The organism is Fontimonas sp. FW305-C-3 (assembly GCF_058783185.1).
Map to the genome: position 1 here is coordinate 225,682 of NZ_JBYSYK010000001.1, position 57,671 is coordinate 283,352.

Annotated in this window: 49 protein-coding genes (2 of these 49 only partly in view); 22 read left to right on the top strand and 27 right to left on the bottom strand. The window is 65.9% G+C overall.

Features of this window, described 5'->3' with window-relative positions; genetic code table 11:
• Positions 1-2,606, bottom strand: partial view of a pyruvate dehydrogenase (acetyl-transferring), homodimeric type gene (gene aceE / locus AC3WUF_RS01080; protein WP_492421542.1) — the 5' portion only. Its footprint begins 64 nt before the window's first position; only the first 2,606 of its 2,670 coding nucleotides appear in the window; its start codon is at positions 2,604-2,606; its stop codon lies off the left edge, out of view.
• 129 nt (positions 2,607-2,735) lie between these two features.
• Here aceE and AC3WUF_RS01085 point away from each other — a divergent pair, with 129 nt between their 5' ends.
• Both AC3WUF_RS01085 and AC3WUF_RS01090 read left to right on the top strand, forming a co-directional pair.
• Positions 2,736-3,656, top strand: coding sequence for a LysR family transcriptional regulator (locus AC3WUF_RS01085; RefSeq protein ID WP_492421544.1), 921 nt, complete (start codon positions 2,736-2,738; stop codon positions 3,654-3,656).
• The gene (locus AC3WUF_RS01090; RefSeq protein ID WP_492421546.1) at positions 3,653-5,782 is read left to right on the top strand and encodes an acetyl-CoA hydrolase/transferase C-terminal domain-containing protein; all 2,130 of its coding nucleotides are present in this window, start codon (positions 3,653-3,655) and stop codon (positions 5,780-5,782) included. Before AC3WUF_RS01085 ends, AC3WUF_RS01090 begins: the two co-directional genes overlap by 4 nt.
• Here AC3WUF_RS01090 and AC3WUF_RS01095 read toward each other — a convergent pair.
• On the bottom strand, positions 5,779-7,251 hold the full coding sequence (locus tag AC3WUF_RS01095) for a flavin-containing monooxygenase (protein ID WP_492421548.1): 1,473 nt from the start codon (positions 7,249-7,251) through the stop codon (positions 5,779-5,781). The two genes, AC3WUF_RS01090 and AC3WUF_RS01095, sit on opposite strands and share 4 nt — an antisense overlap.
• A 239-nt stretch (positions 7,252-7,490) precedes the next feature.
• On the opposite strand from AC3WUF_RS01095, the gene AC3WUF_RS01100 reads away from it, so the two are divergent.
• The 6 genes from AC3WUF_RS01100 (at position 7,491) to AC3WUF_RS01125 (ending at position 13,377) form a co-directional block, all read left to right on the top strand.
• Positions 7,491-8,756 (top strand): MHYT domain-containing protein, encoded by a 1,266-nt coding sequence (locus AC3WUF_RS01100; RefSeq protein WP_492421550.1) that lies wholly within the window; start codon positions 7,491-7,493, stop codon positions 8,754-8,756.
• Between the two features lie 113 nt (positions 8,757-8,869).
• Complete coding sequence (locus AC3WUF_RS01105) at positions 8,870-9,250, top strand: hypothetical protein (RefSeq protein WP_492421552.1); 381 nt, start codon at positions 8,870-8,872, stop codon at positions 9,248-9,250.
• A gap of 200 nt (positions 9,251-9,450) precedes the next feature.
• The gene (locus AC3WUF_RS01110) at positions 9,451-10,914 is read left to right on the top strand and encodes a TolC family protein (protein WP_492421554.1); all 1,464 of its coding nucleotides are present in this window, start codon (positions 9,451-9,453) and stop codon (positions 10,912-10,914) included.
• Between the two features lie 50 nt (positions 10,915-10,964).
• On the top strand, positions 10,965-11,315 hold the full coding sequence (locus AC3WUF_RS01115; protein WP_492421556.1) for a hypothetical protein: 351 nt from the start codon (positions 10,965-10,967) through the stop codon (positions 11,313-11,315).
• Between the two features lie 110 nt (positions 11,316-11,425).
• Positions 11,426-12,733, top strand: coding sequence for a multicopper oxidase family protein (locus AC3WUF_RS01120; protein WP_492423519.1), 1,308 nt, complete (start codon positions 11,426-11,428; stop codon positions 12,731-12,733).
• A 14-nt stretch (positions 12,734-12,747) separates the two neighbouring features.
• Positions 12,748-13,377 (top strand): c-type cytochrome, encoded by a 630-nt coding sequence (locus AC3WUF_RS01125; protein WP_492421558.1) that lies wholly within the window; start codon positions 12,748-12,750, stop codon positions 13,375-13,377.
• Between the two features lie 21 nt (positions 13,378-13,398).
• Here AC3WUF_RS01125 and AC3WUF_RS01130 read toward each other — a convergent pair whose 3' ends face one another.
• From AC3WUF_RS01130 to ppk2, 5 genes are all read right to left on the bottom strand, one after another.
• Complete coding sequence (locus tag AC3WUF_RS01130; RefSeq protein ID WP_492421560.1) at positions 13,399-14,169, bottom strand: DUF899 domain-containing protein; 771 nt, start codon at positions 14,167-14,169, stop codon at positions 13,399-13,401.
• Between the two features lie 6 nt (positions 14,170-14,175).
• A complete protein-coding gene (locus AC3WUF_RS01135; protein ID WP_492421562.1) occupies positions 14,176-14,829 on the bottom strand; it encodes a Vgb family protein in 654 nt (217 codons plus the stop codon).
• 56 nt (positions 14,830-14,885) lie between these two features.
• Complete coding sequence (locus AC3WUF_RS01140) at positions 14,886-16,106, bottom strand: helix-turn-helix domain-containing protein (RefSeq protein WP_492421564.1); 1,221 nt, start codon at positions 16,104-16,106, stop codon at positions 14,886-14,888.
• Positions 16,107-16,185: 79 nt separating this feature from the next.
• On the bottom strand, positions 16,186-21,549 hold the full coding sequence (locus AC3WUF_RS01145) for a PKD domain-containing protein (protein ID WP_492421566.1): 5,364 nt from the start codon (positions 21,547-21,549) through the stop codon (positions 16,186-16,188).
• Positions 21,550-21,674: 125 nt separating this feature from the next.
• Entirely contained in the window at positions 21,675-22,592 is a 918-nt protein-coding gene (ppk2, locus tag AC3WUF_RS01150; RefSeq protein ID WP_492421568.1) for a polyphosphate kinase 2, read from the bottom strand.
• 135 nt (positions 22,593-22,727) lie between these two features.
• Here ppk2 and AC3WUF_RS01155 point away from each other — a divergent pair, with 135 nt between their 5' ends.
• Entirely contained in the window at positions 22,728-23,540 is an 813-nt protein-coding gene (locus tag AC3WUF_RS01155; protein ID WP_492421570.1) for a hypothetical protein, read from the top strand.
• Positions 23,530-24,243, top strand: coding sequence for an alpha/beta fold hydrolase (locus AC3WUF_RS01160; RefSeq protein ID WP_492421572.1), 714 nt, complete (start codon positions 23,530-23,532; stop codon positions 24,241-24,243). Before AC3WUF_RS01155 ends, AC3WUF_RS01160 begins: the two co-directional genes overlap by 11 nt.
• Before the next feature lie 57 nt (positions 24,244-24,300).
• Here AC3WUF_RS01160 and AC3WUF_RS01165 read toward each other — a convergent pair whose 3' ends face one another.
• The 6 genes from AC3WUF_RS01165 to AC3WUF_RS01190 all read right to left on the bottom strand — a co-directional run bounded on the left by AC3WUF_RS01165 (position 24,301) and on the right by AC3WUF_RS01190 (position 31,913).
• A complete protein-coding gene (locus AC3WUF_RS01165; RefSeq protein ID WP_492421574.1) occupies positions 24,301-24,933 on the bottom strand; it encodes an Mpo1-like protein in 633 nt (210 codons plus the stop codon).
• Positions 24,934-24,949: 16 nt separating this feature from the next.
• A complete protein-coding gene (gene asd / locus AC3WUF_RS01170; RefSeq protein ID WP_492421576.1) occupies positions 24,950-25,822 on the bottom strand; it encodes an archaetidylserine decarboxylase in 873 nt (290 codons plus the stop codon).
• A complete protein-coding gene (locus AC3WUF_RS01175; protein ID WP_492421578.1) occupies positions 25,819-28,524 on the bottom strand; it encodes a glycosyltransferase in 2,706 nt (901 codons plus the stop codon). Before AC3WUF_RS01175 ends, asd begins: the two co-directional genes overlap by 4 nt.
• A complete protein-coding gene (locus AC3WUF_RS01180) occupies positions 28,521-30,263 on the bottom strand; it encodes an aminotransferase class III-fold pyridoxal phosphate-dependent enzyme (protein ID WP_492421580.1) in 1,743 nt (580 codons plus the stop codon). The genes AC3WUF_RS01175 and AC3WUF_RS01180 overlap by 4 nt, the downstream gene beginning before the upstream one ends.
• A gap of 84 nt (positions 30,264-30,347) precedes the next feature.
• On the bottom strand, positions 30,348-30,800 hold the full coding sequence (locus AC3WUF_RS01185; protein WP_492421582.1) for a hypothetical protein: 453 nt from the start codon (positions 30,798-30,800) through the stop codon (positions 30,348-30,350).
• A gap of 219 nt (positions 30,801-31,019) precedes the next feature.
• Positions 31,020-31,913, bottom strand: coding sequence for a LysR family transcriptional regulator (locus AC3WUF_RS01190; protein ID WP_492421584.1), 894 nt, complete (start codon positions 31,911-31,913; stop codon positions 31,020-31,022).
• Positions 31,914-32,023: 110 nt separating this feature from the next.
• On the opposite strand from AC3WUF_RS01190, the gene ilvD reads away from it, so the two are divergent.
• Genes ilvD through AC3WUF_RS01215 form a run of 5 tightly spaced genes read left to right on the top strand, consistent with a single transcriptional unit; the run spans position 32,024 to position 37,620 of the window.
• Entirely contained in the window at positions 32,024-33,865 is a 1,842-nt protein-coding gene (gene ilvD, locus AC3WUF_RS01195) for a dihydroxy-acid dehydratase (protein ID WP_492421586.1), read from the top strand.
• A gap of 51 nt (positions 33,866-33,916) precedes the next feature.
• Entirely contained in the window at positions 33,917-34,816 is a 900-nt protein-coding gene (locus tag AC3WUF_RS01200) for a hypothetical protein (protein ID WP_492421588.1), read from the top strand.
• Between the two features lie 36 nt (positions 34,817-34,852).
• Positions 34,853-36,124 carry an NADH:flavin oxidoreductase/NADH oxidase family protein gene (locus AC3WUF_RS01205; protein WP_492421590.1) on the top strand — a complete coding sequence of 424 codons (1,272 nt, stop codon included), beginning with the start codon at positions 34,853-34,855 and terminating at the stop codon, positions 36,122-36,124.
• Entirely contained in the window at positions 36,121-36,573 is a 453-nt protein-coding gene (locus AC3WUF_RS01210) for a hypothetical protein (protein ID WP_492421592.1), read from the top strand. Before AC3WUF_RS01205 ends, AC3WUF_RS01210 begins: the two co-directional genes overlap by 4 nt.
• Positions 36,574-36,603: 30 nt before the next feature.
• Complete coding sequence (locus AC3WUF_RS01215; RefSeq protein ID WP_492421594.1) at positions 36,604-37,620, top strand: zinc-binding dehydrogenase; 1,017 nt, start codon at positions 36,604-36,606, stop codon at positions 37,618-37,620.
• A gap of 12 nt (positions 37,621-37,632) precedes the next feature.
• Here AC3WUF_RS01215 and AC3WUF_RS01220 read toward each other — a convergent pair whose 3' ends face one another.
• Positions 37,633-38,817 (bottom strand): WG repeat-containing protein, encoded by a 1,185-nt coding sequence (locus AC3WUF_RS01220; RefSeq protein ID WP_492421596.1) that lies wholly within the window; start codon positions 38,815-38,817, stop codon positions 37,633-37,635.
• Between the two features lie 224 nt (positions 38,818-39,041).
• Here AC3WUF_RS01220 and AC3WUF_RS01225 point away from each other — a divergent pair, with 224 nt between their 5' ends.
• Entirely contained in the window at positions 39,042-39,713 is a 672-nt protein-coding gene (locus AC3WUF_RS01225) for a TVP38/TMEM64 family protein (protein WP_492421598.1), read from the top strand.
• A gap of 16 nt (positions 39,714-39,729) precedes the next feature.
• Positions 39,730-39,960, top strand: a complete 231-nt coding sequence (locus AC3WUF_RS01230) for a PGPGW domain-containing protein (RefSeq protein WP_492421600.1) — start codon at positions 39,730-39,732, stop codon at positions 39,958-39,960.
• A 15-nt stretch (positions 39,961-39,975) separates the two neighbouring features.
• On the opposite strand, the gene AC3WUF_RS01235 is transcribed toward AC3WUF_RS01230, so the two are convergent.
• From AC3WUF_RS01235 to AC3WUF_RS01275, 9 genes are all read right to left on the bottom strand, one after another.
• A complete protein-coding gene (locus tag AC3WUF_RS01235; protein ID WP_492421602.1) occupies positions 39,976-40,152 on the bottom strand; it encodes a hypothetical protein in 177 nt (58 codons plus the stop codon).
• Positions 40,153-40,168: 16 nt separating this feature from the next.
• Positions 40,169-41,149, bottom strand: a complete 981-nt coding sequence (locus AC3WUF_RS01240; RefSeq protein ID WP_492421604.1) for an esterase/lipase family protein — start codon at positions 41,147-41,149, stop codon at positions 40,169-40,171.
• 129 nt (positions 41,150-41,278) lie between these two features.
• Positions 41,279-42,187, bottom strand: a complete 909-nt coding sequence (locus tag AC3WUF_RS01245) for an FAD:protein FMN transferase (RefSeq protein ID WP_492421606.1) — start codon at positions 42,185-42,187, stop codon at positions 41,279-41,281.
• Complete coding sequence (locus AC3WUF_RS01250) at positions 42,184-43,356, bottom strand: DUF3570 domain-containing protein (protein ID WP_492421608.1); 1,173 nt, start codon at positions 43,354-43,356, stop codon at positions 42,184-42,186. Before AC3WUF_RS01250 ends, AC3WUF_RS01245 begins: the two co-directional genes overlap by 4 nt.
• Before the next feature lie 50 nt (positions 43,357-43,406).
• The gene (locus AC3WUF_RS01255) at positions 43,407-43,625 is read right to left on the bottom strand and encodes a DUF4266 domain-containing protein (RefSeq protein ID WP_492421610.1); all 219 of its coding nucleotides are present in this window, start codon (positions 43,623-43,625) and stop codon (positions 43,407-43,409) included.
• A complete protein-coding gene (locus AC3WUF_RS01260; RefSeq protein WP_492421612.1) occupies positions 43,622-44,137 on the bottom strand; it encodes a TlpA family protein disulfide reductase in 516 nt (171 codons plus the stop codon). The genes AC3WUF_RS01255 and AC3WUF_RS01260 overlap by 4 nt, the downstream gene beginning before the upstream one ends.
• A gap of 116 nt (positions 44,138-44,253) precedes the next feature.
• Positions 44,254-44,388, bottom strand: coding sequence for a hypothetical protein (locus AC3WUF_RS01265; RefSeq protein ID WP_492421614.1), 135 nt, complete (start codon positions 44,386-44,388; stop codon positions 44,254-44,256).
• A 4-nt stretch (positions 44,389-44,392) separates the two neighbouring features.
• Positions 44,393-46,420 (bottom strand): linalool dehydratase/isomerase domain-containing protein, encoded by a 2,028-nt coding sequence (locus AC3WUF_RS01270; protein ID WP_492421616.1) that lies wholly within the window; start codon positions 46,418-46,420, stop codon positions 44,393-44,395.
• The gene (locus AC3WUF_RS01275) at positions 46,417-47,298 is read right to left on the bottom strand and encodes an oxygenase MpaB family protein (RefSeq protein WP_492421618.1); all 882 of its coding nucleotides are present in this window, start codon (positions 47,296-47,298) and stop codon (positions 46,417-46,419) included. The genes AC3WUF_RS01270 and AC3WUF_RS01275 overlap by 4 nt, the downstream gene beginning before the upstream one ends.
• A 76-nt stretch (positions 47,299-47,374) precedes the next feature.
• Here AC3WUF_RS01275 and AC3WUF_RS01280 point away from each other — a divergent pair, with 76 nt between their 5' ends.
• Entirely contained in the window at positions 47,375-47,998 is a 624-nt protein-coding gene (locus tag AC3WUF_RS01280) for a TetR/AcrR family transcriptional regulator (RefSeq protein ID WP_492421620.1), read from the top strand.
• A gap of 82 nt (positions 47,999-48,080) precedes the next feature.
• Here the strand turns inward: AC3WUF_RS01280 and AC3WUF_RS01285 are convergent, their stop codons facing one another.
• On the bottom strand, positions 48,081-48,887 hold the full coding sequence (locus tag AC3WUF_RS01285; RefSeq protein WP_492421622.1) for an SDR family oxidoreductase: 807 nt from the start codon (positions 48,885-48,887) through the stop codon (positions 48,081-48,083).
• A gap of 94 nt (positions 48,888-48,981) precedes the next feature.
• Here AC3WUF_RS01285 and uvrD point away from each other — a divergent pair, with 94 nt between their 5' ends.
• The 4 genes from uvrD to AC3WUF_RS01305 all read left to right on the top strand — a co-directional run bounded on the left by uvrD (position 48,982) and on the right by AC3WUF_RS01305 (position 53,292).
• Positions 48,982-51,246: a DNA helicase II gene (gene uvrD / locus AC3WUF_RS01290; RefSeq protein WP_492421624.1), complete on the top strand. Its 2,265-nt coding sequence runs from the start codon at positions 48,982-48,984 to the stop codon at positions 51,244-51,246.
• 52 nt (positions 51,247-51,298) lie between these two features.
• Positions 51,299-52,132: a M90 family metallopeptidase gene (locus tag AC3WUF_RS01295; protein ID WP_492421626.1), complete on the top strand. Its 834-nt coding sequence runs from the start codon at positions 51,299-51,301 to the stop codon at positions 52,130-52,132.
• Entirely contained in the window at positions 52,122-52,562 is a 441-nt protein-coding gene (locus AC3WUF_RS01300) for a ribosomal protein L7/L12 (RefSeq protein WP_492421628.1), read from the top strand. Before AC3WUF_RS01295 ends, AC3WUF_RS01300 begins: the two co-directional genes overlap by 11 nt.
• A 67-nt stretch (positions 52,563-52,629) precedes the next feature.
• Complete coding sequence (locus AC3WUF_RS01305) at positions 52,630-53,292, top strand: hypothetical protein (protein WP_492421630.1); 663 nt, start codon at positions 52,630-52,632, stop codon at positions 53,290-53,292.
• 31 nt (positions 53,293-53,323) lie between these two features.
• Here the strand turns inward: AC3WUF_RS01305 and AC3WUF_RS01310 are convergent, their stop codons facing one another.
• The 3 genes from AC3WUF_RS01310 to AC3WUF_RS01320 all read right to left on the bottom strand — a co-directional run.
• Positions 53,324-53,977 (bottom strand): SPOR domain-containing protein, encoded by a 654-nt coding sequence (locus tag AC3WUF_RS01310; RefSeq protein WP_492421632.1) that lies wholly within the window; start codon positions 53,975-53,977, stop codon positions 53,324-53,326.
• 5 nt (positions 53,978-53,982) lie between these two features.
• Positions 53,983-55,761 (bottom strand): arginine--tRNA ligase, encoded by a 1,779-nt coding sequence (gene argS, locus AC3WUF_RS01315; RefSeq protein WP_492421634.1) that lies wholly within the window; start codon positions 55,759-55,761, stop codon positions 53,983-53,985.
• 225 nt (positions 55,762-55,986) lie between these two features.
• Positions 55,987-57,671, bottom strand: the 3' portion of a protein-coding gene (locus AC3WUF_RS01320) for a primosomal protein N' (protein ID WP_492421636.1). The gene runs 481 nt beyond the window's last position; 1,685 of the gene's 2,166 nt are visible here — the last part of the coding sequence; its start codon lies beyond the right edge, outside the window — the gene reads right to left on this strand; it ends in the stop codon at positions 55,987-55,989.

Sequence of the window (57,671 nt, forward strand, 5' to 3'; positions counted from 1 at the left end):
TTCTCGGCGCTGACCAGTTTCTGCTCGGCGAGCGCCTTGAGCGCCTTGACGACGATCCAGCGGCGGTCGATCTCGAAGAAGTCGCGCAGCGCCGGGCGGTTGTCGGAGCGGCCGAAGCCTTCGGTGCCGAGCACGTGGAATTGCATCGGCACGTAGGGACGAATCTGGTCGGGGTAGGCGCGGACCCAGTCGCTCGATGCGATCGCCGGGCCGGTCATGCCGCCGAGGCATTCCTCGACATAGGACTTGCGCGGCTTGCTCTGCGGATGCAACAGGTTCCAGCGCTCGACGTCACGGCCGTCGCGCGCCAGTTCGGTGAAGCTCGGCACGCTCCAGACATCGCTGGTAACGCCCCACTCTTCCTTGAGCAGGTCGGCGGCGGCGATGACCTCGCGCAGGATCGAGCCACTGCCGAGCAGCTGCACATGTGCCTTCGCCGGCTTGTCCTCCGAGCGCAGCAGGTACATGCCCTTGATGATGCCGCTCTCGACGCCGGGCGGCATCGCTGGCTGCTGATAGTTCTCGTTGTACAGCGACAGGTAGTAGTAGACGTCATTCTGATCGACGTACATCTCCTTCATGCCGTGCTGCATGATCACCGCGAGTTCATAGCTGTACGCAGGATCGTAGCTGCGGCAGTTCGGGATCGTCGCGCTGTAGATGTGCGAGTGGCCGTCCTCGTGCTGCAGACCTTCGCCGTTGAGCGTCGTGCGGCCGGCGGTCGCGCCGAGCAGGAAGCCGCGCGCGCGCATGTCGCCGGCGGCCCAGCACAGGTCGGCGATGCGCTGGAAGCCGAACATCGAATAGAAGATGTAGAACGGCAGCAGCGCCTCGCCATGGTTCGCGTAGCTCGTCGCTGCGGCGATCCACGACGACATCGCGCCGGCTTCGGTGATGCCTTCCTCGAGCACCTGGCCCTTGATGTCTTCCTTGTAGAACGCGAGCTGCTCGGCGTCCTCGGGGTTGTACTTCTGGCCGACGATCGAATAGATGCCGAGCGAGCGGAACATGCCTTCCATGCCGAAGGTGCGCGCCTCGTCCGGCACGATCGGCACGACGCGCTTGCCGATGTTCTTGTCGCGGCACAGCGTCTGCAGCATCTGCACGAACGCCATCGTCGTGCTGATCTCGCGCTCGCCGCTGCCGGCGAGGATCTTGTCGAACAGCGTGAGTTCCGGAATCTGCAGCGGCGTCTTGCTCGGCTTGCGCGCCGGCAGCGAGCCGCCGAGCGCTTCGCGACGCGCCTTCAGATACTGGATCTCCGGCGAGTCCTCCGCCGGCCGGTAGAACGGCAGGTTGGCGATCTGGTCGTCGGAGATCGGCAAGCCGAAACGGTCGCGGAAGGCCTTCAGCTCCTCCTCGCCCATCTTCTTCTGCGAGTGCGTGATGTTCTGGCCTTCGCCGGCCTCGCCCATGCCATAACCCTTGACGGTCTTGGCGAGGATCACCGTCGGCGAGCCCGTGTGTTCGCTGGCGGCGGCATAGGCGGCGTAGATCTTGTGCGGGTCGTGGCCGCCGCGGTTGAGCTTGGCGATGTCCTCGTCCGACATCGTGCTGACCAGGCGTTCGAGCTCCGGATACTTGCCGAAGAAATGTTCGCGTGTGTATTTGCCGCCCTTGGCCTTGTAGTTCTGGTACTCGCCGTCGACGGTTTCGTTCATCGCCTGCAGCAGCTTGCCGGAACTGTCCTGCGCGATCAGCGAATCCCAGGCGCCGCCCCAGATCACCTTCAGCACATTCCAGCCGGCACCGCGGAACGCGCCTTCGAGTTCCTGGATGATCTTGCCGTTGCCGCGCACCGGACCGTCGAGGCGCTGCAGGTTGCAGTTGACGACGAACACCAGGTTGTCGAGCTTCTCGCGCGCCGCGATGTCGATCGCACCGAGCGATTCCGGCTCGTCCATTTCGCCGTCGCCGCAGAAGCACCAGACCTTGCGGCCGGTCGCTTCCTTGATGCCGCGGTTCTCCAGGTACTTCATCAGGCGCGCCTGATAGATCGCCATGATCGGACCTAGACCCATCGACACGGTCGCCATCTGCCAGAAGTCCGGCATCAGCCAGGGATGCGGATAGCTCGACAGGCCGGGCTTGAGCGCCTCCATGCGGAAGCGCTGCAGCTGCGCCTCGGTCAGGCGGCCTTCGAGAAACGCGCGGGCGTAGATGCCGGGGGTGCAATGGCCCTGGATGTAGACCAGATCGGCGCCATCCGGATGCTCGGGGCCTTTCCAGAAATGATTGAAGCCGACGTCATACAGCGTCGCCGCCGAGGCGAAGCTCGCGATATGGCCGCCGATGCCGGAATGATCGCGGTTGGCGTTGACGACCATCGCCATCGCGTTCCAGCGGATGATCGAGCGGATCCGCCATTCCAGCGCATGGTCGCCGGGCGAGCGCTGCTCCAGATGCGGCGGAATCGTGTTGATGTAGGCGGTGTTCGCCGAGAACGGGATGAAGGCGCCGCTGCGGCGGGCTTTTTCCGTCAGGGTCTCCAGCAGATGATGCGCGCGCTCGGGGCCGACGTTGTCGAGCACCGCCTGCAGCGCGTCGAGCCATTCGCGGGTCTCTTCCGGGTCGTGGTCGTGGCCCGGGGTCGTCGTTTCGTTCACAGCGTGCTCCTGACATGGCCGCGCACGACCCTGGACAGGCCGCGCTGATCTGCTGCCAATGTAGACCGCTGTATCGCGATACGTCCAATATATGAAAGCATTGCCTGCGATCTGCTTTGAATATGGATCATGGAACTCCGCCATCTGCGTTACTGCGTTGCCGTTGCCGATGCCCGCCACTTCACCCGCGCCGCGAAACAGCTCGGCATCGGCCAGCCGCCGCTGTCGCAGCAAATTCAGGGCCTGGAACGTGAACTGGGCATGCCGATCTTCAAGCGGCTGCCGCGCGGCGTCGCGCTGACCGACGCCGGCGCCGCCTTCGTCGAGGACGCGCGGCGCATCCTGCGCGATGTCGATTTGGCGACCGAGCGGGCACGCCGCGTCTCGCGCGGCGAGGTCGGCCGGGTGCGCGTCGGCATGATCAACTCGGCGCCGTTCCATCCGCTGATCCCGCGCCTGATCCGCGAGTTCCGCCGCCAGTCGCCGAACGTCGCGCTGAGTCTGGAGGAAGGCACGACGCCAGACCTCGCCGCCGCCGTGCGCGCGCAGGCGATCGACGTTGCCTTCGTGCGTCCGCTGCTTGGCGACGAACAGGGCCTGTGCGTCGAAGCGCTGCTCGACGAGGATCTGGTCATCGCCCTGCCGTCCGGTCACCCGCTGACCAGGCGCACTCGCGTACCGCTGATGGCGCTGTCGATCGAACCCTTCGTGCTGTTCCCGCGCACCGTCGGTGCCGGCCTGCACGACGAGATCATCAGCGCCTGCCGGAATGCAGGATTCTCGCCGCGCATCGTGCAGGAAACCTCGCAGGTGACTTCGATCGTCAACCTGGTCGCGGCCGGCATGGGCGTCTCGATCGTGCCGGCCTCGATGCAGCAGGTACATAGCGACGGCGTGAGTTATCGTGCGATCCAGAAGCCGACGCCCAAGGCGCGGTTGTCGCTGATCTTCCGCGACGCCGACCGCAGCGTCCCGCATATTCGCAGCCTGCTGGAGCTGACCCGCAGCCTCGCAGCGCAGATCGCACGCAGCACCAGGAGCGCAGCATGAGCCAGAAAGCGGTGGAGGAACTGGATGCCGCCGTCGATCGCATCATCGCAACGGTCGGCAAGCGCATCGTGCTGGGCCTGCCGCTCGGGCTCGGCAAGCCGGTCGAGCTGGTCAACGCGCTGTACCGGCGGGTCGCCGCCGATCCCAGTCTGCATCTGCGCATCCTGACGGCGCTGACACTGGAAAAGCCGCGCGGTTCCAGCGCGCTCGAACAGAACTACCTCAAGCCTTTCGTCGACCGCGTGTTCGCCGGCGTGCCGGATCTCGACTACGCGGCGGCGCTTGCGAAGAAGCAGCTGCCGCCGAACATCGAGATCAGCGAGTTCTACTTCCGTCCGGGTTCGATGATCGGCAATCCCGCCGCGCAGCGGAACTACGTCAGCAGCAACTACACGCACGCGGCGCGCGATGTGTTCGAGCAGGGCTGCAACGTTTCCGCGCAGCTCGTGTGCCGTCGCGACGGTCGTTACAGCCTGTCCTGCAATCCGGACACGTCGCCGGAACTCGTGGCACTGATGCGCGCGAGCGGACGGCCGCACCTCGTCATCGGCGTCGTCAACCAGAACCTGCCGTACATGGCGAACGATGCCGAGGTCGATGCCGGCTTCTTCGACCTCATCGTCGACACGCCGGGCACCGCGAGCACACTGTTCCCGATGCCCAAGCAAGCGGTCGGTGCTGCGGACTACGCGATCGGCCTGCACGCCAGCACCTTGATCCGCGACGGCGGTACGCTGCAGGTCGGCATCGGCGCACTCGGCGATGCGCTGGTCCACTCACTGCAGCTGCGCCACAAGGACAACGCCGGCTATCGTGCGGCGGCGGACGCGCTGGGCGCGCAGCATCACGCAAAGCTGATCGATGGCTACGGCGGGCTGGGTGTTTTCAACGAGGGCCTCTACAGCGCGACGGAAATGTTCGTCGACGGCTTCATCGCGCTGATCGAAGACGGCATTCTCAAGCGGCGCGTCTACGATCATTGGGCCCTGCAGCGCCTCGTTGACGAACATCGTTGCCTGCCGCAGGCGCTGAAGCCCGAAGTGCTCGACGGCCTCGCCGAACTCGGCGTCGGCATGCTGCGCGAAAGCGACTTCCGCCGGTTGCAGCGCCACGGCCTGTTCAACGACGCGACCCGCTATGCCGACGGCCACATCATGGTGCCGGACGGCGAGCGCGTCGTCGCGAACCTCGGCGACCCGGCCGTGCGCAAGGTACTGGCACGCTGCCTCGGTGCCGCGCTGCGCCACGGCATCTTCCTGCATGCCGGCTTCTTCGTCGGCCCGGCGGCGTTCTATCGTGCACTGCACGACATGCCGGACGCGCAGCGCGACGCCATCTGCATGACGGGCGTCGACAAGACCAACCAGCTCGATGCCCAGCCGCGCCTGTATCGTGCGCAGCGCCGCGAAGCGCGCTACATCAACACCGGCATGATCGCGACCTTGTCCGGCGCCGTGTGCTCGGACGGACTCGACAACCTGCAGGTCGTTTCCGGTGTCGGCGGTCAATACAATTTCGTCGCGATGGCGCACGAACTGCCGCGTGCCCGCTCGATCCTGCTGGTCCGTGCCGCGCGCGAAAAGGGCGATGGCAGCGGCAGCAGCAACATCGCCTTCAGTTACGGCCATACGACGATCCCGCGCCACCTGCGCGACATCGTCATCACCGAATACGGCATTGCCGATCTGCGCTCGAAGACCGATGGCGAAGTCGCACAGGCGCTGATCGAGATCGCCGACTCGAGGTTCCAGGGTGAGCTGATCGAGCAGGCGCGCCGTGCCGGCAAGATCGCCGCCGACTACCGGCTTCCCGAGCATCGCCGCAACAACCGGCTGGAACGGATCGAGGCGACGTTTGCACAGCTGCGCACGAACAGCCGCTTCCCGGCCTTTCCGCTGGGTTGCGACTTCAGTGCGGAAGACCTTCGTCTCGGTGCAGCGCTCAAGCAGGTGCAGAAGCGCGCGACGCAGACGCCGAAGTGGAAGCTGATGCTGGAGCTGCTGAGCTTCAGGGCGGGGCAGATTCCGGCGTCCGCGCGCCCGGCGCTGCAGCGGCTCAAGCTGGAAGCGCCGCAGACCCTGCAGGACAAGGTCGCGCGGATGCTGGTCGTCGAGGCGCTCGCCTAGACTTTGGAGAACTGCATGCCCTCGTCGGCCACCGACCTGTACTTCAGCAACAGCAGGTCCTTCACGTAGCTCTGATGCAGGCGCCAAGGCGTGCGGGCGCCCTGCTTGGGCAGCTGATCGATCGCGCGCTGGACGTAGCCGGAGGAGAAATCGATCAGCGGCAGTTCCGCCATGTCCGGGTCGAGATTGCGCGGCATGCACTGGCGGTAGCCGTGCTGGTCCATGTGCTTGAGCAGGCGGCACACGTACAGGCTGGTCAGGTCGCACTTCAGCGTCCATGACGCATTGGTGTAGCCGATCGCGAACGCGAGGTTCGGTACATCACTGCACATCATGCCCTTGTAGCTCAGTGTCTTCGACGCGTCGACCGGCTCGCCGTCGATGCTGAGTGCTGCGCCGCCGAGCAGCTGCAGCTGCAGGCCGGTCGCGGTGACGATCAGGTCCGCGTCGAGGTGCGTGCCCGACTCCAGCTGGATGCCGTTCTCGGTGAAGCGTTCGATCCGGTCGGTGACGATCGTGGCCTTGCCCGAGCGCAGCGACTTGAACAGGTCGCCATCCGGGATCAGGCACATGCGCTGGTCCCAGGGTTTGTAGCTCGGCGTGAAGTGCGGGTCGATCTTCGCGTCGCGCCCGAGACCGATGCGCACGCCCTTGCGCACCATCTTCTTCACCAAGTCCGGCCGCGTGCGGCACAGGTGAAAGAAGAACATGCCCATCAGCACGTTCTTCCAGCGCGTGATGGCGTAGGCCAGCTGTGCCGGTGCGATGCGGCGCAGCGCGTTGGCGATCTTGTCGCGCGCCGGCAGCGACAAAATATAGGTCGGCGAGCGTTGCAGCATCGTCACGTGCGCGGCGGTCTGCGCCAAGGTCGGCACCAGGGTCACGGCAGTGGCGCCGCTGCCGATGATGACGACCTTCTTGTCTGCGTACTCGACATCCCCGGTCCATTGCTGCGGATGGACGATGCGACCGCGAAAGTTCTCTCTGCCCTCGAACTTCGGCGTGTAGCCCGCCTCGTAGCTGTAGTAGCCGCTGCACATGTAGAGGAAGTTGCAGCTGACGCGAACGATTCCTCCGTCGCGCTCGCATTCGACCGTCCAGCGTGCATCGGCGCTCGACCAGTTCGCGCGCACGACGCGATGGCGGTACCGAATCCTCGCATCGACGCCGTAATCCTTCGCGGTCTGCCGCACGTAATCGAGGATCGCCGGGCCGTCGGCAATCGCCTTCGCCGCCGTCCAGGGCCGGAACGAATAGCCCAAGGTGTACATGTCGGAATCCGAACGGATGCCCGGATAGCGGAACAGATCCCAGGTGCCGCCGCTGCGATCGCGCGCTTCGAGGATCGCGTAGGTCTTGCCGGGACATTCCTTCTGCAGCACGCAGGCCGCGCCGATGCCGGACAGGCCGGCGCCGACAATCAGGACGTCAAGGTGATCGACCGGCGGCGCGGCGGCATCGAGGGGCATGGTTGGAGATCGGGCGGAAAAGGGACCGGCGCACTGTAAGGGCAGCGCCGACGACGCGCCTATGACCGAAGACGGCAGCGAGGAACCATGGACGACAACCGGCGCGGTTGGCGCGACCGAAGGCGCGTTGCCGCAGCGCTGCCGACGAACGTCGGGAATCGCCTGAAGGACGGCCTGCGGATTCGCACACGGATTCGGCAGTCTGGCGCCATGCCAGCAACCTCATGCCGGGACCTGCAATGAACACGAGTTATCTGAGCGGCACCTACGACAGCGCCCTGGTCTGGGTGTCCTATCTGATCGCCTGTCTTGCCGCCTATGCGGCAATCGACATGGTCCAGCGCATCCGCGACAACCGCGAGCACGAGAAGCGCTGGCTGGTGCTCGGTGCGGTGATGATGGGCTGCGGCATCTGGACCATGCACTTCATCGGCATGCAGTCCTTCAGCCTGCCCTTCGAGCTGAGCTACGCAGTCGGCAAGACCGTGCTGTCCCTGGTCGCCGCCATCGCGGTCGCGTTGCTCGCGCTGTGGGCTTCGAGCCGCCAGGCGATGGGCGCGAGCGCGGTCGTCGCCGGCGCGTTCCTGATGGGCATCGGCATCTGTGCGATGCACTACATCGGCATGTTCGCGATGGAGATCCAGCCGGGTATCCATTGGAACTGGTCGCTGGTGGGCGCTTCGGCCGTCATCGCCGTAGTCGCCTCGGGCGCGGCGCTGTGGCTGTTGTTCAATCTGCCGCGCGTGTCGCGTCGCTACTGGCTCGCCGCCCGCCTCGGCGCGGCACTGATCATGGGCGTTGCCGTCGTTGGCATGCATTACACCGGCATGGCCGCGGCGAACTTTCCGGTCGGCAGCACCTGTGGTGTCATCGGCGGCCTCGGCGGCAGCTGGATGACCTATCCGCTCGCGACGATCGCGAGCGCGACGACGCTGATCATGCTGGCGCTGTCGGCTTTCGATGTCCGCTATCAGGCCCGCCAGAAGGAACAGCAGCGCCAGGCCGAGCTCGAACAGCGTGCGCGCATCCTCGCGCTGTACGACGAACGCACGATGATGCGCAACCGCGCGTCTTTCCAGCAGGAAGTCGTCGCCTGGATCCAGAACTGCGACCAGACCAGGCAGAGCTTCGACCTGTTCCACTGCGCGCTGAAGCTCGACGGCGCAGCCCACGACGAACATGTCGAGATCGCGATGCGCGATATCGCCGAGCGCCTACGTCCGCGCCTGCGCGACAGCGACATCCTTGCGCGCTTCAGCAAGAACGAATTCATCGTGCTGCGCAAGCGCGAGCACAGCGCCGACCTGCCGCAGCGTTTGCACGAACAGCTGCACGTCGTCTGCAGTCAGCCGATCGTGCGCAGCGACGTCCAGATCAGGCCGCAGCCGCAGCTTGGCAGCGCGCAGTTCCCCAACGACGGTCGCCACTCGCGCAATCTGCTGCAGGTCGCGCAGCGGCAGGCAGCGATGGACGCCCAGCCGCTTCCGATGCAACGTGTGGCCTGAGCAACCGCGTTCATTACCTCCGCGGACCTGACATGAAATCAGGGGCTTGCTCGACATAAGGGCCCGGCTCCCGAGTCATTGAACTTTGCCCCTCCCTGCCGTCTAATAGATTCATGCGTCGCTATCTCGCCCACATCGTCGTGCTGCTCACGCTGTGTATCGGCTTCCAGCCGGTCGCGCAGGCGTTCGCTGCCCGCTGCGCGAGTGCTGGCGAGCCGGCGGTCGAGATGATGGCGATGGCCGATTGCGGTGCGCATGCCGACCATCAGATGGAAACGGCGAAGCTGTCCGACGCGCATGTCATGGGCAATGCCGATTGCTGTCAGTCCGGCAGCTGCACCATGCCGGCTTGCGCGACCGCCGCCGCCGCCGTTGCCTCAGTCGCGTTTCCGAGACCCCTCACCAGACCCGACACGTACCTCTCGCCGCTGCGAGCGCCATCGACCCTGTCCGGGCATGGCCAGGATCTGATCCGTCCCCCACTGAAGTCTTGAGAAAGCCGTAGCGGCGCAGGGGTTCCTGCGCGCTACCGTCCGTTCCGATGGTTTGGAACGGCAGCCCTTTTTCATGTGCTTCTTCTGGGAGATGTCCGGTGGTTTCCCGATATTTGATGTTGCCTGCGTCCCTGCTGCTGACGGGATTGGCAGGTTGTGCCAGCGTTCCCGACGATTGGGGACGTGGCGATGTTGCCCGCTTGACGGCCGAGCGCGGCCGTAGCGTTGCCGACAATGCCGATGCCAAGGCCTTCACGACGCAGACCTTGAGCGCTCCGCTCTCGGCCGACGCGGCCGTGCAGCTGGCCTTGCTAAACAACCCTGACTTCCGACGCCAGACTGCGATGCTGGGCTTTGCGGCAGCGGATCTGTATGACGCTGCGCGTCTGGCGAATCCGACGTTCTCGCTGACGCGCCTGAGCGGCGACTCCAGCGGAGGCGTCAACATGCCGCAGTTGACGCTCGGCATCGCGGTCAACTTCCTCAACCTGTTGTTGCTGCCTGCCAACAGCCGCTATGCGGAAGCGCAGTTCGAGGCCGCCAAGCTGGAGGTCGGCGCGGCCACGCTCGATCTCGCCGCTGAAGTCGAGGCAGCCTGGTTCGAGGCGGCCGGAACCGAGCAGCTGGCCCTGATGAGAGCCGCCGCGGCAAAGGCGCAACGTGCTTCGGCAGACCTTGCGAAGCGTTTCTATGATGCGGGCAACATCAATGCCCGCGAGCTCGCGATGGAACAGGCGGCCGCCAGCCAGGCAGCGCTTGAGGCGCTGTCGGCGCGCGCCGATGCGGTCGATGCACGCGCGGCCTTGAACCGTCTGATGGGGCTCGCCTCGGCGCAGTCGCAATGGACGCTCGATGCGCGACTCGCCGAACCGCTAGCCAGTGAGGACGACGTCGCCACGCTGCAGCGCCTGGCGATCGACAGCCGCCTCGACGTTGCCAGCCTGCGCCAGCGTTCGCAGGCGATCGCCAGTCGCTTCGGCCTCGAACGCAAGACGCGATTCATCAACAGTCTGGAGCTGGGCTACGAGCGCGACCGTGACTTCGACGGTGCGGTCAACGCCGGCCCGACACTGGCGCTGGAACTGCCGCTGTTCAACTGGGGCGGTGGCCGTGTGGCAGCAGCACAGGCCGCGCTGGACGACGTCGAAGCCGAACTTGATGCGCGAGTGCTGGATGTCTCCAACGACGTTGCACGCGGCGCTGCGAAGCTGGAGGTTTTGCGTCAGCTCGCATACGAGTATCGCGACGCACTGGTACCGCACCGCGAAACGATCGTGGCACGCATGCAGGAAGAGCAGAACTACATGCTGATCGGCATCTTTGAAGTGCTGGCTGCCAAACAGCAGGAGTACGAAGCCTATGCCGGCTACATCGACACCGTGCGCGCGTACTGGGTTGCCCGCAGCGAACTGGCGCGCGCTGTCGGTCGGCGCCTGCCCAGCAGCGACCAGACGGCGAAGCCGACACTCGACGCCAGCGAGATCGTCCGCCCCAAAGCCGGCGGCGGCGGCCACAGCGGGCACTCGATGCACAGTGCGGAGGCGGCGCAGCCGGAGATGGACCACAGCATGCACCAGATGCCCAAGAAGGCCGATGCGCCCATGAGTGACCCGCACGCGGGTCACCAGATGCCGGCAATGCCGGACTCCGGACACAACCACTGAAGCTGATCGTCGCGTCACAGATCGCGACATCCTGAAAAAGGAACATTCCAATGAACACACAGATGCTTCGTTACTTTTCCATCCTGCCGATTTTCGCGCTGAGCGCCGTTGTGCAGTACGCCAATGCTCACGATCCGGCGCTGCACGCCAAGGAGGCGGCTGCAAAGAACGCGGCACCCGACTGCGCGTCCATGCAAGCGCTCGATCATTCAAAGATCGATGCCAACGATCCGGTCATGAAAGCCATGATGCTCAAGTGCGCAGAGGCGCCGCAGGGCGAGATGCAGGGCATGGATCACACGAAGATGCAGCAAGGTGAGATGCAGGGTATGGATCACTCCCAAATGCAGCCGAGCGCCACGATGGCGCCCACCCAGCCTGAATCGCACGGAGGCCACTGATGACGACGCGACGCGATTTACTGCAGGCGCTGACGGTGGGTGGTGTCGGCCTCATGGCCGGCATGCCGCGCGCCGCGCAGGCCCAGCACGAAGGGCACGACATGTCCGGCATGGCGATGGACGCGGAAAAGCCCAAGGCCGCCAAGCCGGCGGTGCGCCATCCGCAAGGCTATCTGCCGGTGCGCACGCTCAATGGCTGGACCTTGCCTTACACCATGAAAGGCGGCGTCAAGGAATTTCACCTCGTGGCGGAGGAGATCGAGCACGAGTTCGCCCCCGGCACCCGCGCGAAGTGCTGGGGCTATAACGGCACGACACCGGGACCGACGATCGAAGCGGTGGAAGGTGATCGGGTGCGGATCTTCGTCACCAACCGCCTCAACGAAGGCACCAGCATCCACTGGCATGGCATCGACCTGCCGGCGGGCTTCGATGGTGTGGCCGGCCTCAACCAGCCGGCGATCGGGCCGGGCGAAACCTTCGTCTACGAGTACACGCTCAAGCAGAACGGCACGCACATGTATCACCCGCATGCCGACGAGATGACGCAGATGGCGTTCGGCATGATGGGCCTGTTCATCATCCATCCGCGCGAGCCGGAAAAGGTCGCGGTCGATCGCGATTACGCCTTCCTGCTGCACAACTGGGCGCTGCACCCGGGCCGCTACCGGCCCGATCCGTCGGTGATGACCGACTTCGATCTGTGGACCTTCAACAGCAAGGTCTTTCCGGCGACCGAGCATCTCGTCGCGCGTACCGGCGAGCGCATCCGCATCCGCATGGGCAACCTGTCGATGTGGAATCACCCGATCCACTTGCACAGCAATCCGTTCTGGGTGACCGGCTCCGACGGCGCGCGCTGGCCGCAGGCACAGTGGCGCCGTGAGGTGACGGAGATCATCGGCGTCGGCCAGATGCGCGACATCGAGTTCGAGGCGATCGAGCCCGGCGACTGGGCGTTCCATTGCCACATGGCACATCACACGATGAACGCGATGGGCCACTCCATTCCGAACCCCGCGGGCGTCGATCAGAGCGGCGTCGACGAGGAGATCCGCAAGCATCTGCCCGGCTACATGGCGATGGGCCGTTACGGCATGTCCGAGCACGCAGAGCACCTTGAGGGCGGCATGAAAGGGCCGGCCAACACGATGCCGATGATGACTGGCAAGGGTCAGTTCGGGCCGATCGAGATGGGCGGCATGTTCACCGTCGTCAAGGTCCGCGACAACCAGCCGACGGGCGACTACAGTGATCCGGGCTGGTACCGCTATCCGAAGGGCACGGTGGCCTATCGCGTCAGCTCCGATCCCAACTTCGGCCGCCCGGCGCGTCGCGACCCTTACGGCAAGTCTTCATCTGCGCCAGCGGCGGAATCGCCGATGCCGCAGATGGACCATTCCAAGCACGGTAGCTGAGGAGCACATCGGTCATGAAAACCATCAAAACCTTGCTGTTTCTGGCGGTACTCGGGCTGCTCGGCGGCGTCGGCTTCCTCTATTCGGGCTGGTACCCGATGGGCGCCGACGTGCCGCACAACAAGCTGACGTACTGGCTGCTGGAAACCTTGCGCGAGCGATCCGTCGCGCGCTCGATCGTCGGCATCGAAGTGCCGCCGCTCGACGACCCGCGAATGCTGTTGAGCGGCGGTGCCGACTACAACGACATGTGCGTCGGCTGTCATCTGAAGCCCGGCATGGGGGATTCCGACTTCGCGCAGGGCCTCTATCCGCAGCCGCCGAATCTGGCGATGGGCCAGGACGCGCACGGCCACGCACATGGCGCCGGTGATGCCGGTGCCGCGCGGCAGTTCTGGATCATCAAGCACGGCATCAAGGCCAGCGGCATGGCGGCGTTCGGCAAGTCGCATGACGACGAGCGCATCTGGGCGATGGTGGCCTTCCTGCAGAAACTGCCGACGCTGACGGAAATGGAATATCAGATCCTCAGTTCGCGCACGCCGGCGACCGCAGCGCCTGCGGCAAGCGATGCGCCTGCAATGCCCGCTGCACCCGAAGCACCTGCAGCGACTGAGGAGGACCACGGCGGCCACGCCGGATGACCTGAGTCGCTGGTCGGGAATTCAGCGCTCGCCGCCGCAGCACGCCGCCTTCGCGGGCGGCGGCTGCGCGTAGCGGTCGTGGTGCCGCACCCAGGCCATCGGATGTTCGAGATCATCCTCGTCGCGGCCGCGCGGCGTCAGGTCGATGAAGTCGTAGGCCCCCATCATCAACTCCACACCGCGGCCGTAGGTCGAATAGGTGTGGAACAGTTCGCCGCCTGCGTTCTTGCAGAACACGCTGATGCCGGGCGCCTCGTCCTGCGGGAAATGCTGCGGGCCGAAGTTGTAGTAGACCTCGCCGGCGGCGCGCTCCTGCGGCGCGAAGCTCACGCCGAAGTCGCGGTTGAAATCGTTGCCGTGCGATGACGCCCAGTTGAACGTCCAGCCCATGCGCTCGCGGAAGCGCAGCAGTTCGGCGAGCGGTGCACGCGAAACCACCAGCAGCGTGATGTCGCGCTGCTGCAGATGCGGCAGCGCGCCGGCGATGTGGTCGGCCATGAAGGAACAGCTCGGGCAGCCCTGCTGCCAGCCGGGCCCCAGCATGAAGTGCTGCACGATCAGCTGGCTGCGGCCTTCGAACAGTGCTGCCAGAGAACGCCGGCCGGCGGTGGTGTCGAAGACGTACTCCTTGTCGATGCGCACCCAGGGCAGCGCGCGGCGTTCGTGTGCCAGCTCGTCGCGCAGGCGCGTCAGCGCCTTCTCGCGTTGCAGCAGTGCCTTGCGCGCGGCGAGCCATTGGTCGGGCGTCACAACCGCTTGCTGGGTCATCGGTTTCGCGGAGAGTTCACTCATGGCGGATCACCGCGCCCGACGCGGGCGGCGCACCGCGCGGATCTTGCCGCTGCCGCCGCCGCCGCAATAGAAAAGATCGGCGCCATCCGACTCCAGGCCGCTGACGCCGACACTGGCCGGCATCTCGAGGCGCTCAAGCACCGCGCCGCTGTGCGGATCGATGCGGCGGATGTCGCTTTCCTCGGCTTCCCAGGTGCCGTGCCACAGCTCGCCGTCGACCCAGGTCACGCCGGTGACGAAGCGATTGGACTCGATGCTGCGCAGGATCGTGCCGGTCTGCGGATCGATCTGGTGGATCTTGCGCTCGCGGTACTGGCCGACCCACAGGCTGCCTTCGGCCCAGGCCATGCCGGAATCGGCGCCGTGGCCGGGCGCCGGGATCGACGCAATGATCTCGCCCGTCGCCGGATCGATCTTGTCGATGCGCGCCTCGGCGATCTGGTAGAGATGCTTGCCGTCGAACGCGGTGCCGGCGTCGCCGGCGCACTTGAGCTCGCCGGTGATCTCGCCGCTGTGCGGATCGATCGCCAGCAGGCGTTCGCCGGCGGCTGCCCACACACGCCGGCCATCGTGGGTCACCCCGTGGATGTTCTTCGTGCCCTCGAAAGGCCCGTACTCGCGGACGATCTCCGCGGCCTGCGTCACTGCTGTGCTGTTCATGTCCGGCTCCTTGGCGGTGCGCCGACAATCGGATGCATCGGCGGCGTGGAAGCAATCTACCCGGCTGGCAGAACAGCAGGGAGTAACAAGTTCGTCGCGAATCCGGTCAGCGGTGCCGCCAGCCAGCGCTGCGCACGCGCGCGTCCGATGGAGCGCACTCGCTTCTCGGACTCCAACTCGATCAAGGCGCGTTGCACCGTGCGCTGGCTCGCACCCAAGGCCAAGGCCAGCGCGGATGTCGGCCAGGCGATGCCGTCGGCAAGTATCGCCAGCAGCGAAGCCTGCTCGCCCTCGATCGGCGGCAGCAGCACGGTCACAGGGCGGTTCCGCAGCGGCTGCAGCGCGAAGCCGCGCTCGCTCGCATCGATGCGCGCCAGTGGCGCGATCAATGCGCGCAGGCGGCCGATCTCGACGCGCAGGCGCGCGCGGTGCGTTTCGTTCGGACGGCGCGCACGGAATGCCCGCGCAATGAGCTCGTTGCGATCGACGTCGGCAGGCCAGGCTTCGGCGAGCGCGCGTGCCAGCGCAAACAGCACGGGCCGGCGTGCCAGTGATTGCCATTGCGCGCCGGTGCCGAGTGCGCGGCGACAGGCGTCGATCACCAGCGTGTCGGACGCAAACAGCGCTTCGACTTCGTCGAGCCGCAACAGCTGCTCTTGCCCGTCGCGAACGCGACGCGCGGCCGGTCGCTCGACTGCGGCCAGTGCCTCATCGACCTCCGCCTGCAAGGCCGGCACGCCGGCACGCCCGGCGGCGCTGCGCGCACGCAGCAGCGCAGCGCGCGCGGCCGCGGTGCGCAGGGCGCGCAGATCCAGTTCGGCCGCCGCCATCTCGGCGATGACGCGCAGCGGTGGCGGCAGACTCTGGCCGTCGAGCCGGCCCAGCATCGCCGCCGCGTCGTCGAGGCGTCCGAGCAGCAGCAGCCGGCGCACCGCGATCAGGCGCGCTTGCAGCGCATTGGCGCGGTCGGCGCGTGCTTCGAGAATCTTCGCCGCGGACTCCAGCGTGCGCGGCGAGTCATGGAAATCGCGCATCGCCAGCGCCACTTCGGCTTCGGCGACGACACAGCGCGCACGTGCGAGCGCTTCCTTGGACCCGAACTCGCGGGCCGCGCGGCGCAGCAGTTCGCGGGCGCGCGCATGCTCGCCGAGCTGCGCCATCGCAATGCCGCGCAAGGCCAGCGCCGGCGGATCGCTGCGCAGCGCAACGCGCTTCAGCGCACCCAGCGAGTCGCCGCCGGCGAGCGCGCGTGCCGCGGCTGCAATCAGGGAATCCATGCCGCCAGCTTAGCGCGCGCCGCCAAAAAAGAAGGGGCTCGAAACACGAGCCCCTTCGTTCGTCCGGCGAATCCGCGCGCTAGAAAAGCTTCAGCAGGATGATCGGCGTGAACGGATGACCGTCGACGTCGGCAGTCGGGCTGCGGTTGTCGTCCAGCGCGTCCGCGAGACCGATGACGTTCTGGTCGGAGACCTTGAGCAGCAGTTCCTTGGGCAGGAAGTGGCTGCTCTGGCGCGTCGTCTCCTGCTGGCTCGCGCCGAAGTAGTAAGCCTGGAAGACGTAACCATTGCCGAACAAGGCATTCGGCAGTGCCGACGCGTTGTACGTGAAGACGACCTGGCCGTTGGTCACGACGCCTTGCTGCTGCGGCAAACCGGCCACCGGATCGGCGTCGAGGCGCGCATAGAACACGCCGAGATCGACGCGCTGGCCGTCAGGAACGACGACGTAGCGTCGCTGCGCCTGGTTGAAGACATACGGCGTGACGCGCACGGTGATGTTGCCGCTGCTGTCCGGCACCACGACGACGCCATTGCCGTTCGGATCGGTCTGGCTGTTGCCGAACTGGATCTGCGCGGTGAAGCCGTCGGCGCCCAGCGGATTGACCGGCAACTTCGCGATGAACACCGGCGTGTAGGGATGGCCGTCGATCGCATCGGTCGGACTGCGGTTGTCGTCCATCGCATCCGCGAGGCCGATGACGTTCGCCACCGGCAAGGCGAGCACCAGTTCCTTGGGCAGGAAGTGGCTGCTCTGGCGGGTCGTCTCCTGCTGGCTCGCGCCGAAGTAGTAGGCCTGGAAGATATAGCCGTTGCCTTCGAGCGCGTTCGGCAGCTCGGCGGCGTCGAAGCTGAACACGACCTGGCCGTTGGCGACGGTGCCGATCTTCTTCGGCAGCGCGGCGACGGGGTCGGCATCGGGCCGCAGATAGAACGCGCCGAGGTCGACGCGCTGGCCGTTGGGCACCCGCACGTAGCGCCGCGTCGTCGTGTTGAAGACGTAGGGCGTCACGCGGACCGTGATGTTGCCGTTGGCGTCGGGCAGCACGACAAGTCCGTTGCTGCTCGGATCGGCCTGGCTGGCGCCGAACTCGATGCGCGCGGTGAAGCCATCGCCCTGGACGAGATTGCTCGGCAACGCGGCAACGAACACCGGCGTGAACGGATGGCCGTCGAAGGCGGCGGTCGGGCTGCGGTTGTCGTCCATCGCATCGGCGAGGCCGATGACGTTCTGATCCGGCAGGCCCAGTGCCAGTTCCTTGGGCAGGAAGTGGCTGCTCTGCCGCGTCGTCTCCTGCTGGCTGGCGCCGAAGTAGTACGCCTGGAAGACGTAGCCGTTGCCTTCGACCGAGCTGGGCAGATCGGCCAGGTTGTACGTGAAGATCACCTGGCCGTTGGTCACGACGCCCTGCTGCTGCGGCAGGCCGTCGACCGGATCGGCATTCAGGCGTGCGTAGAACACACCGAGGTCGACGCGCTGACCATCCGGCACCGGCACGTACTGCTGCGTCGCCGTGTCGAAGACATACGGCGTGACGCGGACGGTGATGTTGCCGTCGGCATCCGGCAGGACGACCACGCCGTTGCTGCTGGGATCGAGCTGGCTGCTGCCGAACTGGATGCGCGCGGTGAAGCCGTCGCCCTGCACCAGCGGGGTTGGCAGCGCGGCGACGAACACCGGCGTGAACGGGTGGCCGTCGAAGGCATCGGTCGGGCTGCGGTTGTCGTCGATCGCATCGGCGAGGCCGATGACGTTCTGATCCGGCAGGCCGAGCACCAGCTCCTTGGGCAGGAAGTGGCTGCTCTGGCGTGTCGGCTCATTCACCGCCGGGCCGAAGTAGTAGGCCTGGAAGATGTAGCCGTTGCCCTCGAGCGAGCTCGGCAGCGTCGCGACGTTGTACGTGAAGATCACCTGGCCGTTGCTGACCGTGCCGATCTTCTTCGGCAGCGCCGCGACGGGATCGGCATCGAGTCGCGCATAGAACACGCCGAGATCGATGCGCTGACCATCCGGCACGACGGCGTACTGCTGGGTTGCCGTATCGAAGACGTAGGGCGTGACGCGGACGGTGATGTTGCCGTTGGCGTCCGGAATCGCGACAACGCCGTTGCCGCTCGGATCGCTGACGCCGCCGCCAAACTGGATGCGTGCGGTGAAGCCGTCGCCCTGCACGAGGCTGGTCGGCAGCGCGGCGACGAACACCGGCGTGAACGGGTGGCCGTCGAAGGCATCGGTCGGGCTGCGGTTGTCGTCCATCGCATCGGCCAGGCCGATGACGTTCTGGTCGGGGATGCCGAGGATCAGTTCCTTGGGCAGGAAGTGGCTGCTCTGCCGCGTTGTCTCCTGCTGGCTGGCGCCGAAGTAGTACGCCTGGAAGACGTAACCGTTGCCTTCGAGCGAGCTTGGCAGCGTCGCGACGTTGTAGGTGAAGACCACCTGGCCATTGGCGACGGTGCCCTGCTTCTGCGGCAGGCCCGCGACCGGATCGGCATCGACCCTTGCGTAGAACACGCCCAGATCCACCCGCTGGCCGTCCGGCACCGGGATGTAGCGCCGCTGCGACGCGCTGTAGAGGTACGGCGTGACGCGGACCGTGATGTTGCCGTTGGCGTCCGGAATCGCGACGACGCCGTTGCTGGCCGGATCGGCACTGCTGCTGCCGAACTCGATGCGCGCGGTGAAGCCGTCGCCCTGGATCAGGCTGCCCGGCAGCGATGCGACGAACACCGGCGTGAACGGATGGCCGTCGAACGCGGCGGTCGGGCTGCGGTTGTCGTCCATCGCGTCGGCGAGGCCGATCGCGTTCTGGTCGTCGATGCCGAGCACGAGCTCCTTCGGCAGGAAATGGCTGCTCTGGCGCGTCGGCTCGTTCAGCGTCGGCCCGAAGTAGTAGGCCTGGAAGACATAGCCGTTGCCCTCGATCGAACTCGGCAGATCGGCGATGTTGTAGGTGAAGACGACCTGGCCATTGGTCACGACGCCCTGCTGCTGCGGCAGGCCGGCGACCGGGTCCGCATCGGGGCGCGCATAGAACACGCCGAGATCGACGCGCTGGCCGTTGGGCACCAGCCGGTAGCGACGCGTTGCGGCATCGAAAACATACGGCGTGACGCGGACGGTGATGTTGCCGTTGGCATCCGGCAGGGCGACCACGCCGTTGCTGCCCGGGTCGGCCTGGCTGTTGCCGAACTGGATGCGCGCGGTGAAGCCGTCGCCCTGGATCAGATTGCTCGGGATCGACGCGATGAACACCGGCGTGAACGGATGGCCGTCGAACGCCGTGCTCGGGCTGCGGTTGTCGTCCAGCGCATCGGCGAGACCGATGACGGTCTGATCCGCCGTCGCCAGCGTCAGCTCCTTCGGCAGGAAGTGGCTGCTCTGTCGCGTCGGTTCGTTCAGCGTCGGCCCGAAGTAGTAGGCCTGGAAGATGTAGCCGTTGCCTTCGATCGAGCTCGGCAGATCGTTGACGTTGTAGGTGAACGTCACACGGCCGTTGGCGACGGTGCCCTGCTGCTGCGGCAGGCCGGCGACCGGATCGCTGCCGAGTCGCGCATAGAACACGCCAAGATCGATGCGCTGGCCGTCCGGCACGACCACATAGCGCTGCTGGGTCTCGTTGAAGACGTAAGGCGTGACGCGGACCGTGATGTTGCCGCTGGCGTCCGGAATCGCGATGACGCCATTGCCGCTGGGATCCGCATCGCTGTTACCGAACTGGATCCGCGCGGTGAAGCCGTCGCCCTGGATGCCCGCGCCGCAGACCGGCGTCTCGCGGTTCGGATCGACCGCGTCGCAGAACGCATTGACGCCCTGCGCGACGCACTCGCCGAGATCCGTCGAACCCTGGCACAGCGCGCCGAGGAAGACGCTCAGGTCGGGAATCACGTACAGCGATGCCGTGGTCGTGTCCTGCAGGCCATCGGGGTCGCTGACGCGCAGCGACACCGTGCAGCTGCCGCCGCCGCTCGGCGCGGTGACGCTGGTGTTGGCCGTGCTGGTGCTGGAGAAGACCAGGCCGCAGCCGGAGCCGGCCGCCTCGCTCCACAGGTAGCTCAGCGTATCGCCGTCGGGGTCGGCGGAGCCGGCGCTGCTGAGGCTCACGCTGTCGCCGCCGAACGCGGGATTCGGCGAGATCGATACGACGGCGCTCGGCGCCTCGTTGTCGTCCACCGGATCCGGATCGGGTTGAACCGAAATCTGCACATCGTCGCTGGCCGCGGCGCCGTCGTCGTCGGTCACCGTCAGGCGGAAGGTCAGCGTCGTCAGCTGGCTCACCGTCGGCGCGGTGAAGCTCGGCGTCGCGGTGTTCGCGCCGCTCAGCGTGACGGCGTCGCCGACCGTCTGCGTCCACTGATAGCTGGCGATGGTGCCGTCCGGATCGCTGGAAGCGGCGCCGCTCAGGCTGACCGCGTCGCCACTGCCGACCGTCCGGTTCGGGCCGGCGTTGGCCAGCGGCACCTGGTTCGCGATGACGTTGCGGACCAGCACGTTGACCTCATCGGTGGCCTGCGCACCCTGGTTGTCGGTGACCTGCAGGCGCACGGTCACGATCGTGTCCGCATTCACCTGCGGCGCGAAGAACGAAGCCTGCGCCTGGCGGTTGTTCTGGATCGCGAACGGCACGCTGGAAACATTGGTCCAGCGGTAATCGATGATGATGCCGTCCTGATCGGCGCTGCCGCGTCCGTCGAGCGAAACCAGGCCGCCTTCGTCGACGGCGCGGTCGACGCCGGCCACCGCGACCGGAACCGCATTCGGGCTCGCCGGCGTGTCGCGGACGAGGATCGCCACGGTGTCGGAAGCACTGGCACCGGCGTCGTCGATCACGCTCACGCGGAAGCGATACGTCGTGTCGCCGTTGACCTGCGGGGCGCGGAAGCTCGGCGTCAGCGTGCCGGCATCCTGCAGTTCGATGCTGTTGCCCAGCGCAGTCCACAGGATGGACGCAAGCGCGCCGTCCGCATCGCTCGCCACGCCCGCCAGGTTGACGATCGCATTCTCGCCGACCGTCTGGTTCGGGCCCGCATCGACCGTCGGAACGACATTGGGATTTGCGCCGGTGTCGCGCACCGTGATGAGGACTTCATCGCTGGAGACGAGACCGTCGTCGTCGGTCGCGGTCAGGCGGAAGCGCAGCGTCGTATCGGTATCCACGCCCGGCGCGACAAAGCTCGGCGTCAGCGTGTCGGCATCCTGGATCGCCGTGCTGTGACCGATAGGCGTCCATTCGAGAAGGCTGATCGTGCCGTCCGTATCGCTGGCCTGACCGGACAGCTGGACGGTTTCGCCCTCGCTGCGGGTCTGGTCGGGCCCGGCCTCGACCATCGGCGCCAGCGGATCGGCGGGGCCAGGCCCCGGTTCGCTGCCGTTGTTGGAACTGCAGGCAACCACAGAAACAGCAGCCAGCGCGAGGCTGGCCATACGCAGCGAGTTGATCAACATTCCCCGGTACCCCCCAAGATACTGCTACGCAGCGTAGCAGAGATGCCTGGAGGCTTCTTCCACCCGATTAAGGGGGACAGCGCCTCGGGAATCCGAGCTTGGCGGGCAGTTCGCCCGATCCGTCCCTAGTAGATCGACGGCACGAACATCGAGGCCGGCACCGGATTGCGTAGGTAGTCCGGATGATGAATGCGGTCGGGCAGCGCGATCGGCGTGTGTTCGACCTCGCCGTAGGGAATCTGGCCGAGCAGGTGGTGGATGCAATTGAGCCGCGCGCGCTTCTTGTCCACCGCCTCGACCACCCACCAGGGCGATTCGGGAATATGCGTGCGCTCCAGCATGGTTTCCTTGGCCTTGGTGTAAAGCTCCCAGCGCCGCCGCGACTCCAGGTCCATCGGACTCAGTTTCCACTGCTTGAGCGGATCATGGATGCGCGCGCGGAAGCGGCGGTACTGCTCTTCGTCGGTGATCGAGAACCAGTACTTGATCAAGATGATTCCCGAGCGGACGAGCATGCGTTCGAACTCCGGCACCGTACGGAAGAACTCCTCGTACTCGTCGTCGTTGCAGAAGCCCATCACACGCTCGACCCCGGCGCGGTTGTACCAGCTGCGATCGAACAGCACGATCTCGCCGCCAGCCGGCAGATGCGTCACGTAGCGCTGGAAATACCACTGCGTGCGCTCGCGGTCGTTCGGCGCCGGCAGCGCCGCGACGCGGCACACGCGCGGATTGAGACGCTGCGTCACACGCTTGATCGCGCCGCCCTTGCCGGCCGAATCCCGGCCCTCGAACAGCACGACGACCTTGAGCTTGTGCTGGACGACCCAGCTCTGCAGCTTCACTAGTTCGCTCTGCAGGCGCAGCAGTTCGCGAAAATAGAAGTGCCGATCGACATCCGCGCCGCCGTCCGCGGTCGGCCCCGAAACCAGTGCCTCCAGCAGCTCGTCGTCGATTTCCATTTCAAGCTCTTCATCGAGATTGTCCTGGAACTCTTCTGCCAGCAGCTGCCTTCTGTCTGACGCTTCTTCGTTCGGGGTCATGGCACTTCGGATCGAAAGGGGACTCTCGCGACGGCGGCACCTCGATTCCGTCACGGAATCTGTCACAAGTCCTGAATAGTAGTGAGCCTAATATGACAAGGCCGTTACTCTCCGCGTCCCCATTTCGCCCTCTGCATGGCCGACCACTCCACCGAAGCGCATTCATCATCGGGCGACTACTCGCTTGCGTTATGGCTGCTGAAGCTCGGCAGCCTGGCAAACCTGTACTTCATCGCGAGCCTGCTGTCGCCGCGGGCCGCCGAGGTCGATGCCTGGATCGGCGTTCCGGCGCTGATCCTGTTCGCGGTGTCCGCGTATCGCTGTCTGTTTCCGGTGCGCTACGAAGGCAACATCGTCTTCCACGATTCGCCGCTGTCGTCGGTGTTCGCAACGCGCCTGCTGGCGACGTTCTCCGAAGTGGCCTACATCTTCCTGTTCTCCTACGTGCTGCGCCGGATCAACCAGGACCAGCTGGCGTGGGTGACCGTGCTGTCGTGGGCGATGGTCGGCCAGGTCGTCGTCAGTCAGGCTTTCGTCTGGACAGCCATCGCCTACGAACGCCTCGAATACTATTTCTACGAAGAGTTCGGCTGGGCGCTGATCTTCGCCATCAACACCATTGCCAGCGCAGGTCTGTACCTGTCCGCCGAAGCGCTGACCGACGGCGGCAGATTGCTGCTGCAACTGAACCTGCTGTTCGGTGTGCTGTATCTGCCCTGGCAAACGCTGCACCTGCGTTTCCTGCACGCCAATGCGCAGCGCGATCCGCAACCGCTCAGGCACAAGTCCATCGTCCCCGGCTTGCGGCGGTCCATCTTCGTCAAGGATCGCCGTACCGATGCCGCGTCCTGGGGCGGCTGGATCGGCCTGAGCTGGATGACGGCGTACTGGGCGACGCTGATTCCCTTATGGGTCCACACGATCGTCAGGACGCTCAATGGCTACTGACAACGCCGATTCCTCGACAACGCTGGTGTTATTGCCGGGACTGGACGGCACCGACGTGTTTTTCCGGCCCCTGCTGGCCCAGCTGCCGCCGACGATCCGGCCGCTGGTCCTGAGCTACCCCGATGATGGTCCCTACAGCTACGAAGAATTGCTCGATCTGGTCCGCGCTGCCCTGGCCGGAGTGCCGGCCTGCCATGTGCTTGCCGCCTCGTTCGGCGGACCGCTGGCGATCCTGCTCGCGGCGGCCGAGCCGGACAAGGTGCGTGGCCTGATCCTGACGGCGACGTTCGTGCGGACACCAAGGCCGGAGCTGGCACCGCTGCGCTGCCTGCTGCGCGCGCCGCTGCTGTGGACCGTGCGCGTCGTGCGGCGACTGCCGGTGTGGATACGCGCGCCGGAAGATGATCTGCGCCGCGCCAAGCGTGAAACCTGGCGGCGCGTTTCAGCGCGGGGACTGGCGGGAAGGGCACGCGCCGTACTCGCTGTCGATGTGCGCGCGGCGTTGGCGAACTGCCGGCAACCGCTGCTCAACGTGAGCTATGACCGCGATACCGTCGTGCGCCGTCGATACGGCGAAGAGATTCTCGGACATCGCGAGCATGCCGCCAGTGCCAGCCTGAGCGGCGGGCATCTGGCGATGTTCAGCGATCCGGCCGCGCTGGCGGCGGAAGTGGTCCGTTTTGTGGAAAGCCACTTGCCGTAGGGCGGGAAAGCCGCAGGCGTTTCCCGCCCTACGAGAGGATCGTGACCGCGGCGGTCTTCAGGCCGACTGCACCTTCTGCTGCGGCGGTGCGCGGTACCACTCGGTCATGTCGTCGTTCATCTGGCCTTTCCAGATGTAGTACGGGGCCTTGTGGTAGATCTTCAGGTCGTGGAACGGGTCGGTGATGATCTTGCTCGCCCATACGAGACCGGACTGCACGCCCATCAGGAAGAACAGATGCACGGTGCGGAAGATCACCGCGCCCATGCCGATGATCAGCCACAGGATCGCGGTGTTGTACAGGAAGCCGCGGGCGACTTCCGCGGTGCTGAAGAAGCCGAAGAACGTCGGCTGGAAGTACAGCACGATCGGCGCCAGCGCCCAGATGGCCAGCAACACGAACTTGCGCTGCAGGTTGTAGCCGACCTTGATCGCTTCCTTGTGTTCGTGCGTCGCCTGGTTCACTTCGTCGTAGTTCTTCGGCTCGAAGAAGAAGTGGCCGATCTGGCGCACGATCATTGCCAGCGGCCAGGCCGCCATCACCGCGGCGACCGGGTTGGTCCAGATCAGCACGTAGCTGGCGAGGAAGCAGCAGGCGCTGACCAGGTGCAGGCTCTGGTTGATGCGGTTGTGGTGGTAGTAGCGGTGGTCGTCCCAGCGCTGTTGGTGTAGCTCTTCGCCAAAAGTCATAACGGTTCTCCTTGAATCAGACAGAGGCTGCGGCAGTCAGCAGGGCCTGCCCCATGCGAATGGTGTCGCCGACGCGGATGCCCTCGGCGAGCGAGTAGTTGCCGGTCGCGAAAACGATGATCGTCGAGCCGTGCTGGAAGTAGCCCATCTCGTCGCCCTTGGCGAAGCTGCGCGTCCAGGCGATGCGGTTGGGGCCGCGGTAGTCCAGGCACAGCTCGTCGCTGAGCCCGCTGAAACGCATGCTGGCGACCAGAACCGCGGCCACCGGCACCAGGCACAGGCTGCCGCCGGTCGCCGGGTCGTGCAGCTGGACGACCGCGCGTTCGTTGAGGCAATAGAGTTTCTCGATGCGCTTGAGCGCGATCGGATTGACGTTCCAGGTGTCACCGGAGATGTAGCTGATCTCTTCCGTGCGGCAATCGACCGGCGCATGAAAGCGGTGGTACATGCTCGACTTCAGGCGCAGCGTCACGTACGTCCCGTTTCGATACAGATCCTGCAGGCGGGCATCCGGGATCAGCTCGCCGATCTCATACGGAAAGCCCTTGGCCTGGAACACCTGCGTTCCTTCGATACGGCCGCACTCGCCGACGACCGCGTCGCAGGGGCTGGCGACGATATGCGTCCGCCCATCAACCGCGCGCGCGCCCGGCTTGAGCCGGCGGGTGAAGCAATCCTGCAGGCTGGTGAAGGTCTGCTTCTCGGCTTCCTGCAGGCGCAGATCCTCGGCGAACAGCCGCCACAGGGCGATCAGCACGCGCGCGAGCCAGGGATTCTCGATGCGGCTGATACGGCCGACCAGCCGCGTCAGCGCATGGCGCGGGATGCGATTGGTCAGCAGGAAATTGAGCTGCTCCTGCTGGCTGAGCTGGCGGATGGCACTGGTCATGCAGCGACGGCGACCTCGGTCGCTTCCGCAACTTCTGCCACCGGCAGACCGAGCTTGCCGATGAACTCGCGCATGATCGGGCCGGCCTGGTAGTCGTCGACGCGGCGCAGCGCGGCGGTACGCATCGCCGCATGCCATTCGCGGTTGCCGAAATGCCCGACGATGCGTTCCGCCATCTCATCGATCGTGTCGACCAGATAGCCATTCGTGCCGTCGACGATGATGTCCTTCGGGCCCTTGGTGTTGTAGGCCAGCACCGGCATGCCCTGCGAGAACGCCTCGAGCACGACATTGCCGAAGGTGTCGAACTTCGACGGAAACACGAACAGATCGAGGCCGGCGTAGACCTGCTCGATGCGCTCGCGGCTCACCCAGCCGAGGAAGTGCGCTTCCGGCAATGCCGCGCGCAGCTCGGCCTCGGCCGGGCCGCTGCCGGCGATGACGATGCGCAGGTCCGGGATCCGCTCGCGGGCACGGCGATAGATCTCCGGCAGCTCGAGCACGCCCTTTTCCTTGCTCAGGCGGCCGGCCATGAACAGCACCGGCGTCGCGTCCGTCGCATCGGCAAACAGTTCCGACTTGCGCACCGGCACGATGTTCGTGCGCGGCTGCTCGACATGATGCGCGGTCAGATGCACGCGTTCGTTGGGCAGTCCCATGTGGCTGTGCGTCAGCCACTTGCGGTGATCGCTGTTGAGCACGAACACTGCTTCGAACTGGTGGTACAGCGCGCGCATCACGCGGCGGATGCGATCCAGCTCATGCGAATCCAGGTCGGTCGTATGACGGAAGAAATCCAGCCAGTCCGTGTGCATGAAGAAGAACGCCGGCACATTGAACTTGTACTTGAGGAACAGCGCGACCAGTGCCATCGGCCCTTCGGTCGAGCAGACCACACGGTCGTAGCCGCCTTCGTAGAAGATGCGCGCGATCTCCATCAGGTCCGGCACGCGCAGCTTCTGTTCGCCGAAGCTCGGGAAGCCGAACTCGGCGAGCGGCTTGACGACGTGCAGATGCGGCTCGGACTCGGCCTCCGCGTGGCAGATCAGGAAATCCACCGCATAGCCCTGGCGCTGGATCTCGGCGAGCTTGGCCGACAGCGAGTTGGACACGCCGTTCTTGTCGCGCAGCGTATCGGTCAGATACAGCGCGCGGCGCGGATGCTGGTTGCGGCCGATGTGTTCGGAGAACTCGTTGAGGAAGCCGCGGTTGGCGTACAGCACGCGGGTGCTCGCCAGCTGGGTGCCGAGCAGCACCAGGTTGACCATGACCGGGAACGACAGGTTGTCGAGAATCTCGCGCAGGTTGATGCCGCTGATGTTGCTCTTGCCGGGCGCTTCGCCGAAGGCCAGCGCGCGGACCTGCAGCGGAATCTCCAGCTTGCGGATCAGATCCTCGGACGAGAAGCTGCCGTCGAACAGGCCGGTGTGCTTGGCCGCGCACTTCCTGGTGCGCGCGACGATCAGCTGCGCGAGGCCGTTGAACAGATCGCCCATCGCCTTCTGTGTCACCGCCGCGGACTGCGCCGGCGGCAGCGTGCGGCTTTCGGCAATCTCGTCGAGGTGGCGCACGCAGAACGCATAGTCGCTGGAGACCGCGAGGCGCAGCATCCAGTCCGGCTTCTTGCCGCGCAGCGCATCGTGGACGCAGCCGATGAAGCGCCGCGTCTTCTTGTGCTTCTTGATCTCGAGAAAGATGTTGCCGATGACCAGGCAGGCGAGCTTGTCGCTGACTTCGCCGCGGTGCAGCGCCAGGCGCAGCAGGCCCGGGTCCTGCATGTGGGTGACGATCTGCGAGAAGTAATCCAGCAGCGCGACATTCAGATGCTGGTTCTCGCCGACATGGCCGTAGGGCGCAATGTGGCCGTTGCGTATGGCTTCGAGCGCCAGCTGCGACAGCGGCGTGTTCTTGCGGCGCTCGGCGAGGTTCGGTACGTGCAGCCAGGAACCCGAGCGGCCGGCCGTCAGGCCCATGTGATCGTCGGAGCCGCCGGTCAGGATCTTAGCGCGGCCGATGTCGACGCCGTAGTCGGCCGGGTTGAGCTTGTGCTTGGCGGCGAGCCCATGCAGCTTCTCTTCGTTCAGACCCTGCGCCCAGTTCAGCACCAGCACGCTTTGCCACAGGTCGCGCTGACCGTTCAGCACTTCATAGCGCTGGAACAGGATCGCCAGCTTCTCGAACATCTCCGGATCGAGCTTGTCGGTGCGCGAGTAGAAGTACAGCGGATGGGGCAGGATGACCGGGATGTTGTGTTCGGCGGTGTAGCGCAGGAAGGCGTAGATGTCGCGGCGCTTCTTGTTGAGGATGACCTCCTGCTCCGGCGTGAATCCGTACGCGAGTACGTGCATGTACAGCTCGTACTCGTTGAAGTGGCAGGTGAACTCGGTGCCGACCAGCACGTCGTGGCCCTTGTCGAGCAGCTCCCAGCACGAACGCGCGTTGTTGTGGTTGGTGACGGTGATGATGTCGCAGCCATTGCCCTGCAGGCACTTGACCAGGTCCTTGGTCTCCAGCCAGGTTTCCGGCAGGCCAAGCAGGCGGCCCCACAGTTCGTCCGGCACGTCGCTGTTGCGGTCGTGGCAGTGGAAGTCGATCTGCAGCCGTTCGCTGGCATCGAAGCGCTGGGCTTCCTTCTGCAGATAACCGTGAAATTCGAGCTGCAGCTTTTCGCGGAACGACAACTGCCGGGGATTGCGGGTCATGTCGGTTCACCTGGTCCGGCGTGCTGCATCGCGGGCGGCAACGCCATCGACGACCGCGATGCGCGGCCACGGAATTTCGCACTCAGCATGTCCTTGAGCATCTGCCGCTTGATCCATTTGTTGGTCAGGTGCGGCGCGCTCCACCACCAGCCGTCGGCCTGCATGGCCTTGGCGGCGCGCACGAAGCGATCGGCGACCGCGCCGAAGTCCTCGTCGGAATAGTCGAGGCTCATGATCAGGCGGCCGGTGCCGGTCCAGCTCAGCTCCAGACCTTCGGCGCGCAGATAGAACTGCAGCATCCAGTTGTAGCGGCAGGGCTGCGTGTAGAGCACCGAGATGATGCTGTGCATGTTCGCCAGGCGGACCGGCAGCGCCTGCTCCACCAGCAGGCGGTTCAGCGCTTCGACCCGGCGATTCCACAACGCATCGGCGTTGGCGTAGATGGCCTGGATCGCCGGTTGCTCGATGCGCGCGAGAAACTCGGCCATGCAGGTCATCACGTACGGATGTGAATTGAAGGTGCCGCGCGCGAAGGAAACGTTCGCCGGCTGGTCGTCCTTGTAGCGCTTCATCAGCGCGTGCTTGCCGCAGACGACACCGATCGGCAAACCGCCGCCGAGGGTCTTGCCGTAGGTCACGAGATCGGCGGCAACGCCAAAGTACTCCTGCGCGCCGCGATAGCCGAGGCGGAAGCCGGCGAACACCTCATCGAAGATCAGCACGATGCCGCGTCGCGTGCAGATCTCGCGGATGCGCTGCAGCCATTGCGTGTAGCGCTCGCGATCGAAGGCGGTCGTGCGGTCGCTCGCGATCAGCGTCGAGTCGCCCGGTGCATCGGCGTTCGGATGCAGGGCCTGGAACGGATTGATCAGCACGCAGGCGATGTCCTTGCGCGTCGCCAGCACCTGCAGGGTGCGCTCGGACAGATCGGTGAGCGTGTAGACGTCGTCGACCTTGCGCTGGTTGCCGACGCCGGGCTGCACACCATCCCACCAGCCGTGGTACGAACCGCACAGGCGGACCAGGTGCGTGCGTCCGGTGTGGTAACGCGCCAGACGCACGGCCTGCATGACCGCCTCGGTGCCCGACATGTGGAACGAGACTTCATCGAGGCCCGAGATCCTGCGCAGGGCTTCGACGTTGCCGCCGATCACCGGGTGATACGGTCCGAGCACCGGGCCGAGTTCCTGCGCGCGCGCAAAGCCGGCCTGCAGGCAGTCCTTGTAGAAGTCGTAACCGAAGACGTTGACGCCGTAGGAGCCCGACAGGTCATAACGCCATTGACCGTCGACATCCTGGATGCGGCGGCCTTCGGTGCGCGTCACCATGCTGCCGTAGCGGAACTCCTCCGGCAGCTCGCGGCTGAACGGAAACGGCACGCGGTACTGACTGGTGAAACGGACGTCGGAGATGCTGTCCTTCAGCGAACGGCTGCTGCGCTGGGATTCCGGCGAGGCGGTTGCCAGCCGCTGGCGCAGATGCCCGATGCCGGACCGGCGTTGCGCAGCCACTTCGGGCGGCGCGAGGTCGCTGCCGAACCAGCCGTCGCCGTTGTAATCAAACTGTGCGACCAGCCGTGCCATTCTCCGCGACCAGCGCGAATGACCGCGCAGGGACGGATGCTTGGCCCGCGACAAGGCGAGACGCGTCGCCAGCCGATGGCAGAGATAGACGGCGAGGATGACCGCAGCGGCAATTTCAAAAAAATGGTCGTTCACAGACGTACGATGCTTGCGCATGTCGTACGCCTTCGTGACATTTTCTTGTATTATTTATTGCAATGTGCTGAAAAAGGCACATTGCAGGCCCGCCACCGGCGCCGCCTAGCCCCTGGGGCGATATCCCGGTGTGCCGAAGACCGCAGGCCGGCGTCCGCCGCCGTTGCGTCCGTCCCGCGCGGTATCGGCACCGAAGATTTTCTGGGCGCCGCGGTCAACGGCCGCCGCGCAGCGAACCAGCATGTCGCGCGCCGAGCGCATCCATTCGCTGTGTTCCGAGAGCGCATTGAGACCGGGGAACGAGTCGGCCAGCTGCACGACCGTTTCCGTGTCGATCCGCAGATCCAGCCGCGCACTCAGCGCCGCGAAAGCGTGCAGCAGCGCAGCCGCTTCGGAGACCCAGCGCGACATCTCTTCGCGGCTCATCGCCGCTGGGGGGCTGCCGTTCTGCGCGTCGTACTGCCGAATCAGCAGGTCCGCATCGCTACTGACCAGCAGCTCGGGCCGGGCGAGGCAGACGCCCTGCCGCTCGAAATGGAGGTCTTCGATGGTGGCCATCGGATGCTCAGAGAAGCACTACGCCCAACTTGCTCATGTCATTCCCCCGACACTGCCTGCCTGCGATTCCCCGTGCTGCGACGACACCACCGCGACCTGGATGCATGCAGGTCTGCGGTATCTGGCGTCGAAGAGGACCAAAGCTGACACATTTGCGGCCGACAAAACAGCTGCGTTGTCCTACATCCCGGCTCAGGGCGCTGATTGCGCGGAAGTTTTTTATGCCTGCGAGCGGGCCGCCCGTAACAGGCCCGCAACAAAGTTCAGCACCAGCGGACTCTCGCTGCCACGCGGCTGCAGAACGCCAATCTCGACCGCGGCCGCCGGCCCGCGCAGCGGCCGGTACTGCACGCCGCTGCGCCGCAGTTTCTGCACGGACGCTGGCACCAGCGCGAAGCCCATGCCGCAGGCAACAAGGCTGATGACGGTCTGCATCTGGCGCGCCTGCTGGGTGATGCGCGGCGCAAACCCGGCGGCGCGACAGCGGCCGACAATCTGGTCGAACAGCCCCGGGGCCAGATCGCGCGGCGGCACGATGAAGCTCTCGTTCGACAGCAGCCTGAGATCCACCGCCTTGCCGTCCTTGATCAGCCGGTGCGCGGTCGGCGCGGCCAGCAGCAGATCTTCGCGGATCAGCGAATCAAACCGCAGGTCCGCCGCATCCACCGGGCCGATGCCGATGCCCAGATCGAGCCGCGCCGCGCGGATCTCGCGGATCTGCGCATCCGTCGTCAGCTCGTGCAGCTGCACTTCGACGGCGGGATAAAGACTGCGGAATTCCTTCAGCGCCGGCGGCAGGACGCCGTAGTCGGCAATCGACACGAAGCCGATCGCCAACGTGCCGACATCGCCGCGACCGGCGTCGACCGTCTTCTGCTTGCCGCGCTCCAGTTGCGCCAGCACCGCGCGCATCTCTTCGAAGAACACCTGACCCGCCGCGGTCAGCGTCACGCCGCGGTTCGTGCGGTCGAGCAGGCGCACGCCGAGTTCGTCCTCCAGCGCCTTCAACTGGGTCGACAGCGGCGGCTGCGAAATATGCAGACGCAAGGCCGCGCGCGAGAAGCTGCGCTCCTCGGCCACCGCGATGAAGTACTTCAGCTGACGGAGTTCCACTATTCGTTTGACGTATAGCAAGAGTCCGTCAATTGTATTGGCCGGTATGGAAGCCGTCGACCAGAATTGCGCCGCCGCCGCAGTGGCGGCCGCAAACAGGACGCAAGCCCATGCCAGCACTCCGTTCAAGCACCAGCACCACCGGCCGCAACATGGCCGGCGCCCGCGCCCTGTGGCGCGCCACAGGCATGAAGGACGGCGACTTCGGCAAGCCGATCATTGCGGTCGCCAACTCCTTCACGCAGTTCGTGCCCGGCCACGTGCATCTGCAGCATCTTGGCCAGCTGGTGATCGGTGAGATCGACAAGGCCGGCGGCGTCGGCAAGGAATTCAACACGATCGCCGTCGACGACGGCATCGCGATGGGCCACGACGGCATGCTCTACAGCCTGCCGTCGCGCGACCTCATCGCCGACAGCATCGAGTTCATGTGCAACGCGCACACCGTCGACGCGCTGGTGTGCATCTCGAACTGCGACAAGATCACACCGGGCATGCTGATGGCGGCGCTGCGCCTGAACATCCCGGTGATCTTCGTATCCGGCGGGCCGATGGAAGCCGGTCGGACGAAGCTTGGCGGCAAGCCGGTCGCGCTCGACCTGATCGACGCGATGGTTGCCGCCGGCGACCTGCGCGTCTCGGACGCCGACGTCGAGACCATCGAACGCTCGGCCTGTCCGACCTGCGGTTCCTGCTCGGGCATGTTCACCGCCAATTCGATGAATTGCCTGACCGAAGCGCTCGGTCTCGCCTTGCCCGGCAACGGCTCCCTGCTGGCGACCCATGCCGATCGCGAGAAGCTGTTTCGCGAGGCGGGCCGTCGCATCGTCGCGCTCGCCCAGCGCTACTACCGCGACGGCGACGAGCGCGCGCTGCCGCGCAATATCGCCAGCCGCATCGCGTTCGAGAATGCGATGTCGCTCGACATCGCGATGGGCGGCTCGAGCAACACCGTGTTGCACCTGCTCGCCGCCGCGCAGGAAGCGGGTGTCGACTTCGTGATGCAGGACATCGATCGTCTTTCGCGTAGCGTACCGACGCTGTGCAAGGTCGCGCCGTCCGGGCCGCATCACCTGGAGGACGTCCATCGCGCCGGCGGCGTCATGGCGATCCTCGGCGAGCTGGATCGCGCGGGACTGCTCGACACCTCGGTGCCGACGGTTCACTCGACGACCCTGGCCGAAGCGCTGGATCGATGGGACGTGGCACGCAGCGACGACGGCGCGGTGCATGAGTTCTATCGCGCTGCACCGGCTGGCGTCGCCAGCCAGAAAGCGTTTTCACAGAACTGCCGCTACGAGCAGCTGGACATGGACCGGGCCCAGGGCTGCATCCGCGCCGTGACGTCCGCATTCAGTGCCGACGGCGGGCTCGCGGTGCTGTCGGGCAATCTCGCCGAGCGCGGCTGCATCGTGAAGACCGCGGGCGTGGATACCCGGCTGCTGAGCTTCCGCGGCCCGGCGGTGATCTTCGAAAGCCAGGACGCTGCCGTCGAAGCGATCCTTGCCGGCAACGTGAAGGCCGGCGATGCGCTGATCGTCCGCTACGAGGGACCGCGTGGCGGACCCGGCATGCAGGAAATGCTCTATCCGACGAGCTATCTGAAATCGAAAGGTCTTGCGCAGCATTGCGCGCTGATCACCGACGGCCGCTTCTCCGGCGGCAGCTCCGGACTCTCGATCGGCCATGTGTCGCCCGAGGCTGCGGAAGGCGGCAACATCGCGCTGATCGAGACCGGCGACATCATCGTCATCGATATCCCGCAGCGGAGCATTCGCGTCGAGGTGGACGACGCAACGCTGATGCGCCGCCGGACTGCCCAGGCCGCACAGGGCTGGAAACCGGCGCAGCCGCGCAAGCGCCAGGTCAGCGCGGCGCTCAAGGCCTACGCCGCCCTGACGACCAGCGCCGACAGGGGCGCGGTCAGGAATCGCCAGTTGCTGGACGTCTGACGACGGCAGTCCTGCTACGCTCGGTGCGCCTCGGCGGACAGGAACAGCGGCATGCGCAGGATACTGATGCTGGTTGCACTGAGCTTGAGTTCAACGGCGGCACTGGCGCTGGAACCATTCAGTTGTCGCAACGGCCTGTTTCCTTCCGCCGCAGGTCATGTCAGCGCGGCAACGCTGAATATCGACAAGGGCGCCAGGGCGCATCTGAGATCGGACGAGGAAGGCTGCCCTGCCGAAGCGCGCTGCGTCACGAAGGCATTCCTGATCGGCGGCGACAAGGTGCTGGTCTCCGCCGAGAAGGAAGGCTGGAGCTGCATCTGGTATTTCGGCAAGAAGCGAGAGTTCGTCGGCTGGTTGCCGAGCAGCGCACTGACCAAAACGAGTCCGGCCAGGACCAGCGAGGCGGATTGGATCGGCACCTGGCATCCGATCGCCGGCGACAACGAGATCCGCATCGCGCGCAAGGATCAGCGCACGCTCGATGTCCAAGGCAACGCGACCTGGACCGGCGGCTCGGATGCCGATGCGCCGGTGGTCCATGAAGGAGAGTTGGCCGGTGAAGCTCAGCCGGTCAATGATCTGCTGACGATCGGCACTGACGACATGTCCGACTGCGCGGTCAAGATGCAGCTGGTCGCCGGCAGTCTGGTGGTCCGCGACAACGGGCTCTGCGGCGGACTGAATGTGCGCTTCGACGATGTCTACCGACGCACGTCGACGACGCCGGCGACCATCCCCGCCGATGCGCAGGCCGTCATCGACCGCGTCGCCTCATGCTTCCACTTCTCCGGCGAGCTCAATGGCGACGGCTCCGAGCGCGACAAGGAAGTCTCCGCGACGATGGCCGAACTGCGCTGCGACACGATCGAGAAGGACGAAGCCGCCCTGCAAAGCAGATACCCCGGCAACGCCGCGATCCGCCGGGCGCTGCAGGCCGCAACGGAGCTGTAGAGTTTCACCCCGATCTTCATCCGTTCGAGAACCTTCATGCCGGATTCCTCGCCTGCTCTCAATCCCCTGTCGCAGCCGCTGCAGTTGCCGAACGGCAGCACGCTGCGCAATCGCCTCGTCAAATCGGCGATGAGCGAAGCGATGGGCACCTACGACAACCGGCCGACGGCGGAGCTGGTCGAGCTGTACCGGCGCTGGGCGGCCTCCGGCATCGGCTTGCTGGTGACCGGCAACATCATGGTCGACCGCCGCGCGCTCGGCGAGCCCGGCAATGTCGTCGTCGAAGACGAGACCCATCTGCCGATGCTGCAGCGATGGGCGAAGGCCTGCACGGCGCAGGGTGTCGCGGTCTGGGTCCAGCTCAACCATCCGGGCAAGCAGTCGCCGAAGGGACTCAACCGGCGCAATCTCTCCGCGTCGGCCATTCCGTTCGGCAAGGACATGGCGCCGTTCTTCGACAAGCCGCACGAGGCCAGCGAGGCCGACATCGAAGACATCATCCGCCGCTTCGGGCGCAGCGCGGCGATCTGCAAAAAGGCCGGTTTCAGCGGCGTGCAGATACACGGCGCGCATGGCTATCTGGTCAGCCAGTTCCTGTCCGAGCGGCACAACCAGCGCAAGGACAAATGGGGCGGCAGTCCGGAAAACCGTCGCCGCTTCGTGCTGGAGGTCTATGCCGAAATCCGCCGCCAGGTGGGCAAGGACTTTCCGGTCGGCATCAAGCTCAACTCGACCGACTTCCAGCGCGGCGGCTTCAGCGAGGACGAATCGATGGCGACGATAGAGGCGCTGTCGGCAGCGGGCATCGACCTGATCGAGATATCCGGCGGCACCTACGAAGCGCCGGCGATGACCGGTACGCTGAACCAAACGCGCAAGGCATCGACGGTCGCACGCGAGGCCTACTTCCTCGACTTCGCCGAGAAACTTCGCGCGCGGATCAGGACGCCGCTGGTGGTCACCGGCGGATTCCGTAGCGCCGCCGGCATGAACGCGGCGCTGCAGTCGGGCGCGCTCGATCTGATCGGCATCGCGCGGCTGATGGCGATCGACCCGGATGCGCCCGCCGCGTTGCTGAAAGGCCGCGACAGCGCGCACAGCGTGCGTGCCATCAACACCGGTATCGGCTTCATCGACCGCATGGCGCTGATGGAAGTCGCCTGGTACACGCTGCAACTGAAGCGCATCGGCGCCGGACGCGATCCGCAGCCGAACGAGAGCGGATTGTTCGCGTTCGTGAAGACTGCCGCCCACAGCGGCTGGGGCACGTTCAAGACCCGGCGTCTGCGCGCCCGGACCCCGGCATGAAAGTCGCGCACTTCCAGATCGCGCTGGCCAAGGCGACGCAGCCACAGGCCGCGGCGGCGTTGCGGGCGATGGAACCGCTGTTCGTGACTTTCGTCGAGCTGCACACGTCGTTTGCGCAACGCATCGAGGCCAGCAAGGCGGCGCGCGGCGAGGCGCCGACCAAGCTGAGCAAGGCACGCCGGCAGGATCTGCAAGGCTATGCGCAGGATGCCGAGGAGATCGACCGGCAGGTCACCGAGCAGCTGCGCGCACTCAGCGCCGCCGAGATCGTCGAATCGCTGCGCACCGGCCTGCGTTCCGACCTGACGTTCTGGAAGGGTAGCCTGAAGCACTTCCACGCAGCGGAGCTGCCGCTGGGCCGCGAGTACGTCGATTCGGAACAGCGCTTAATTGAAGCGATGGATCGATATCTGAGCGAGTTCGCAGATGCAAAACAACGCGATGGGTAATCCGTACCAGCAAGGCGCAGGAGCATCAGCATGAAACAGATGGTCATCACGGCCGCCGGCGGTCCCGAGAAGCTGCAGCCGCGCGAATTCCCCGATCCGGTTCCGAGCGGCCGGCAACTGCGCATCCGCGTTCGCGCGGCGGGTATCAACTTCGCCGACATCCTCGCTCGCAAGGGGCTGTATCCGGATGCGCCGAAGTTGCCTGCCGCGGTCGGCTACGAGGTGTCGGGGCTGGTCGACGCCGCCGGGCCGCAGGCCGATCCGCAGTGGGTCGGAAAGAAGGTCATGGCCCTGACGCGCTTCAACGGCTACGCCGACACGGCGGTCGTCGAGGAGCATCAGGCCTTCGCGATGCCGGAATCCTTGTCGTTCGAACAATGCGCGGCGATCCCGGTGAACTACCTGACGGCCTGGCAGCTGATGGTCGTCATGGGCAGCCTGCAGGCGGACGACACGCTGCTGATCCACAACGCCGGCAGCGGCGTCGGTCTGGCCGCCATCGACATCGGCCGGCATATCGGCTGCCGCATGATCGGCACGGCCAGCCAGGGCAAGCACGCGTTCCTGCAGGCGCGCGGCCTGCACGAGGCGATCGACTACACAAAGGGCGACTGGTATCCGCCGCTGATGCGCCTGACCGGCGACCGCGGCGTCGAGCTGATCGTCGATCCGCTGGGCGGCAGTCACTGGAAGAAGAGCTACAAGGCGCTACGCCATACCGGCCGGCTCGGCATGTTCGGCATCTCGACCGCGACGGAATCCTCGTTGCCGGGCCCGCTGAAGCTGGTCGGCATGGGGCTTGGCCTGCCGATCTTCACGCCGATCGGTCTGATGAACCAGAACCGCGCGGTGTTCGGCGTCAACATGGGGCACCTCTGGCACGAGCCGGACAAGGTGGCGCAATGGATGCAGAAGATCCTGCGCGGTGTCGAGCAAGGCTGGGTGCGCCCGCACGTCGACAAGACTTTTGCGCTGACGCAGGCGGGAGACGCGCATTCGTACATCGAGGCGCGCAAGAGCACCGGCAAGGTCGTGCTGACGGTGTAGCGTCAACTGGCCCTAGGGCGATCTCCAGACTTCCTTGCCGTCCGCATTGACGTAGGCATGCGGCCCGCGGCCGGCACTCTGCAGCCAGACCCGCGCGAGACCGCCGGAAAAGTGCTCGACGCCCGCGTAGCGCGGCTCGATGCGCAGTTTTCCCTTGGCGTCGACGAACCCGTACTTGCCGCCAACGCCCACGCCCGCCAGCCCTTCGTGGAAATCGCCCGCGTCGTCGAACTGCGGCTTGACGACGAACTTGCCGTCCGGCCCGATGTAACCGAACAGCTTCTCGCTGCGCTTTCCCTCCGGCGTTAGGCCGCCGGTCAGCGTCGCGCGCGCCAGGCCTTCGCGGAACGCGTAGCCGCCGAAGAACAACGGCGGAATCACGACCGCGCCGGCAGTATCCAGATAGCCCCAGCCGCTGCCCTGGTGAAACGCGGCGCGGCCACTGGAGAAATCGGTCGACAGCTTGTAGCCGGCGGGCGGCGGAATGACGGTCGTGCCGGTCTTGTCGATGTAGCCGTACCCGCCCTTCACCTGCGCCCGCGCGCGGCCTTCGACGAACGGATACGCGTAGTTGAACTGCGCGTCGATCGCCCAACGGCCCTTGCGGTCGATGTAACCGTAGCCGCCCTTGTCGAAGATCAGCACGCAGGAAAGTCCGTCGCTGAAGGGATGCACCTTGTTGTACTCAGCGGCAATGACGAGCGCGCCGCTGCGGTCGATCCAGCCGAACTTCGAGCCGATGCGGACGATGGCCAATCCGTCGTCGAACGGAAACGCCTCGTCGAAATTCGCCTCGATGACGACGTCGCCGTTGGTGTCGACATAACCTTCGCGGCCGTCGAGTCTGAACGCCGCGAGGCCTTCGGAGAAGCTGGCGCTCATCAATGCGGCGATGCTGATCTCGTCGCCGAAATCGCCGCTGCCGCGGCTGAGCATCTTCTTGGGCGATATCGCGAGCCGGCCCGTCGCATCGATGAAACCGGTCTTGCCGTTCTGCGTAACGCGCGCCATGCCGCCGGCGAACTCGATCGGAGACTGATACTGCGGCTCGACCACCGGCTTGCCGTTGATGTCGATGGCACCGTGCTTGCCGTCGACCTCGATGGGCCACAGGCGCGGCGGCGGTGTAGCGGCGAAAGCACTGACCATCACTCCTCCGATCCCCATGGCGCAGATGACCCTGATCAGCGTCTTCATCCCGGCGCCCATCCGTAAGCTGTCGAGCATTGAGAGCCCAGTGTAGCTTCGCCGCACAGCGCCCAACACCGCGGGCGGCCGCAAAAGCCGGTGGCCGCGAGACCCCGGGCACGAATCCTGCGCATGCCGGTGACCGGAGACCATCTGCCGGGCTTGTTCAGGGGCGGCCCATGATGCGCGACTCATGCTGCGGCCCCGACCTGAAGCGGTCATGGAGTGAGGCGATGAAGCAGATTCAGCGGAGGCAGCTGATTGCCGCGGCGGTCGGGGTGTCGATCATCCTCGCCATGGCGGCGGTATGGCGCTGGACCCCTTTGGGCGAGCAGGTCGATGCATCCCACGTCGCGGCATGGATGGGTTCGATCCGGCAGAGCTGGTTTGCGCCGCTGGTGATCGCCTTGATCTACATCGGTGCCAGCCTGCTGATGCTACCGAACACGGCGCTGAACGCGGCGACGATCCTCAGCTTCGGCAGCACCACGGGCATGCTCTATGCCCTCGGCGGCAGCATGACCTCGGCGCTGGTGTTCTATGCGATCGGCCGGCACTTCGGCACCAAGCCGCTGCGCAAGCTGGCGCCGCAGCAGCTCGAGAAACTGCAGAAGGCGATGGAGCATGGCAGCACGCTGAAGGTCGCCACGCTGCGCATGGTGCCGGTGGCGCCCTTCTCGGTCGTCAACGTCGTCGCCGGTTCGATCCGCGTCGGCGCATGGCCGTTCACGGCCGGGACTTTCCTCGGCTTGTTGCCCGGCAATCTGATGATGTCTGCCTTCGGGCATCAGTTGCGCGCGGTGCTGCGCAATCCATCGCCTCGCGACTTCGCCGTGCTCGCTGCTATTGTGCTGATCGCGGCTGCGGGTGCCTGGTGGCTGCACCGGCGAACGATGGCGGCCTGATACTCCTACGCACACGATGAGCGATCACCCGAGCTACCGCGTCGCAAAGCGCATTGCGATTGCCGTCATTGGCGGCACCGTCACATTGCTCGGCATCGCGTTGCTGGTCTTGCCCGGCCCGGCTTTCATCGTCATTCCGCTGGGCCTGTCGATCCTCGCTACCGAATTCATCTGGGCGAAGCGCTGGTTGAAGAAGGCCCGCGAGATGGCGACGAAACTGGCGGCGCGCGCCACCGAAAAGCGCTAGCGGCGCGTGCCCCTGCTACGAAGCCGCGCCGCCGCCCAGCGGCGCGCGGTCGGCCGCCTCGATGGCGAGAATGCCGGCCGCGAAACGTTCCGCCTTGCCGCTGGCGAGCAGGCTCTCGATGATCTGCGCGCGCAGCCGCAGTTTGCTGAAGCCCGGCGCCAGCGGATCGGTCGGCGCCGAAATGCCGGTCACCAGCTTCTTCCAATCCTTATCGACCCACAGGTGCGGCTTGCTCTCGCACTCGTTGCGATTGGCGAACAGAACCATGTCGTCCTTGCAGACGATGCCCTGTTCGATACCCGACTCGAGACAGTCGAGCACCGCGTCGGCGTAGGCCGACGCCACTTTCCGCGGATTCATGAAGCCGCCCTCTCCCCTCGAGTTCGGAAGAGCTATCAGAGCCGACTGCCTGCGGAATAGCAAGACGATGGCGCTGCTCGCGCGCCATGTGGCCGAGGGCGCGAGGCGAGCCGAGATGGATCCCGAGTATCCGCATCACTTCCGGATTGGCGACCAGTCCGATGTGGCTGCCCTTCACCTGCACGGAATCGCCGATGCAACCGCGTGACGGAACGCAGAACTCCCAGGGCACGATGCCGTCGCGCTTGGTGAAGATGGAGAGGCAGGGAACCGCGCTCGGTTGCGGAAAGTCGAGCGGCCCCCATTTCAGCTGGGGCATGTTGCTTCGATTGAGCAGGCGGAAGGCATGCCACACCGCGATGCTGTCCGGATTGCCCTGGATCGGTGAGCCCAGCGTGATGACTTCGCGAATCAGATCCGGTCGGATGCAGGCCAGCTCGCGCGCGTAGTACCCGCCGAGGCTCCAGCCGATGATCGTCACCGGCTGCTCGAAGGCCTCGCAGGCCTGATTCACCCGATGCAGCAGACGCACGCGGGTGCCGGCCTTGGGGCCCCAGTTGATGCCTTGCTTCCAGGCCAAGGGGGTATAGCCGATCTCCTTGAGGAAACGGCGCAGCGCCAGCGTGGCCGTGTCTCCGCAGAGAAATCCGGGAATCACCAGCACCGGGCGACCATCGCCGCGCGGAATGTCCTGCAACAGGGATTTGCCGGGCAGCAGCGCGAACCGCGCCAGTTCAGCAACACAGCGAGCCTCGCCCAGGGCATTCGCGAATCGCTGGCGGGCGCTGCTGGTCACCGCGCGGCTCACTTGTTTGACGGTCGTCTTCATGTGCGTACGTCCTTTCCCATTGCATGGGATGACGGTACGCAGCGCTCAATGAATTTCCGTCGAACGGCAAGCTGCCCGACGCCATCCGGGCCGAGTTGCAAATTGCGGCTGCCCGCACCGGTCAGCGCCTCACTCTTTCTGGTGCGCGACGCTGCCGCTGACCTGCAGTTGTGCATCGATACACAGGTAAGGCAGACCCAAGGCATCCAGCCAGGCCGGCGCCTCGTCGGCGCCGAGCAGCATCGCGCAGGTTGCCGCGCTGCCGGCAATCAGGCATTGCTCGGCGAGGACGCTGACGCCGACCAGTCCTTGCGCGGGCCAGCCGGTGCTGGCGTTCAGGATGTGTCCGTAGCGCACGCCGTCGTGCTCGAAGCCGCGTTCGTAATCGCCGCTCGAAGCGATCGCACCGCCGCGTAAGGGCAGCACGGCAATCGCACCTTCCGCACGGGGATGCTGCACGCCGATCTGCCACGGCGTGCCGTCGGGATGCGGCCCAAGGACGCGCAGATCGCCGCCAAGGTCGACAAGGCCATGACGGATGCCGAGGCCGAGCAGGATCGTCGCGACGCGGTCCGCGGCGTACTCCTTGCCGAAGCCGCCGAAGTCCAGCTCCATGCCGCTGCGTGTGAGCGCAATCTGCGGTCGCTTCCAGTCCACCAGCGGCCAGCCGATCAGCGGCAGCAGCGCATCGATCTCGCGCTGTGCCGGAACGCGCCTGGCCTTGAAGTCCCAGGCGCGGCGCAGGATGCCGGAGGTGATGTCGAAGCGGCCGCCGCTCTGCTGGTACAGGGTCGCCGCGTAGTCGAGCAGCGCTGCGGTTTCGTCGTCGACGGTCGTGGATTCGCCGCTGCCCGCGCGCGCATTGATCAGCGAGACGATGCTGTCCGCGCGATAGCGGGAGTACTTGTGCTCGATGCGCAGCAGCTCCGCTTCGCCGGCCGCCGCCGCGCGATCGAGGGCGGCTTCGCTGTCCGCATAGAGGTGCAGCGCGCAGGGCCCGCCGAGGGCCCTGACGCGATGCACGCGCAGCAGACTCATATACCGAAGCGTTTCGACAGGCGCAGGTTCAGACCCAGAAACTCGACGAGGCCGGGGTTCTCGACCTTGACCGAACCGATCGCGTAATCGCCATCGGCCTGGTACCACTCGATACCGCCGCCGAGCTCCCATTCGCCCAGCGCCTTGCGCACGTCGAGCCGCAGCGAGATCGCGCCATACGGCGACAGGCGATAGTCGCTGGAGGCGTAGCCGTCGTTGCGGATGCTGGCGTAGTAAGGCGCGTAGAACTCAGCCTGCGACTGGCTGTACCAGCGGATCGCCGGCGTGATGCGCCAGGAGGCATCGATGATCTGGTTCCAGGCCAGCTCCAGCGTGTGCGCTTCGATGTTCCAGTCGTCGGTGTAATAGCGGTAGTCCGCATGCAGCGCGGCGCCGAGTTCGCCGATGTAGTGACGCAGGCGCGTCGAGATCGCGAACTGGTTGCGCGTGCCGGGGCGGCTGTCGGCGACGGTGTTGGTCTGATCGACGACCCAGGCCAGCTTGTAGGGATCGTTGAGGTAGCCGTCATGCAGGCCGTAGCTCAAGGTCGTCTGCAGCACGGTCTGGGCGTTGATGATCCAGGTCGCGCCGCCATACAGCGACAGCGAATCCTTGTCGGCCTCGTCGATCACATTGGGACTGCTGTCGCCGCGCACCGGATCGAGCTGGTCGTAGGAATAGCCGATGCCGCCGCTGAGCGTGTAGTTCGCCTCCTGCGGCGTGTACTCGGTTTCGAGGCCGCCGTTGATCGCCTCGTAGTCGTCCTCCGTGGAATAGCCGAGGAGCACGTCCCAGTCGAGGCCGGCGAACTCGACGCCGAGCGACCCCTGCACGTCGACACGGGTTTCCTCGATGCTCGCGCCGCTCATGATCAGCAACGGTCGGCCGTCACTCGCGGGGCGGATATACCAGGGCGACGCGCCGCTCATGCTTTCGACCGTCGCATTGACCTCCAGCGCCTGCGCACCGACCGGCGCGGTCAGGCGGAACAGCAGCGAGTCGATCTGATAGCGCTCGGTCTCCTGGCCGGGTTCGACCTGGCTGCCCGACAGATCCGCCTCCGCGTAGTGCGAGTACAGCAGATCGGTCTGCACTTCCGCCTGTGCCAGTCCCGGCAGCGCCATGGCAGCCGCGGTCAACGCCGACAACGAAGGTTTCGTCACGCTCATCCCCACTCCCCCAAAATAATGATCAGCTCGCGCCCGGTGACGGGACGTGCTCAGTTGCAGCCGCAACCGCCGCCGCCCAGCCCGGCACCGCCGCTGGCGGCTTCCTTGCTGAACTCGGTATGGCGCCGGTAACTCGACAGCACCGGATCCGGCTCGAAGGCCATTTCGGCACGGGCGAGATCGCCGCGCTGCCAGGGCTGCACGGTCGCGCAGGCACTGCTGGCGACTGCGACTGCCAGCAGCAGGATGCGAGTGGTCATTCTGATCATTGTGTTCTCCCCAACTCAGCTTCGATTGCAGCAACCAGCTTCGGCAGATCCTTCGCCTGATAGCCGGTCTTGATGAAACGGACGCCGCCGCTGCGGTCGAGTAAATACCCCGATGGCATGCCGCGCAAGCCGAAGGTTTCCGGCCAGACACCGGCCGGATCGAAGACCACCGGATAGCTGACCGGAATGCGCTTGAGCATCTTCAGCGCGGCGGCGCGATCGGTGTCGACATTGACGGCGACGACGCTCAGGCCGTTGCCGCTGTGCTTGCGGTACAGCGCATCAAGCGCCGGCAGCGCCTGGGCGCACGGTGCGCACCAGGAAGCAAAGAAATCGACATAGACGACCTTGCCTTGCAGCGATTGCAGCAGCAGCGGCGTGCCGTCGAGCTGCGGTGCCTGCAGCGCGGGCGCCGCATCGCCCACCTGAAGGCCCTTGCTGTCGGCCGCCAGCGCAGCCTGCATCAGCAACGCCAGCAGTGCGGCGCACGCGAGCCTCGATGCCCAATTCAATGCCTGATCCCGGACCATGCCCCAGCTTAATGCGCCGGACGGGGCCTGCGTACTCGGCTTTGCAAGGTGCAGCATGCCCACTGTGCGCGGGGTTCAGGGTGCAGCAAAGCTCGGATTCAGGGGCGGTCGGCGATGGTCAGGCGCCAGCGCTCCGGGGCCTCGGCGTCCATGCGGAACAGCCTGGTCTTCACCGAGCGGACCAGGCCCGCGCAGAGCACCATCAACAGGGAACCGACCAGGCAGCAGGCCATACGTCTATTGCAGCGGAGTGACGTGAACCGCGCAATAGCGCTCGAGATCGACGTGCAGGCCGGCAAGCCCGCGTGCATCGGCACGGATCTCCGTCTCGACGCCGCCGCTGACGCGATAGCGTGCCTCGGGCCGCAGCTGCGAGAGCCCGAGCCGATGGCGGCCGCCGACGAGGCCCGGCGCCAGATGCAGGCGCAGATCTTGGCCGTCCGACACCGCGCCGGCGACCAGCACCTGCGGATACTCGGCGTCCTGCAGCAAGGGACCGTTGCGCCAGGGCGCCGGCATGCCGACGTCGACCAGATCGTGGAAGCCGTTGCCGCGCAGCACGCGCGCGGCGTGAATGACCGCGTGCGCGCTGGTCGACCCGCCCTTGTAATGTTGCACGCCGCCGACGATCTCGCTCGGGAACTCCGCATCGATACGCTGCAGCAGCAGATCGGCGACCTCGTCGTCGCCCATCTCGCGTGCCGATGCGGCGACCAGCGCGTAAGTCGTCAGCAGGCTGCGCCGGTAGTTGCCGAAATCGATCTTGTCCCAGCCATTCGTATGCAGCTGCACGCGACCGCCGGCGACGCGGATCAGGTCGTGACGGACGATCTCCCAGCTGCGTCGCGCCAGCTCCGGCAGCACCGGATGGATGAATAGCGCAGTCACCGCATCGGCCATCGTCGCGGTCAGCGCCGGAATGGTCGCGCCGGTGTAGTAATCGCGGATCGCGGTGATGCGGCCGTCGATCGTGACGAACTCGTTCTCGAGGCCGCGCCGGTAGCGCTCGCGGACTTCGTCCCAGTAATGAGTGCCCATCGCACGGTCGTGGCATTTCAGCGACAGCGCGCCGAAGTTGTTGCAGATCGGATAGATCCAGCGCGGCTCGCAAGGGAACAGGCAGAACTCCGATGCCGCCATGTTGCGGCGGATGATCTGGCAGATCTCGCCGAAGCTGGTTTCGTAGACCTGGCCCGATGGATGCGGGAGCTTGATCGAACCGGGCGTGTTGTAGCGCTGGTCGCCGGTGTTGCACAGGTTGATGCCGAGCATGCCGCCGTACCAGCCGTAGTACATGATGTTGTCGCGCGCGAGCGGGTTCGGATCGGCGCGCAGGTTTCCCCACAGGTTTTCATGGCGCCAGTAGCTCCAGCAGCGGTGATCCATCATCTTGTCGCTGAGGCGGTTCTGCGCCTGCGCCAGATAACCGCGAAACGCCGGCGTGCGGGTGTACATGTGCATGCCGAGCATGTAGGACATGTTGCAGATCTGGTAACGCTTCGCCGCTTCGCGGTATTCGTCGATGCGGTCGAAGCCGTCGAAGTTCGCGACCGGCTGCAGCGCGCGGTCGAGCATGAAGCGCCACAGCGGCAGATCCTTCTCGGCCAGCGGCTGCACTTGCGGCAGACCGGAAACGGCGTCAAGGCCGGTCGTCACCGTTGTCGTGGCCTGCTGCAGGTATTGATTGATGCGGTCGCGTTCGCGCTGCAGCGCCGGCTTGCGCAGCCGCATGCGCAGGGCAGCGAATCCGACCAGAGCCGCCATCGTCAGCGGCAGCCACAACCGCGCATCCGACCAGTGGCCGGCGAGTGTCGCGGCACCGGCGCGGCACATCGCGATCACCGGCATGAACGCCGTGCCGGTCCAGTGATCCATCCAGCCGGCGAACAGCGCGCTGCCCAGCCAGACCAGCACCGGTGCGAGGATGTTGCCGGTCGCCACCCACAGGAACAGCGCGACGACAAACAGCAGCAGCGTCCCGCCGAACAAGCCGACGTGCAGGGCGGTCGATGCCGCGCCGCCGGTCGCGTGAAGCAGAAAGCCGCCGCCGGGGATGACGAGGCCGAGGCCGAAGGATGCCAGCTGCGGATGAGGGCCCCAGGCGAGCGCGCAGCCGCCGGCAAACAGCAATGCATAGATCAGCAGCGTGCGCTGCCAGCGCGAGCGCGTCACCGGTCCGGCGAGCCCCTTGTCGAGTGCCAGCAGCGGCACCGGCCGCCCGCGCGTCGCAAAGCCGTACTGCGGCGGGGTCAGTGCGGTATTCATGGGTGCTCTCCACGGTGTCCGACGTCGTAGCCGATCGCGTCGGTATCGATCTGCCGGCCGTAGGCGCGGCCGAAGAAATCCGAGATGTGGCGCTCGCGCGGATCGGCCCACAGGCGTTTGAACAGGAACAGGCCCTTGACCGCGAGCGTCGTCAGCGCGGACTGCAGCGCGGTCGGCTCGGGCAGTGCCATCCGCCGGCGCAGCTGCGGATCGACCAGCGCGTAGAACACGCCAACCGCAGTACCGCGCAGCGGTGCCGGGAACCAGTATTCGGCCCATTCGTCGGCGAGCGCCTTTGCAATCGCGGAGGCCTCGGGTGTTGCGCCAAAATGCGCGCGCTCCTGGTCGAGCATCCATTCGAGGAACGCATCCGGCGTCTGCGGAATGTCGCGGATCTGCATCAGCTCTCCGATGCGGCGCCAGAAGCGGTACTGCGACGCGCACTCCTTGGCGCTGAACCCGGCATCGCCCATGAAGCGCTCCGACAGCCGGCGCGGCAGGCAGGCCAGCGTCGCCAGCGTGTACAGCGACATGTCGTTGTCGATAGCAAAATTGCTGTGGATGCGCACCAGGCGATCGGCGATGCGGCGGGTCGGTTCGCTGTCGCCATGCCGGTACAGCTCGCCGAAGAAGGTCAGCGAGTCGAAGTTGCGCTTGCGCGTGTCGCGGATGATCGGCCCACGGCCGCCGCGGTGCAGGATGCGCGCCATGCCCGGATGGCCGACGTTGTGGACGAACGCGACCGAGAACAGGCCATGCAGGAAGATCGGCGTGCCGTAGCGCACGACGAACGACAGCTGCGCGATGCGGTGGAAGTCCTTCTTCTCGTCCAGCGCCGCGATCTCGCGACGTGCCCAGAACCAGCCCTTTGCGCTCATGCCCGATTCCGTTGGCTTGCCATGTGCGCACCGTAATGCGAATCTTTAGTCGCATTCAATTCGCATTTCAGGGGTCATGCGCAAGAAGCCGAGCCAGGAGCGGTCCAGGGTCATGGTGCAGAGCCTGATCGATGCCACTGCGATGACGATTGCCGAGCATGGCCTGCAAGGTGCCACGGCGGCACGCATTGCCGAGCGCGCCGGCGTCAGCCCGGGTTCGCTGTACCAGTACTTCGACAGCAAGGAAGACCTGTATGCCGCGACGCTGGAGCAGATCGCGAATGGACTGCAGGCCCTGATCCATACGCAGATCGAGCAGCTGCCGCAGAAATCGATCGAAGCCTTCGTGGTCGATCTGCTGCACGCGGTGTGGGAGTTCCTCGAGGCCGACAACCAGCGCTACATGCAGATCACGCGCTATTGGGCGCAGATGGACTTCGTGCGCGTCATGAACAACCTCGAACGCCAGATGACGGTCGCGATGACGGTCTACGTCATGCATCACCCGCCGGCGGCACCGATCGTCGATCTGCCGACCAAGGTCTACATCCTGGTCAACAGCGTGCTGTTCACGATCGTCCGCTACATCAGCGAACCGACGCCGCATGTGTCACGCGAGCAGATCATCACGTCGATCGCGCAGATGGCGGCGATGATGATGGGGCAGCCGGTGGCGGCGTTGCCGAAGAAGAGACGCTGAGAAGCTCGTAGCCCGGGTGCAACCCGGGGCGCCGGTGGCACGCACAAAAATCCCGGGTTGCACCCGGGCTACTGGTCGCCTCCTACTTCAACAACTGCCCCGCAATCATCTTGCGCCATGCCGCGTCGCCGCCGATCAGGCGGCGGATGCCGAGCAGCCCCTTGGCGTCGCTGCCGACGACATAGCGCAGGCGGCCGGCCTTGTCGTTCGCCGCCTTCCAGATCGTCTCGGCGACCAGCGACGCCGGCGCGCCCTTGGCACCGGCCTTCTTCATGCGGCGGATGCCGCCGTCGACGAGATTGTTGTAGGCGGTCAGATCGCGGTTGTGGACGAAGGTCTCGGAGCGATCGTAGAAGTCGGTCTTGATCGCGCCGGGTTCGACGAGGCGTACGCGGATGCCCAGCGGCTCCAGTTCGAAGGCCAGCGACTCGGTGAAGCCATCGACCGCCCACTTCGACGCGTGATAGATGCTGTAGAACGGGAACGTCAGGCGCCCGCCCATGCTGGCGATGTTGATCAGCGTGCCTTCGCCGCGTTCGCGGAACTGCGGCACGATCGCCTGGCACATCCGCATCAGGCCGAACACATTGGTCTCGAACTGCTGGCGGATCTGCTCGTCGCTCATCGACTCGAGCGTACCGACGAGGCCGTAGCCGGCGTTGTTGACGAGCACGTCGATCTGGCCGAAGCGCTCCTGCGCGAGCTTGAACGCCGCAGCGATCGATGCTGGATCGGTGACGTCGAGCCGCGTGACCAGCCAGCGGCCGTCGTCACGGTCCGACTTCGGCGTGCGCATCGTTGCGACGACATTCCAGCCGCGCGCGAAGAACAGTTCGGCGGCGGCCTTGCCGATGCCGGTGCTGGCGCCGGTGATCAGTACGGTTTTCATCGTGAGTTCCCCGAAAGTGTGCGCAGATGCGTCATGCGCGAGTGTACGGTGAGAATATGACGCTGGGGACGCCGCCAACCGGTAGAATTCCCTCATGCAATGGTCCTCCCCCGATGTCTCCCCGCTGATCTCCTCCCTGAACCCGGCGCAGCGTGAAGCGGTCAGCGCGCCGCTGGAGCATCGATTGGTGCTCGCCGGTGCCGGTTCCGGCAAGACCCGCGTGCTGACCCATCGCGTCGCCTGGCTGATCGCTGCTGAAAATGCATCGCCGATGTCGATCCTCGCGGTGACGTTCACCAACAAGGCGGCGGCGGAGATGCGCGGGCGTATCGAGCAGTTGATCGATGTGCCGATCCGCGCGATGTGGGTCGGTACCTTCCACGGCATCGCGCATCGCATGCTGCGCCTGCACTGGAAGGAAGCCGGCTTGCAGCAGAACTTCCAGATTCTCGATGCCGACGATCAGGTGCGCGTCGTCAAGCGCGTGCTGAAGAACCTCGATCTGCCGGACGACCAGTGGCCGCCGAAAACCGTCACCGGCTGGATCAACGCGCAGAAGGAAGAAGCGCGCCGGCCGCAGCACTTCCGCGACGAAGGCGATTTCACGCAGCGCCAGTTCGTGCGCATCTATGCGGCGTACCAGCAGACCTGCGAGAACCAGGGCGTCGTCGATTTCGCCGAGCTGCTGCTGCGTGCCTATGAACTGACGCGCGACGATGCCGAGATCCAGGCGCACTACCACCGGCGCTTTCGTCACGTGCTCGTCGACGAGTTCCAGGACACCAACACGCTGCAGTATCGCTGGCTCAAGTTGCTGACCGGCAGCCAGGGCGTGCTGTTCGCGGTCGGCGACGACGACCAGTCGGTCTACTCCTGGCGCGGCGCGCGCGTCGAGAACATGATGCGCCTCGCGGTGGATTTCCCCGGCTGCGAGATCGTCAAGCTCGAACAGAACTACCGTTCTACCGGCATGATCCTCAATGCCGCGAATGGCCTGATCGCGCGCAACACCGGGCGCCTCGGCAAGGAACTGTGGACCGATGTCGGCGAAGGCGAGCCGATCCAGCTCTACGCCGCCTTCAACGAATACGACGAGGCCGAGTTCGCGATCAACCGCATCCGCGAGCATCTCGACGGTCGCTGTGCGCACAGCGACATAGCGATCCTCTACCGCATGAGCGCGCAGTCGCGCGTGCTGGAAGAGACGCTGATCCGCGCGCGCATTCCCTATCGCATCTACGGCGGCCTGCGCTTCTTCGAGCGTCAGGAAATCAAGGATGCGATGGCCTATCTGCGCCTGCTCAACAACCGCGACGACGACGTCAGCTTCGAGCGCGTGGTCAACACCCCGGCGCGCGGCATCGGCGCGACGACGGTCGAGAAGCTGCGCGTGTATGCACGCGAACAGGGCCTGTCGATGTGGTCGGCCTCCCGCCACGGCGCGAGCGTGCTGGGCCGATCCGCCGGCAAGGTCCAGGAATTTCTGGCGCTGATCGAATCGATCGCGGCGGAGACGCGCGACAGTGTGTTGAGCAAGGCGACGGACATCGTGATCCAGCGCTCGGGCCTGCGCGACTTCTATCTGAAGGACAAGAGCGAACAGTCCGAGGCCCGGCTGGAAAACCTCGACGAACTGATCAGTGCCGCGCGCTACTTCGAGCTGTCGCCGCTGGAAACGCCGCAGGAGGGCGAGCCGCCGCTCGATCCGCTGACCAGTTTCCTGACCCACGCTGCACTTGAGGCCGGCGAGTCGCAGGCCGGGCCGGGCGAGGACTGCGTGCAGCTGATGACCCTGCATGCCGCCAAGGGCCTCGAGTTCCCGATCGTCTTCATGGTCGGCATGGAGAACGGCCTGTTTCCGCATGCGCGCTCGACCGACGAGGGCAATCTCGAGGAAGAGCGGCGCCTGTGCTACGTCGGCATCACCCGCGCGCGCAAGCAGCTGTACATGAGTTACGCCGAGCTGCGTCGCCTGCACGGCGTCGAGCAGATCAATGGACCTTCGCAGTTCCTGCGCGAGATCCCGCCCGAGTGTGTCGTCGAGACCAGGCCGCGTGCGCGCATCGTGCGCCCGGCGTTTGCGAGCAGCGGCTATGGCGGCGGCAACTACGGCGGTGGCTATGGTGGGGGCAATCGCACGCCCGAGCCGGTCACACGCACCGCGATGACGCCGCGCCTGCGTGCCGAGTCCGGTCCGGCCGGCTTCAATCTCGGCCAGCGCGTGCGTCATGAGAAGTTCGGCGAAGGCACGATCCTGCAGTTCGATGGCGACGGCGACCGCACGCGCGTCGAGGTGCGCTTCAAGTCCAGCGGCACCAAGTGGCTGATGCTGTCGATGGCGAACCTGCTGCCAGTGTGATGGCGAATGATGCGGCCATCGGAAAGGGAATGACGGATCAGGGACGCCATCCATGAACTGGCCGCCACCGGAAGCTTTCGTCATCGCCGGCGTCGTACTCGCCTTCCTCGTGCAATGGCTGCGCAAGCCGCGTCGCGCCCGGTTGCGATCGGTTGCGCCGGAGGGCTGGCGCGAGCGGGTCTACGCGCGGGTGCCGCAGACGCAGTATCTGGCCGCGGGCCAGCGTCATCGCTATGAACATTGCGTCGAGGAATTTCTGCAGACCAAGCGCTTCATCGGTTGCGGCGGTCTGGAGGTCGACGACGACATGCGCATCGCCGTCGCCGGACTCGCCTGCCTGATGCTGTTGCGCGGTCATGCGCAGGTGTTTCCGGCATTGCATAGCGTGCTGCTGTATCCGGACCGCTTCTTCGTGCACAGCGACGAGCCGGACGAGCTGGGACTGGTCAGCGACGAGCCGGTCGAGCACATCGGTGAATCCTGGCAGGGCGATCGTGTCGCGCTGTCCTGGGCCGATGTGCAGGCGGCGCTGGAGGGCGACGAAGTGAATGTGGTCGTTCACGAGTTTGCTCACCAGCTCGACGACGAGAATCCGGAGACCGAAGGCGCGCCGGCGATGCGCGACTACGCGCGCTGGTCGGAAGTGATGGATCGCGAGTTCCGTCGTCTGCAGCGACACCGGCGGCCGCCGGTGCTCGATCCCTACGGCGCCGAAAGTCCCGGCGAGTTCTTCGGCGTCGTCAGTGAAGCCTACTTCCAGCGCGGCCCCGAGCTGCGCCAGCACCACGCCGAGCTCTACGAGTTGCTGCGCGAGTACTACCAGCTCGACACGGCGAGCCTCACGCCCTGGTCGGTACGTGTGATGGAGGCTGCCGATGAACGATGAAGCTTACGCGCTGCTGTCGCGGATTCAGGGTGGCGACAAGATCGGTGCCATCAAGCGCTTGCGTGAACTGACCGGCGCCTCGCTGCTTGAGGCCAAGGATGCGGTGGAGGGAATCCACACGCTTGCCGACGCGCAGACGGCGCTGATCGGCGTTCCTGGCAAGCCGCAGCCGCAGCCGCAGCCGCAGCCGCGACTCGGCGACACGCACTCCGTCGACATCGAAGTGCGCAAGCTTGCGCTCGGCGGCCAGCGCATCGCTGCCATCAAGCTGCTGCGCCAGCGCAACGGGCTCGGTCTCAAGGAAGCGAAAGACGTGCTCGATCAGGCCGTGCCGCCGCCGCCGCACAGCTACGGCAAGCTGTGGCTGCTGTGGGGCGTCTTCCTGATCGCGATGGCCGCGGCGGCCGCTTTCGTCCTGATTCAAACCTAAGCGCCAGCCGGACCGTCCAAGCAACAAGCTGTCGTCGCGACAGCCCCACACTTGGACGGGAACCCTGATGAAGAAGACAAGCATCGCCGCGTGCGCGGCACTGGCCGCATTGCCGGCCCTGGTCTGGGCCGGCGTCAACATCGATCACATCGAATCGGCGACCTCGAGCTTCGATCTGGTCAACGAGGACATCCGCATCGGCGCGAAATCGACGGTCAAGGATCTCGAGACCGTCAACGGCGGCATCGAACTCGGTGACGGTACCCGCGCCGCCGGTGTGGAAACGGTCAATGGCGGCATCGAGCTGGGTGCCGGCGTGCGCGTCGACGACGCCGAAACCGTCAACGGCGACATCACCGCCGGCGAGAACCTGACGGTCAAGGAAGATCTCGAAACCGTCAATGGCGACATCCGTGTCGGCAGCAACGCGAACATCGGCGCCGACGTGCGCACCGTGAACGGCGCAATCTCGCTCGACAAGGCGGTCGTCAAGGGCGAGGTCGTGATCTCGGCGGGGTCGATCGACACCGGCGCCGGCTCGCGCATCGGCAAGATCCGTGTCGAGGATTCCAATAACGGCTCGGACAACAAGAAGCGCAAGCCGGTAGTGACGGTCGGCGCGAATACGGTGGTCGGCCCGATCGTCTTCGAGCGCGACGGCGAACTGCGCGTGCATCGCACGGCGACGGTGGGTGAGGTGACGGGCGTGAAGGCGGTGCTGTTCGACTGAAAAGACGCGGCGCAAACGCTCCCGCGCAAAACTACTTCAGCTTGATCACCATCGCGCTGATGTCGTTCTCTTCGAGCCGCGCCATCGTCGCCTGCACTTTCTTCCAGTTCGACTCCGGACCGATGCGTACGCGGTAGTACGTGTCCTTGCCGTCGATCGTGATCGTCTCGATGCGCGACTCGATGCCGACCAGCGCCAGAGCAGCCTTTTGCCGGTCGGCTTCAGCCTGTGCCTTGAACGACGCGACCTGGATGATGAAGCTGCCTTCGCCGGCGGCGACAACAGCCGGCGGCGGCTTGTCGCCCTTGACCGCCTCCTGCGGGACCACGACTTCCTGATCGCGCAGGATTTCGTAGAACGTGAAGCGCGGCTTTTCCTTCGGCGGCAGCGTGATCGGTGCCTTCTTGTCGCCGCCGCGCTTGCTGTCGCCGCGCGGCTTGGCGGTGCTGGTCGCGACTTCGTCCGCCGCTTCGTTTTCAACGTCGGTGCCGGCTTCAACCGGCACCGCGTTGCGATCCATCGGGCGCGAGATGTACACGAACGCCGCCACCGCCAGACCGACCGACAGGCCGGCAAACAGCCAGACCCAGGCCGGCAATCCGCCGCCGCTCTTGCTCTTGCCGCCGCTGCGGCCGCGGGCCTGTTGACGGCCGTTGCCGCCGCGCTGCGCGTAGTCTCTGGACAAGTCGTTTACATCCTTTCCGGTGCGGACACGCCGAGAATGCTGAGGCCGTTGCGAATCACCTGCGCCACGGCCTGGATCAACGCCAGACGCGCGGACTGCAGCTCCGGATCGTCGTCGACCAGGAAGCGGTGCGAGTTGTAGTAGGAGTGCAGCGCCTCGGCGACGTCCTTGAGGAAGAACACGACCGTGTGCGGCGTGTACGCCGCCGCCGCGCGCTCGAGCATTTCCGGGTAGCGGTTGAGCAAGGTCAGCAGCGCCTTCTCGTGCTCGTTGCTGAGGCGATGCAGCGTCAGTTTCGCGGTCTCGCGATCCCACTGGCCGCCCTTGTCGCTGAGCTGCTTGAGCACCGTGCAGATGCGCGCATGCGCGTACTGCACGTAGTAGACCGGATTGTCGTTCGACTGCGAACGCGCGAGGTCGATATCGAATTCCAGATGCTGGTCGTGCGAGCGCGTCAGGTAGAAGAAGCGCGTCGCGTCGGTGCCGGCCTCGTCGATCAGGTCCTGCAGCGTGACGAAGTTGCCGCTGCGCTTGCCCATGCGGCCGGACGACAGCGTGACGAACTGGATCAGCTGCACGTTGAGCGCATCCTTGCGCTCCGTCAGGGCTTCGATCGCGGCGCGCACGCGGGCGATGTAGCCATGATGATCGGCGCCCCAGACGTCCATCAGCAGCGGAAAGCCGCGGTCGAGCTTGTCGATGTGATACGCAAGGTCGTTGCAGTAGTACGTCGCAGCGCCGTCGGCCTTGACCAGCACGCGATCCTTCTCGTCGCCGAACTGCTCGGTGCGCATCCACTGCGCGCCGTCCTTCTCGTAGATCAGACCCTTGTCGGCGAGGCGCTTGAGCGCCTTCTGCACGAAGCCGCTGTTGACCAGCGCAGCTTCGGAAGACCACTGGTCGAAGCGGACGTTGAAGGCCTGCAGCGTGCTGCGGATCACTTCGAGCTGGTCGTCGAGCGCGGAACGAACGATCGTCGTGTAACCATCGCCGAGCAGCGCTTTGGTACGCAGGATCAGCGCATCCGCATAGGCTTCCTGGCGCAGCTTGATGGCGTCCTTTTCCTTGTCGCTGACGCCTTCCGCTGCCACCGGCTCTTCCGGCAGGTCGGCCAGTACCGTCGACGCTGCGCGGCGGAACTGTTCGCCATGCGCGTCCTTGATCTTCTGCGCGGCGCGCTTGATGTAATCCGCCGGATAGCCGCGCTTGGGGAACGGCAGCATCTCGCCGCACAGCTCCAGGTAACGCAGCCACGTCGAGATCGCGAGGATGTCGACCTGACGTCCCGCGTCGTTGATGTAGTACTCGCGCCAGACCGTCCAGCCGGTGGCGGCCATCAGGTTCGACATCGCATCGCCGTAGGCAGCGCCGCGGCCATGACCGACGTGCATCGGCCCCGTCGGATTGGCCGAGACGAACTCGACCATGATCTTGCCCTTGATGCCGGAATCGTCGCGGCCGTAGGTGTCGCCCTGTTGCAGCACCTCGCTGACCACTGCCTGGAATGCCGCGGCCGCCAGATAGAAATTGATGAAGCCAGGCCCGGCCACCTCGACCTTGGAGACGCGCGAAGAATCCGGCAGCAGCTTGACCAGCTGCTCGGCGACCGCGCGCGGCGGCTTGCCCATCGCCTTCGCCAGCTGCAGCGCGAGGTTGGTCTGGAAGTCGCCGAACTTGGCGTCCTTGGTGGCGTCGAGCTGAATCGTCGGCGCCAGCTCGACCCCGCCCTGGGCCAGCGTGCGCTTGAGCGCCGTCGCCAACAGCTCCTGCAAATGCTCTTTCATTGTTCCGGTACGCAAAACGACCCGAGGGTCGCAAGGGGGCGAATTCTACCCGGTCGGGGCCGGGGGCGAACGGGAAGCGGGCTCCGTGGCGGTCTCTCGATACACCGTGCGCTACGCGCACTGCACTCGAGACGAGCGGAGTTTTGTCGGACAGGCACAAAAATGACCCGTTCGCATCGAGTGCCGCGCCATCGGCGCGGTGTATCGAGCTGCCGGAGCCAAACCTCACATCAGATCGTAAGGATCCACGTCCACCGACCAGCGCACCTTGCGCGCGCCGTCGACGCTGCCCAGCTGCGGGACTGCGGCGCCGAGCACCGCATGCAACGCCGCGCGGCTATCGGACTGCAGCAGCATCTGCGCACGCGCGTAGCCGGCCCGGCGCTCCATGCCGCTGGCCATCGGCTCCATCGCCATGACGCTCCGTCGCGTCGCGAACAGCGGCTGGGCGTCGGCGAGAAAGCGCAGCGCGCCACCGGCCTCCTGAGCTTCGGCGCGGATCAGTGCGAGATGGCTGTAGGGCGGCAGGCCGGACATCTCGCGATCCTTCAGCAGCTCCGCGCTGAGCGCGCGATAGCCGCGTTCGGCGAGCGTGCGCAGCAGCGGATGCTCAGGCTCGTGGGTCTGCAGCCAGACTTCGCCGGGCACTTCGCCGCGCCCGGCGCGGCCGGCAACCTGGGTCACCAGCTGGCCCATGCGTTCGACGGCGCGGAAGTCGGTGCCGTACAGCGCCTGGTCGGCGGAGACGATACCGACCAGCGACAGGTTCGGGAAGTCGTGGCCCTTGGCGAGGATCTGTGTGCCGACGAGGATCTGCACGCGGCCTTCGCGGATGTCCTCCAGCTGTTTCGCCAGCGCGCTTGGGCTGGTGATGCGGTCGGAATCGAAGCGGGCGACGCGGTACTGCGGAAAGCGGTTGGCCAGCGCCTGCTCGATGCGCTCGGTGCCGGCGCCGACCGCCAGCAGATCCTGCGCATGGCAGGACGGGCAAGTTCGCGGCAGCGACTGCTGTGCGCCGCAGTGATGACAGATCAGCAGGCCGCGGCCGCGGTGCATCGTCATGTGCGCGTCGCATTGCGTGCACGGCGCGCTCCAGCCGCAGGCGTGACACAGCAGCACCGGCGCATAACCGCGCCGGTTGATGAACAGCAGCACCTGGCCTTTGGCTTCGAGATGCTTGTCGATTGCCTTCAGCAGCGGCTGCGACAGGCCGTGATCGAGCGGCAGCGTGCGGACGTCGAGGATGCGCACCTTCGGCGGCGCGCTGCCGCGCACGCGCTGCTGCAGGCGCAGATGCCGGTAGCGCTGCTGCTGCGCGTTGTGCAGGGTTTCCAGCGATGGCGTCGCACTGCCGAGCAGGATCGGAATGCCGAGCTTCTGCGCGCGCAGGATCGCGACGTCGCGCGCCGAGTAGCGCAGGCCGTCCTGTTGCTTGTACGAGGTGTCGTGCTCTTCGTCGACGACGATCAGGCGCAGCTGCGCGAACGGCAGCCAGATTGCCGAGCGGGTGCCGACGATGACCCGCGCGCTGCCGCTGCGCGCGCGCAGCCAGGCCTGCTCGCGGGCGCGGTCGGTCATGCCGGAATGGAAGCTGACGACGCTGTCGCCGAGGCGGTCGCGGAAGCGCGCTTCGAGTTGCGGGGTCAGGCTGATCTCCGGCGCCAGCACCAGCGCCTGGCCGCCATTGGCGGTCAGCGCTTCGATGCGGCGCAGGTAGAGCTCGGTCTTGCCGCTGCCGGTGACACCTTCGATCAGGCTGACGTCGAAACCCTGCGCCTGCTCGAGCGCGGCCAGCGCGTCCGCCTGCTCGGCTGTCGGTGCCGGTATGGCGGCGACCGTCAGCGGGGCCTGATCCAGCGTTTGGGTCTGCAGCCATCCGTGGTCGACGGCCTGCCGGATCGTGGCGGCGC

Coding starts and splice junctions, on each gene's coding strand:
- AC3WUF_RS01085 (WP_492421544.1), top strand. CDS start 2,736: ATGGAACTCCGCCATCTGCGTTACTGCGTTGCCGTTGCCGATGCCCGC.
- AC3WUF_RS01090 (WP_492421546.1), top strand. CDS start 3,653: ATGAGCCAGAAAGCGGTGGAGGAACTGGATGCCGCCGTCGATCGCATC.
- AC3WUF_RS01095 (WP_492421548.1), bottom strand. CDS start 7,251: ATGCCCCTCGATGCCGCCGCGCCGCCGGTCGATCACCTTGACGTCCTG.
- AC3WUF_RS01100 (WP_492421550.1), top strand. CDS start 7,491: ATGAACACGAGTTATCTGAGCGGCACCTACGACAGCGCCCTGGTCTGG.
- AC3WUF_RS01105 (WP_492421552.1), top strand. CDS start 8,870: ATGCGTCGCTATCTCGCCCACATCGTCGTGCTGCTCACGCTGTGTATC.
- AC3WUF_RS01115 (WP_492421556.1), top strand. CDS start 10,965: ATGAACACACAGATGCTTCGTTACTTTTCCATCCTGCCGATTTTCGCG.
- AC3WUF_RS01120 (WP_492423519.1), top strand. CDS start 11,426: ATGGCGATGGACGCGGAAAAGCCCAAGGCCGCCAAGCCGGCGGTGCGC.
- AC3WUF_RS01125 (WP_492421558.1), top strand. CDS start 12,748: ATGAAAACCATCAAAACCTTGCTGTTTCTGGCGGTACTCGGGCTGCTC.
- AC3WUF_RS01130 (WP_492421560.1), bottom strand. CDS start 14,169: ATGAGTGAACTCTCCGCGAAACCGATGACCCAGCAAGCGGTTGTGACG.
- AC3WUF_RS01135 (WP_492421562.1), bottom strand. CDS start 14,829: ATGAACAGCACAGCAGTGACGCAGGCCGCGGAGATCGTCCGCGAGTAC.
- AC3WUF_RS01140 (WP_492421564.1), bottom strand. CDS start 16,106: ATGGATTCCCTGATTGCAGCCGCGGCACGCGCGCTCGCCGGCGGCGAC.
- AC3WUF_RS01145 (WP_492421566.1), bottom strand. CDS start 21,549: ATGTTGATCAACTCGCTGCGTATGGCCAGCCTCGCGCTGGCTGCTGTT.
- ppk2 (WP_492421568.1), bottom strand. CDS start 22,592: ATGACCCCGAACGAAGAAGCGTCAGACAGAAGGCAGCTGCTGGCAGAA.
- AC3WUF_RS01155 (WP_492421570.1), top strand. CDS start 22,728: ATGGCCGACCACTCCACCGAAGCGCATTCATCATCGGGCGACTACTCG.
- AC3WUF_RS01160 (WP_492421572.1), top strand. CDS start 23,530: ATGGCTACTGACAACGCCGATTCCTCGACAACGCTGGTGTTATTGCCG.
- AC3WUF_RS01165 (WP_492421574.1), bottom strand. CDS start 24,933: ATGACTTTTGGCGAAGAGCTACACCAACAGCGCTGGGACGACCACCGC.
- asd (WP_492421576.1), bottom strand. CDS start 25,822: ATGACCAGTGCCATCCGCCAGCTCAGCCAGCAGGAGCAGCTCAATTTC.
- AC3WUF_RS01175 (WP_492421578.1), bottom strand. CDS start 28,524: ATGACCCGCAATCCCCGGCAGTTGTCGTTCCGCGAAAAGCTGCAGCTC.
- AC3WUF_RS01180 (WP_492421580.1), bottom strand. CDS start 30,263: ATGCGCAAGCATCGTACGTCTGTGAACGACCATTTTTTTGAAATTGCC.
- AC3WUF_RS01185 (WP_492421582.1), bottom strand. CDS start 30,800: ATGGCCACCATCGAAGACCTCCATTTCGAGCGGCAGGGCGTCTGCCTC.
- ilvD (WP_492421586.1), top strand. CDS start 32,024: ATGCCAGCACTCCGTTCAAGCACCAGCACCACCGGCCGCAACATGGCC.
- AC3WUF_RS01200 (WP_492421588.1), top strand. CDS start 33,917: ATGCGCAGGATACTGATGCTGGTTGCACTGAGCTTGAGTTCAACGGCG.
- AC3WUF_RS01205 (WP_492421590.1), top strand. CDS start 34,853: ATGCCGGATTCCTCGCCTGCTCTCAATCCCCTGTCGCAGCCGCTGCAG.
- AC3WUF_RS01210 (WP_492421592.1), top strand. CDS start 36,121: ATGAAAGTCGCGCACTTCCAGATCGCGCTGGCCAAGGCGACGCAGCCA.
- AC3WUF_RS01215 (WP_492421594.1), top strand. CDS start 36,604: ATGAAACAGATGGTCATCACGGCCGCCGGCGGTCCCGAGAAGCTGCAG.
- AC3WUF_RS01220 (WP_492421596.1), bottom strand. CDS start 38,817: ATGAAGACGCTGATCAGGGTCATCTGCGCCATGGGGATCGGAGGAGTG.
- AC3WUF_RS01225 (WP_492421598.1), top strand. CDS start 39,042: ATGAAGCAGATTCAGCGGAGGCAGCTGATTGCCGCGGCGGTCGGGGTG.
- AC3WUF_RS01230 (WP_492421600.1), top strand. CDS start 39,730: ATGAGCGATCACCCGAGCTACCGCGTCGCAAAGCGCATTGCGATTGCC.
- AC3WUF_RS01240 (WP_492421604.1), bottom strand. CDS start 41,149: ATGAAGACGACCGTCAAACAAGTGAGCCGCGCGGTGACCAGCAGCGCC.
- AC3WUF_RS01245 (WP_492421606.1), bottom strand. CDS start 42,187: ATGAGTCTGCTGCGCGTGCATCGCGTCAGGGCCCTCGGCGGGCCCTGC.
- AC3WUF_RS01250 (WP_492421608.1), bottom strand. CDS start 43,356: ATGAGCGTGACGAAACCTTCGTTGTCGGCGTTGACCGCGGCTGCCATG.
- AC3WUF_RS01255 (WP_492421610.1), bottom strand. CDS start 43,625: ATGATCAGAATGACCACTCGCATCCTGCTGCTGGCAGTCGCAGTCGCC.
- AC3WUF_RS01265 (WP_492421614.1), bottom strand. CDS start 44,388: ATGGCCTGCTGCCTGGTCGGTTCCCTGTTGATGGTGCTCTGCGCGGGC.
- AC3WUF_RS01270 (WP_492421616.1), bottom strand. CDS start 46,420: ATGAATACCGCACTGACCCCGCCGCAGTACGGCTTTGCGACGCGCGGG.
- AC3WUF_RS01275 (WP_492421618.1), bottom strand. CDS start 47,298: ATGAGCGCAAAGGGCTGGTTCTGGGCACGTCGCGAGATCGCGGCGCTG.
- AC3WUF_RS01280 (WP_492421620.1), top strand. CDS start 47,375: ATGCGCAAGAAGCCGAGCCAGGAGCGGTCCAGGGTCATGGTGCAGAGC.
- AC3WUF_RS01285 (WP_492421622.1), bottom strand. CDS start 48,887: ATGAAAACCGTACTGATCACCGGCGCCAGCACCGGCATCGGCAAGGCC.
- uvrD (WP_492421624.1), top strand. CDS start 48,982: ATGCAATGGTCCTCCCCCGATGTCTCCCCGCTGATCTCCTCCCTGAAC.
- AC3WUF_RS01295 (WP_492421626.1), top strand. CDS start 51,299: ATGAACTGGCCGCCACCGGAAGCTTTCGTCATCGCCGGCGTCGTACTC.
- AC3WUF_RS01300 (WP_492421628.1), top strand. CDS start 52,122: ATGAACGATGAAGCTTACGCGCTGCTGTCGCGGATTCAGGGTGGCGAC.
- AC3WUF_RS01305 (WP_492421630.1), top strand. CDS start 52,630: ATGAAGAAGACAAGCATCGCCGCGTGCGCGGCACTGGCCGCATTGCCG.
- argS (WP_492421634.1), bottom strand. CDS start 55,761: ATGAAAGAGCATTTGCAGGAGCTGTTGGCGACGGCGCTCAAGCGCACG.